The following is a 50959-nucleotide window of genomic DNA, read 5'->3' as shown; positions in this document are numbered from 1 at the left end:
CGTGGCCATCGCCCCACACTGGCGCACAGCCTCGATCAACCCACCGACCAAGGTCCCCCGAAGCTGGGACTCAACCCCTTAAGTCACTGGTATTGGGGCTTGCTCGACTACTGGTGCAGCGGCGGCGTGCATCATGACCAACGGTTATCGAGTCGCGCCTCGGGAGCACGTTCCGCACGCGGTACGGCCTCCTCTGATGCTGGTCAGGGTGAGGGCGATGGCCGTGCTGCACCTGCAGCGGCAGCGCCACCGGTCGGTGGTCTTCCCCGGATAGGGCTCCAACGGCTCGAACCCGGCGGCGCGTGCCTCCGCGGCGGCTGCCGCGGGATCGGTTCGGCCACCGGATCGGGGGCACTTCTTGCAGCCGATGGTTCCAGACCGGACGGATGACAGGCGCGTCATGACCTCGTTTCCGCATGAACAGCGGCAGCGCCAACGGTCCGTGGTACGGCCGGGGTACGGCTCCAGCGGCTCGAACCCAGCCGCCCGCACTTCGGCGGACGCACACTCGTCGGTTGCCGAGTTGAGGGCACAGAACCGGCAGCCCTTCGAACCGCTGTTGACGTTGGAGTAGGTGGGGCTGGTTTCGCGACCGCATGTGGTGCAGTGGCACCGCCACGGCGTTCGGCTGCCCGGGTAGGGTTCAAGCGGTTGGAGTCCGGCCGCGCGCATGGTTTCTTGGGCCTTCGGCGCGTTCGTGGCGGCGCATTTCGCCTGGGATTCCTTTGCCCGGCAGACGCGACAGCGCTGGCCCGCGTTACGGACGGCATTGAACGAAGGACGCCCCTCGTGCCCGCAGGTCATGCAGCACGAGGGCCAAGTCGCGTTGGTGCGGCCGGGATACTGCACGAGTGGCTCGTATCCGCAAGCCCGCATCTCAGCGGCTGCGGCCTCCGCGTCGATGAGGACCGCGGCACGTGGTCGGCCGCCAACTCGGGGCGCATAGGGTTTTTCTGCGCTCCGTGTTTCCTCATCGACCATGGCCCAGACCTCGGCCGCCGTGATGCGAGCTGCGGAGCAGGTCTCGGTCCAGCCGTTCGGCATGACGTCGCTCGTGAGGAAAGGAACGAGTCCGGCTTGATGCAGGCGGCCCAGCACGGCCTGCTCGACGTCGTAGGCGGCTGCGCCGGTGGTGTAGTCACGGGCCTGATGCAGTCGCCAACCCTGGCGCTCGTGTTGGATGAGGCGAGAGGTGTAGCCGGTGCAGGCACCGATCCCGATCTTGACGGCTTTCCACTCCTGGTGGGTGATCACGTAAACCTTCGACGGTCCTGACAGGTCGATGCCGTGGGTGGCACAGAACTTGCACCCTCCACCAGCACGAATCTTCATGAGCGTCGGGGAGACCTCGTTGCCGCAGGTTGTGCAACGGCACCGCCATGCCGTCACCGAGGTGGCATAGGGCTCCAGCGGCTCCAGCCCGGCCGCGCGCATGGCAGCCACCGCGGTGCCCGGGTCGGTCTTTCTACCCGCTGCCGCCCTCACGTCGGCACAGTGCCGACAGCCGCCCTGGCCCGCCAGAATGCCGCCCAGACTCGGTGACGTCTCACGCCCACAGCCGTTGCAGCGACACCGCCACGCCTTGTCACGACGACCGGCGTACGGTTCGAGCGGTTCCAGGTCGGCGGCACGCATGAGGGCCTCGGCCTCGTCCGCGGGCCAGCGGCGTCGGCCACCCGGGGAGCGAGGGCAGTACGGGCAGGCCCGAAGGCCGCGCCTGAGGTTGCTCAACCTGATCTCGACGTCTCGGCCGCACGCGAGGTGGCGGCAGTGCCACAGCCCGCTCGGTCCCGGGTAGGACTCCAGCGGCTCGAGGTCGAAGTCCTTCGCCTCAATTGCGGCCCGGTCGCCGTCCGTGCGGGGCAGTTCGCGGCGACGCGACCATGCCCGGCTGATGCCCTGCCCGGCGTTCTTGCGCCCGCACGGGCCGCAGCCCCCTTGTCCGCCCTTGACCGACCCATGAGTGGGTGTCCCGATCGTGCCGCATGTTGTGCAGCGGCACCGCCAGGGCATGTCGGTCCCGGGATAGGGCTCCAACGGTTCCAGACCCGCCGACCTCATGAGCGCGGCGGCCTGGTCCGGATCGACCGGCGCGTTCGGCGCGCACCATCGGCACGGTCCCCCACCGCGTTTGATGTATGAGTAGCGCGGCTTGACCTCCCGACCGCACGGCACGTGCCGGCAACGCCAAGGGGGTGTCGCCCCGGGATACGGCTCCAGCGGTTCCAGGCCGGTCGAGCGCATCAACGCCACCGGCGCCTCCGGCGGAATCGATGCCGTGCCTGAGCAGTACCGGCAGCCGCCCTGTCGGCCCGCGGCAATGTTGCCCAGCCGCGGTGACACTTCTCTCCCGCACGCTTCATGGCGGCAGCGCCAGGGCCTATCACTTCCTGGATAGGGCTCCAGTGGTTCGAGCCCGGCATCCCGCATAATCAGCACCGGATCGCGTGGATCCTTCCGCGGACGTCCCGTCGCCACCCGGCCTCCTTCTGAAGTGCCTACTTCCCGGGTGAGGATCGCACGCGGCACTGACAACAGCCTTGTGTGCGTCGCGAGCTTGGGGCGGGCTTCCTCGCGGCGGCCTTCTTGCTTGGCCCTTCCGGGCTGTCCTGTTCGTGGCCTTCGGCAGCTTGTGGACGTTGGTAGGCCCGCTTTCGCCGCGAGGAGACTTCGCTCGGGAGGGGACTCGTTCAGGGCGGTCATGAGGTCCGATGAGCTCTCCCAGTCCTGCTGGCGGCTTGGGCGCTGCTTGCGGGTATCGGAGGGTCGCTGCGCTCGGTGACCGGGCGGCTCGTGGGGTGATGTCCCGAGGCGCTACTTGGTCCGCGACTGGTCCGGCGGGATCTCCTTCGGATGCCAGGCAGTAGCTCTAAGAACCCAATTGATTACAGTAGGTACCTGTAGCGTCGGGGCGCCTGGAGCGCCAAATACCTCCAGGCAACCCGAATGCAGGCTCTAGAAGAACCCAAGCTTCTGAGGGCTGTAAGAACAAAGAACCTTCTTGGTCCCTTGGTGGTACAGCAGTAGCATCCACGCTGACCTGGGAAAACGGTGCTGCAGAGGGACTCTGGGTGAAGCCTGGTCCGGAAATGGTCCGGATCTTGGTCCGAGGGGTACCTGTCCAGGCCGCGTCTCGGCGGTAGTGGCAGTGATGGGGAGAGATCGGGGCCGGACGGGTCGGGTGGCGGCGCCCTGACGCCTGCCGCAGGACTACGTCTAAGGCCAGGACCCGCGCCGACAAGGCTGCGCGCAAAGCCCGCAAGGCCCTTGGTCAAGTGTGAGGAGCAGGACCACGCCGGTACGGTGAACGGATATCCGCCCCGCTGACCTGGCCCGGAGGATGGGCAACAGGAGTTACCACCTACACCAGCCACCGCAACAGCTGCGGCGGCTGACGACCCAGCGGGCCGACCATCCCGGTGATCGGCCCGCACCCACCTGTGTACGGCGAAAGCCCTGGGGCGCGTCGGATGCCTCCGACAGGGCAGCAACTACAGGCCGGACTCTGCGGGCGAATCCTCGGTCTTCCAGAGCTTGTCCAGCCACTTCAGCAGCCGGAAGCCGCGCTCGCTCTGTTCAGAGGTTCCCCACAGCGCCGCATGGGACGCTGCGAGGGTGATCACCACAACGGTGCCAAGCACCACAGCTGCCTGCTGGCTGGTGAATGTCTGAGGCTGACTTAGGGTGTCCATCGATGTCCTCCGTGCTGGATAGCGCAGTGATCAGGTCCTACTGGCGGTAGTGGTCGAACACCTGGTCCTTTTCCGCCTTCCACGTCCAGTTCGGCAGGTCACCCCGCCGAAACGGCTCCTCTTTGGCGAGCACCTCGAACTGCCCGGAGGGCCGCCTGCTGTGCTTGTTCACCACGATGGCGGTCAGCATCACGGGGACACCCCTGTCTGCCTCTGCCCGGCACGCCTCCTCGAGGAGCGCACTCATCAGTGGGCCGCGATGTGGTACCGAATAGCCTGACTCCTTCATGAGCGCGCTCAACGTGCTGTAGGAGTGGGCCTGCCCTTCGGCAGCCCAGCCCCTGATGATCTCGACCATCACGTCGCAGGCCGCACGCCGGGCATCAGAGCCGGCGGTCAGCCGCGGGAACCTCGTATCTGTCACCCTTGTATGGCAGCACGACAAGGGGAGGCCCGGGCCGGGTTTCGACAACTGGGACTCGCAGTCCCGACCGCTACCTTCACGGGTCAAAGCGACGAGTCCCAACGAGCTCGTAAACGGTTGGCGGTGAGACGTAGGGTCTGCGATCGCCGATCATGATTTCGTGGTGGGGACAGGGGCTCGTGCAGCAACCATCGGCGACCGGAGGGTCACGGGCTTGTCAGCCGACGTGATCGCCGAACTCGTTGCCGAGTTGGGTCCGTTATGGCGTGATCGCCACCAGGCGAGTTTGGTGGCCAGGCCGCGGAAGCTGGGCGTCGGAGCTGGCGCGAAGCATCGGCTGGTCTTCATCGACGGGCTCCTGGCCACGCTGGTGCACCTCCGCCATGGGGCCACCCACGACGTGCTGGCCTGCTGGTTCGGCGTTGACTGGTCCACCGTCACCCGGGCCGTCGGCGAGGTCCGGCCTCTACTGGCCGACCGAGGCTACACCATCTCCCAGGCTGTCGCCTGCGCACGCTCGCCGAGGTCATCGACCACCTCGGCTCCAGCGGGCAGACCGGAATCACTGACGGTACAGAGATCCCAGTCCGCAGGCCGGCCGTCGGCCGTAGAAACCGGGACAAGTTCATCTCCGGAAAGAACAAGGAGAACGCCGTCAAGGCCATGGCCCTCACCGACTCGGAAGGGCGGATGTTGTTCTGCAGCCCCGCCGAACGCGCAAGCTGCGCCGACATCACCCACGCCCGCCAGGACCGCTGGGGCACGCAGCACTACGGCCGACTCTCCGGAATCCTCGCCGCTCCAGCCATGACTGCTTCAGCCCTTGCCTCCTTTGCCGCCGCCCTGCTCGCGGGACCGCTGGGCGGCTATCCAGAGCTGTTCGGAGCGCTCGCTGCCATCGGGTCGGCGGCAGCGCTCGTCGCGACGGCGACATCGGTCCGGGGTGCGAGGTAGACCGAAACGAGCTTCTGTGCCTGGGGGCGAAGCCGGTAGGCATCCCGCGCCCTCGCAGGATCTCGCGGAGTGGCTCTGCGACCTGGCACGCATGACAGTGGGCGCTCTGGCAGCGCCTCGGTCCTGACGTACAGGCACATCGCGCCACGCCATGGGGCACCTGTCTATGCCGACGCGGGACTACGGCCTGTCCGGGATGAACTCGACCAGGTCTCCGTGGCATTCGGCAAGATCGGAGAGCAAGACCCCAATGATCAGGGCGATCGGTCCGTCCTGGCATGCGGCTTTCGCCCGTGGGCTCCGGCCCTTCGTGGTATGAGTGGCAGAGGCCATCGGGGAACGATGTGGCATTCACGGCAGCGGCCTCGGGAGCCACAGGGTGGGGGAGTGTGGGGTGGCAGTGTTCGAGGTCCTGAAGCCGGAGGACCCCCGGATGGTGGGGCGTTACCGGCTCGTCGCACGGCTCGGCGCGGGTGGCATGGGCCTGGTGTATCTGGCGCGCTCGCCGGGTGGCCGCCCGGTAGCGGTGAAGGTGGTTCGCCCGGAGTTGGCCGAAGACGACGACTTCCGGCGCCGCTTCGCCCGTGAGGTGACCGCCGCCCGCAGGGTGAACGGGGCCTTCACCGCCGGCGTGGTCGACGCCGATGTGGAGGGTTTCCCGGCCTGGCTGGCCACCGTCTACATCCCCGGTGTCGCCTTGGAAGAAGCGATTGCCGGGCACGGTCCCTGGCCCGCCCGGTCCGTGATCGCCCTGGGCGCCGGGACGGCCGAGGCGCTGGAGGCGATCCATGCCGTCGGCGTTGTCCACCGCGACCTCAAACCCTCCAACATCCTCCTGGCCGCCGACGGCCCGAGAGTGATCGACTTCGGCATCTCGGTCGCGAGCGGGGCCGGCGCACTGACACCCACCGGCTCGACCATCGGCACGCCCGGCTTCATGTCCCCCGAGCAGCTCACCGGTCAGCCGGTCGGACCTGCCAGCGACGTCTTCGCCCTCGGCGCGGTGCTGGCCTACACCAGCACTGGCGCCGGACCGTTCGGCACCGGCACTCCGCACGTCCTGCACTACCGCGCTGTGCACGAACCCCCCAACCTCGCCTCTCTGCCACCCGACCTGCGCGAGGTGGTGGCCGCTTGCCTGGCCAAGGATCCCGGCGAGCGCCCCACTGTCGCCCATCTCCTTGACCGGCTCGCCTCCACCGACGGAGCCAGTGTGGACACGGCCACCGTCGCGCTGCTGGCCGAACCAGGCTGGATGCCAGACCAGGTGGCACGGCTGGTGCAGGCACACACGGCTACGGACCTGCCCGGCACCCCACCATCCGAACAGCCGAGCCCCGCTCCGGCACTCGGCCCCCCACCCACCCCCGGGCCGCAGCGGACTCCATCCCGGACCACGGAACAGCACCTTCCCGCCCCCTCAGCCCCGCGGCAGCACGCACGCACCCCGCCAGCAGGGCCGTTGGGCGTCATCCCGCCGCGTGCCGGACGTCACCCCGAACCTGTACGTCCGATCACTGGACGCCGCACCGTCCTCGGCCTGGCAGGCACCGCTCTCACCGTGGGAGTCGGCCTCACCGGCTGGAAACTCACCGACGACGCCTCGGACTCCGGCGCCAGGACTTCGAAGTCACCCAGCGAGTCCCCTTCACCGAGCACCACCCATTCCCCGGACACCGGTACCCCCGGCAGCGGCGACTCCGGCAGTCCGAGCGGCGGTAAGGACACGGGCACGGGGAGCGAGCTCGCGAAGACCACCGACATCCCAGAGGGCGGTGGCAAGATCTTCGCAAGCAAGGGTGTGGTGGTGACCCAGCCCGAGGCGGGCACGTTCAAGGCGTTCTCGGCGACGTGCACCCACTCGGGCTGTGCGGTGTCGAACATCGCCCATGGGGTCATCAACTGCCCGTGCCACGGCAGTGCGTTCTCGATCGCCGACGGCAGCGTGCAGAGGGGGCCGGCGACGAATGCGCTGCCCGCACAGCAGATCTCGGTGGATGGCGACGCAATCAGACTGGCATGACCGAGTCGGCCTCACGGGCGGCAACCGCAACGATGTCACCCAGCTCATGCCCCTGCTCGATGCCGTCCCACGGGTCCGAGGCAGGCCCGGGCGGCCTCGCCGCAAGCCTCAGTCGGTCTTGGCCGACCGTGGCTACGACCACGACATCTACCGTGACCAGGACTGGGCCCGTCGGATCCTCCCCGTCATCGCTCGCTGCGGCACAACGCATGGGAGCGGCCTGGGCGCCTACAGATGGGTGGTCGAGCGCACCTTCGCCTGGCTCCACGGCTTCACACGGCTTCGTGTCCGCTGGGAACGTCGAGCCGACATACACGAAGCCTGCCTCAAGCTCGCGAGCTGCCTGATCACCCATCGCCAGGTACGGCCCTTGGCCAGCCCGGCGAACTCGCCGCATGAACCGCGACGCCCTGCAATCCGCACTGTCCCAGGATGGCTGCGTCCCTGCCCGCGCAGCTCTGGCCGAGCTCGAGACAGGCGCGGACTACGAGATCCTCCTGAACCAAACTGTTTCCGCTCAACAGCTCTGGGACATCTGGTCCTGGGGACGTGATGGCGAAGTACGCCACGGGTGCCGCCGGCCCGCTCCTCACCCCGCTCGGCGCGGCCTGCCACCGGCGGACGATCGAGACGTCGATCGCCTCGCCGCTCCCCGGCGCGGACCCCCGGGCGGGAGTCCGGTCCGTGACTGGTCCGGGGAGGTGTCTGAGCGGCCTCATTCCACACTTAGCGTGATGGCCACGTGCCGATGGGTGACGCTTCGCGCCTGATTCCAGGAGGGCGATCTCCCTTCCGGGAGTTCGACTTGGCGCTCTAGAAGAACCCAACTGCTTTCGGGGAGTAGCTGCAATAAAGGTTCTTCGTCTGCTGGTAGTGCTCCAGCATCATCTTGTGGTTCTCGCGGCCGATGCCCGACTGCTTGTAGCCGCCGAAGGCGGCATGGGCCGGATACGCGTGGTAGCAGTTCGTCCAGACGCGGCCCGCCTGGATCGCGCGTCCCGCGCGGTAGGCGGTGTTCGCGTTGCGGGTCCAGACGCCGGCGCCGAGGCCGTACGGGGTGTCGTTGGCCGTGCGGATCGCTTCGTCGAAGTCGGCGAAGGGGGTCACGGCCACCACCGGGCCGAAGATCTCCTCCTGGAAGATCCGCATGCGGTTGTCGCCCTCGAAGACGGTCGGCTGCACGTAGTAGCCCCCCGACATCTCGCCCCCGTGTTCCAAGACCTGTCCACCCGTCAGCACCCTTGCCCCTTCCTTCTGGCCGATTTCCAGGTAGGAGAGGATCTTGTCGAGTTGGTCCGCGGAGGCCTGGGCTCCGATCATGGTGGTGGTGTCCAGCGGGTGCCCGGGGACGATCTTCTCCGTGCGGGCGACCGCGGCCTCCATGAACTCCGCGTAGTGGCCGCGCTGGACGAGCGCCCGTGAGGGGCAGGTGCAGACCTCGCCCTGGTTCAGGGCGAACATGGTGAAGCCTTCGAGGGCCTTGTCGCGGAAGTCGTCATCCGTCGCCCACACGTCGTCGAAGAAGATGTTGGGCGACTTGCCGCCGAGCTCCAGCGTGACCGGCTTCAGGTGCTCGGAGGCGTACCCCATGATCAGCCGGCCCGTCGTGGTCTCGCCCGTGAAGGCGACCTTGGCGACCCGCGGCGAGGAGGCGAGCGGCTTGCCGGCCTCTTCGCCGAAGCCGTTGACGACGTTCAGGATCCCCGGCGGCAGCAGGTCGGCGACCAGGCTCAGCCAGAAGTGCACGGATGCCGGTGTCTGTTCGGCCGGCTTCAGCACCACCGCGTTGCCGGCGGCCAGCGCCGGGGCCAGCTTCCAGGCCGCCATGAGGAGGGGGAAGTTCCAGGGGATGATCTGCGCGACGACGCCGAGCGGCTCGTGGAAGTGGTACGCGACGGTGTCGTCGTCGATCTCGCTCAGTGCCCCCTCCTGGGCCCGCAACGCACCGGCGAAGTAGCGGAAGTGGTCGATCGCGAGCGGGACGTCCGCGGCGAGCGTCTCCCGGACCGGTTTGCCGTTGTCCCAGGTCTCGGCGACCGCGAGCGCCTCCAGGTTGTCCTCCATGCGGTCGGCGATCCGCAGCAGCACGGCCGCTCGCTCCGCCGGTGCCGTCCGACCCCACGAGGGGGCCGCTGCGTGTGCTGCGTCCAGGGCGCGTTCCACGTCCTCGGCGGTTCCCCGTGCGACCTCCGTGAAGGGGAGGCCGTTGACGGGGCTCGGGTTCTCGAAGTAGCGGCCGGCCGCCGGGGCGACGTATTCGCCGCCGATCCAGTGGTCGTAGCGGGCCTGGTACGACATGAGCGAACCCTCGGTGCCGGGCGCTGCATAACGGGTCATGGCTTGGCCTCCCTGGAGACGTGCCGGCCGCCCTCGGTCGGCGCTCATGCCCGAGTGTGCGGACCCGTACGTTGCAAGACCGTTGCACCGGCTGCCAGTTCTTCCTCCAGGGAGTCGAGCCTCGCCCGCACCGGGGGGAGCTGGGGAGCCGGTACGGCCGCGCACAGCGCCCGCCACACCACCAGGTCGTCCTCGCCCCACGCGCTGTACGCCCAGTCGGAGAGCAAGGCGGGGTCACCCCGGTCCACCAGGGCCGCCCTCAGCCTGCCGGCCAGTCGCTCCCGAAGCCTTACGACTCCGGGCGCCGCCGACGAGGGGAGCAGTGGACCCGCATAGTCCCCGGCGGCCCCGGCGACCGCCCCCGAGGAGAGCCGCCGGTCCACCGTCGCGAAGTCCGCGTCCACCACGGGGGCGAGCCGGTACGGACGCGAGCGCAGCACGTCGGGGCCGAGCAGTGCCCGCAGCCGGGACAGCTCTGCCCGGAGCGTCACCGGGGTGACCGACTCGTCCTCGTACAGCGAGGTCAGGAGCTCTTCGCCGCCCATCCCCTCGGGGCGGTGGGCGAGGAGCACCAGGATCTCGCTGTGGCGGCGACTCAGCCGCAGGAGGCGTCCGCCCGAGGAAAGCACGGCCTCGTCGCGGCCGAGTGCCGAAAGCCGGAGGCGCCCTGGCTCCGGAGTCGGACCGGACAGTGCCAACTGGGACTCGGCCGCACGTGCCACCGCCTGGACGAAGCCGAGGCTGTGCGGGTGCGCGAGCCGTTCGCCACCCGTGATGTCCACCGCGCCGAGCACTCGCCCGCTGTGCGGGTCGTGCACGGGGGACGCGGCACACGTCCAAGCCCGTACCGGGTGCCGGAAGTGCTCGGCGGCGACGACCTGCACGGGCCGGTCGACGGCGAGTGCGGTGCCCGGCGCGTTCGTTCCCACGGCCGTCTCCGACCAGCGGGCTCCTGCGACGAAGTTCATCCCCCCGGCCTTGCGCAAGGTGCCCGGATGGCCTTCGACCCAGAGCATCCTCCCGGCCGCGTCGCAGACCGCGAGGAGGTGCTCCCCGTCCGTCGCGTACGCCCCCATCAACTCGCGGATCAACGGCATGGCCGTTGCCAGAGGATGACCTTCCCGGTAGGCGGTGAGCTCGTCCTCGTTCAGCTCGACCCGTGCCACCCCGTCGGGACTCACCCGGGCGCGCACGGAACGCCTCCACGAGGCGGCCACCAGGGGGCGTGTCCCCCCGGCGCTCGGTTCGGTTCCACTGTCGGGCCGGGACCGCGGGGCGGCGTACGCCCTTTCGCGTCGGGCGGTCGGCGTGCGGGAAACGCCCTGCACGTGTGATTCCGGTTCGGGTTCCGCCCGGTGGTCGGCGGTTGCCCACGCATTGCTCAACTCGGCCTCCTCGTCGAGGTCGTCCCGGCCCTTCCGACTCATCGTGGGGGGCGTCCGGACCGTCGACAAGCTTCCGCGGGTCCCGGTGCACGCCCCCTGTCCGGGACCGGACCCCACCCCTCACGTAGAGTGGGGCTCGGGCCGTTACTGGCGCTTGGGTGGATCACCACCGGGGAGCGGCCCGGCGGAGCCCGCCCCATCGGCAGCACCGCGACGATGCCGTGCGCCTGGGCGAACCAACGGCCGGAGACGACGCCCAGGAGCTTCCTTGTCCACCACCACCGCCACCCTCATGGACGGTACGGCCCTCGCCCGCCGCACGGTCGAGGAGACCGCCGGCCGCGCTGCCGAGGTCACCCGTCGCACCGGAGTCACTCCGTGCCTCGCGACCGTTCTGGTCGGTGCGGACCCCGCCTCCGTGACGTACGTGAAGATGAAGCAGAACCGCTGCGCGAAGGCCGGAATCCGCTCCCGGCGGGTCGAGCTGCCCGCCACCACGACGACCGAGGAGCTCGTCGCCGCCATCACCGCCCTGTCCGAGGACCCCGAGGTCCACGGCATCCTGCTCCAGCACCCCGTCGGTCCGCACATCGACGAGCGCGCCGCCTTCGAGGCCATCGCCCCGGAGAAGGACGTCGACGGCGTCACCACGGCTTCCTTTGCGGCCATGGGCTTCGGTCTGCCCGGCTTCGTCTCCTGCACCCCCGGGGGCATCATGCGCCTCCTCGACGCGTATGACGTCGAACTCAGCGGCAGGCGCGCGGTCGTCGTGGGACGCAGCGCGATCCTGGGCAAGCCGGCCGGCCTGCTCCTCCTCGGCCGTGACGCCACCGTCACCTACTGTCATTCCCGCACCCAGGACCTCTCCTCGGTCGTCCGCGAGGCCGACGTCCTCGTCGCTGCCGTCGGCAAGCCGAACTTCATCAGGGGCGAGGACATCAAGCCGGGCGCCGTCGTCATCGACGCCGGCTACAACCCGGGCAACACCGGCGACGTCGACTTCGCGTCGGCCGCCGAGCGCGCCTCCCTCATCACTCCCGTCCCCGGGGGCGTCGGCCCCATGACCATCGCGGTGCTCCTCGCCCAGACGGTCGAGGGTGCGGAGCGCCAGCTCGGTCTGTAGGCAGCGGTGAGGGGGGAGCAGCGGTGGCGTGCGGGTGTGCGGCCGTCGATTGTCACGATTCTGTACAAGCAGCTCCCCGTCGTCGGTCAACGGTGGCCGCGCCGCCGCAGAACAGCGAACCTGGTCCCTGTGCCGCAACCGCCGACCCCCGCCCCCGCTTCCGCCCCGGACCGTCCGGGCACGTCTGACCTGCCCGACCCGCCCGCACCGGGAGGTCCCCGCTCGGAGCCCGGCCCCACCGGCCGCGGCTCGACCGGGGCCCCGACAGCCGAAGTCCTCACCGCAGGCGCCGAGCACCCCTGGTCGGCGCGGCGGGTCCGGATCGGTGCTCCCCGGCCGGGACCGACCGCTCGCAACGCCCGTTGGTTCGGCGTGCCGCTCGTCCCCCTGTTCGTGGCGGCGCTGGTGGCCGGTGCCTTCCTGACCGCCCCGGGAGGTCGGGAAGGCACCGACCTCGCCGACGTGCCGCCGGGCGGGGGCCCGATCGGCGTGCCGTCCCCCGTTGCCTCCGACGAAGCGAAACCGGACGATTCTGCCCCGATCGGCGGGGAGACGGCCGACCCGTCGAGCACCGGAACGCCCCGGGTCCCCCCGGCTCCCGGCGACGAGCCCACCGGCACGGGGCCCGCGGACCGCACCGGGCAGTCCCGGGACACGAGCCCGCCGAAGCCGTCCCGATCCGGCAGCGACACCCCTTCGAAGGCGGCAACGTCCTCGGCGCGCCCGTCGAGCAGCCGGCCCTCGGGCCGTCCCGTCTCCTTCGAGGACATGCGCGTCGGGGACTGCTTCGACCTCGATCGCGACGCGCCGGGCACCGCCTTCCGTCGTTCCTGTGACGCGCCGCACCAGGCGGAACTGGTGGCGCGGCCCCGCATCGTCGTTGCCCAGGCCACCGAACAGACGGTGCGGGAGGCGGCCACGGAGCTCTGCAGCGAACCGCTCCGCAGCAAAGCCGCGCGGCAACCCGTCGGCACCCGGTGGACCACCTTCGTCCAGTACCCGTACCTGACGAGCTACCTCCTCGGCTCGGACCGGGCGGCCTGCAGCCTCGTCGTCACCAGCGGCACGCTCAGCCGCCCGCTTCATTAGCGTCCGCGGCGAAAGCCGTCGCCAGCGCCGTGGCCGGATCACGGTCCGGCGGGCCGGCCGGGCACCAGCGGGACCCCGACCTCAGGTAGGGCCACCAGCGGTCGTCCTCGCCGAGGCGCAGTTGTGCGCGGGTGCCCGTGACCGTCCAGCAGGCGCCGGTCGTCCGACGCAGGGCCGGCCGTTCGCCGTCTGCCCAGGCTTCGAGGAGCCGTTCCCCGGCACGGGCCAGCGCCCCGGAATCCGGTGCCCACTCCTCGTCCAGCACGGCCAGGGCGGCGGTACCGCCGAACCGCCACGCGCATGCGGCGAGCTCCAGCTCCGCCTTCGACCTGCCCGAACCGGAGGCGAGTCGTGTGGCGATCCGGGGGACGGGCTCGCCCGCCGCGAGCCGAGCCGCGTCCTGGGCGACGGTCAGACGCGCCTCGGTCGACCCCGTGGTGCCACCGGGCCCGCCCCCGGGGCCCACGAGGTCGAGGAGGAGCCGGTGGGCGCGGGTGGCCGCGTCCGCCGCGAGGAACTCGAGGGCCGTCGGGTCGACTCCGGGGCCGGGCGGGGTCTCCGTGTCCAGGGAAGGGGGCTGCCCCGGCACGGGCGGCGCGCCAGGAGGCGCGGGCAGCGGCGGGAGGAGGAACGCAGCGGCGTAGGCTTCCTCGGCGGACACGCCGGGCATGCCACGGTCCCCCGCGGTCCCCGGGCTCGGCTTCCCTGCGCTGCGGGCGGGCGGTGCGACGGCCCGCGAGGCGCTCCGTGTCCGCAACTGGTCCATAAGGGCGCGTTCGCCACGGCCCCGCACCAGAAGGAGGAGGAACGGGTCTTCGTCGAGGAGCCGCGCGACGTGGTAGCAGAGCGCCGCCGTGTGCGGACAGTGGTCCCAAGCGCGGCAGTCGCACTCCGGCTCCAGGTCCCCGACGCCCGGAAGCAGGTCGATCCCGGTCGCCGTCGCGTCCTCCGCCAAGAGGGGTGCCACCTCCCGTTCCAGGAGCGCCGCGATGTGCCCCGCGCTGTCGACGACGAGGTCGAGCAGCCGTTCCCACTGCCCCTCGGAGAACTCCTGCACCAGCACGTCGCTGCGGTACGCCGTGCCGTCCTCGTCCTTGACCACTGCCGTGATCCTGCCGGGACGCACGGACACGGCTCCCACCGCGCCCGCGCGTGCGTAGCGACGCCCGGTCTTCAACTGCCGGCCGTCGAGCGCGCTGCTTTCCAGGGCCTTCGTCCACGCCCGGCCCCACCAGGTCCGGGCGAACCCGCCGCTCCGGGCCGGCGGCAGTGCGGCGAACGTCCGCTCGTGGTCTTCCCGCACCTGCCCGTATCCGCTCATCGTCCGTCCCCTCGCAGGCGTACCAGTTCCGCCAGTTCCGCATCGGTGAGTTCGGTCAGCTCCGGCGAGGCCTCCCCGGCCGTCCCGAGTACGGTGTCCGCGAGCTCCCTCTTGCGGTCGAGCATCGCCGAGATCCGGTCCTCGATCGTCCCCTCGGCGATCAACCGGTGGACCTGCACCGGCCGGTCCTGCCCGATCCGGTGTGCCCGGTCGGTGGCCTGCGCCTCCACTGCGGGGTTCCACCAGCGGTCGTAGTGCACGATGTGCTCGGCGCGGGTCAGGTTGAGCCCCGTGCCGGCGGCCTTCAGGGAGAGGAGGAAGACCGGTACCTCGCCGCTCTGGAATCGGGCCACCATCGCCTCCCGTTCGACCACCGGGGTGCCTCCGTGCAGGAATTGCGTGCGCACCCCCCGCGCGATGAGGTGCGCCTCCAGGATCCGGGCCATCCCCACGTACTGGGTGAAGAGCAGGGTGCGACCGCCCTCGGCGAGGATGGTGTCGAGGAGCTCATCGAGCAGTTCCAGCTTGCCCGAGCGCCCTCGGGTCTTCGGGTCCTCCTCCTTCAGGTACTGGGCCGGGTGGTTGCAGATCTGTTTGAGACCGGTGAGGAGCTTCACCACGAGGCCGCGGCGCTCCATGCCGCCGGCCTCTGCGATCGCCGCCAGTGTCTCCCGCACCACCGCCTCGTAGAGGCCGGTCTGTTCGGGCGTCAGGGAGACGCTCCGGTCGGTTTCGGTCTTCGGCGGTAGTTCGGGGGCGATGCCGGGGTCGGACTTGCGGCGGCGCAGCAGGAAGGGGCGGACCAGCGCGGCGAGTCGCGCAGCGGCAGCAGGGTCACGGCCGCCCTCGACGGCGGTGGCGAAGCGGTTCCGGAAGGCGCCGAGGCTGCCGAGCAGCCCGGGCGTGGTCCAGTCGAGGATGGCCCAGAGTTCGGAGAGGTTGTTCTCCACCGGGGTGCCCGAGAGCGCCACGCGTGCGCGGGCCCCGATGGTCCGCAGGTGGCGTGCGGTTGCCGAGTGCGGGTTCTTGACGTGCTGGGCCTCGTCCGCCACGACGAGGCCCCAGTTCTGTGCGGCCAGTCGCTCGGTGTCCAGCCGCATGGTGCCGTACGTGGTGAGGACGAAGTCGCCGTCGGAGAGTCCTTCGAGGTCACGGGCGGCGCCGTGGAAGCGGTGCACTGGTGTGTCGGGTGCGAACCTCTCGATTTCACGCTGCCAATTGCCCATGAGCGAGGTCGGGCAGACGACCAGGGTCGGTCCCGCGGACGAGGGGTCGTCCTGCCGGTGCAGATGCAGGGCGATGACCGTGATGGTCTTGCCGAGCCCCATGTCGTCGGCGAGGCAGCAGCCGAGCCCGAGGGACGTCATCTGGTGGAGCCAGTTGAGTCCGCGTAACTGGTAGTCGCGCAGGGTCGCGGCGAGCGCCGGGGGTTGGGGGACCCCGTTGCTTCCGCGGGCGGGGTTCGCGAGTCGTTCGCGCAACCGTTCCAGCCATCCGGCGGCTGACACTTCGACGGAGCGTCCGTCGAGGTCGGTCGTGCCGGTGAGCACCGCTGCGAGGGCGTCCACCGGGGTGACCCTGCGGTCCTGGTCGGCCCGGGTCCGGGCCCGGCGCGCCTCGTCCGGATCGACGAGGACCCAACGGTCGCGCAGGCGGACGAGGGGGCGACCGGCTTCGGCGATCCGGTCGAGTTCGGCTCGGCTGAGTTCCTGCCCCCCGATCGAGAAGCACCAGTTGAAGGCGAGCAGGGAGTCTGCGGCGAGGAACGGGGACGGCCCGAAGGAGCGTGCGCCGCGAGGGCGATCGACGTCGATCCCGGTGCCGGTGCCGGTGCCGCGCGTCGCGTTCCCGTCGGTGTTGCCACCGGTCTTCTCCGGGCCGATCACCGCACGTGCGGTCAGCCGGTCGGTGAGCTCGTGTGGCCAGTAGACCTGGACGCCTGCCGCTCCAAGGGCTTCGGTCGCCGGGCCCAGGAGTTCCACGACCTCTTCATCGGCGAGTTCGAGTGCGTCGGGGACGGCTGCCGACAAGAGCGGGGACAGCGGAGGCCAGGCGCGTGCTGCACGTCGAAGGGCGAGGAGCGCGTCCATCGGGGCCCGTGGCCCGAAGGAGTGCCCCACCCGTTCGGTGCCCGACCACACCCCTGCGGCGTCCGCGACCAGGCTCGGGTCGGCGACCGAGTGCAATTGGAGCACGGCCCGGAAACCGGGGGCCACCCCGGCCTCCGTGTCGAAGCCGGGGAGTTCGAGCCGGAGCGAGAGGCGAATGCCTGCGTCGTGCACCGCCGCCACGTCGGCCGTCCACGAACGCTGTTCGGGGACGGCCGACGTGGCGTGGGCCGCGAAGGCCGGTCCGCCTGCCGCGAGCGGGGCGGCTGGTGTGCGGGGCAGCGCGTCGGCCACGGCGTCGACGAAGGCGTGCAGCAGTGCCTCGGGTTCGGGGAGGAGGAGCGGCCCGTCGTCCGACAGGGGTACGGCGTGGGCGGTGGGTGGCATCGACGCGGCAAGGGTGCGGAGTGCGTTCCATTCGCGGGGGCCGAGGGGGCCAGCCCGCCATGTGTCGTGGCCGCCCGGGGTGAGGCCCGGTAGTAACAGGCCGCGTGCCACCAGCTCCAGGGCCAGCAGGGAGGCGGCTCCCCAGAAGGCGGTCGAGGGGGAGCCGGTGTTCGAGAGGCGGGCGTGGGCGACCAGTGGAAGGGCGTCCCGGACCGACAGGGCGCGGGCGGGGACGGTCGTGGTGCCGACGCCGTCCTCTTCGACGACGGTGAGCGCGCAGCTGCCCAGGGGGGTGTTCACGGATGCGGAGTCCGGTTCGCCGTCCGGGTCCCAGAAGGCGATCCGGCCGGCGCGGGGTGGTTCGGCGGGGAGGAAGACGGCGACGTGCCGGGCGAGTTCACGGGGGAGGCTGGGGGAGGGGGCCAGGGCGGGGGCGTGGGTCGGGGCATCGGGTCCGTACGAGAGCGTCAACGCATTCCTCAAATTTGACTACCGAAAGACCGAGCTGCCGATGGTACGGGACGGGTGGGCCGCCCGTGTCCCCTTCACGGGTGAGGCGCGTCACTTCCCGGCGTCGGCACGGCTCGCGTGCCCCGTGGGCCGATCCCGTGCTCCCCTCCCGCCGCGGTGGGGGTCGCCCCACCACGATCCCCCGACGTCCCCCCTGTTCCGGACGGGTGGTGGCGCCATGGTCCCGGACGATCACCGATCCGTACGTTCTTCACGGGCGCATCGCCCACTGCCCCGTCGATGGCGCACCGCGTTCACCGACCGACGGAATTCGGAGCCCACCATGTCCCAGGCAACCGTCGCACCCCCGGCCGTCGCCCCCGTCCCGCCGGCCGCCCGTTCCCGGAACGGCAGCGAGTTCACCCCGCTCCTCCGCACGATCAAGGAGCAGGGGCTCCTCGAACACCGCCCCGGCTGGTACGCCCGCAGCATCGCCACCAACCTCCTCGGTGTCGCCGCCGTGGTCGTCGGGCTCGCCCTGCTCGGCCCCTCCTGGTGGGCCTTGCCGCTCGCCCTTCCCCTCGCGCTGTTCTCCGCACGCGCCGCCTTCGTCGGCCACGACGCGGGGCACGCGCAGATCACCGCGAACCGCACGACGGGCCGCATCCTCCAGCTCGTGCACGCCAACCTCTTCCTCGGGATGAGCCGGGAGTGGTGGAACGACAAGCACAACCGACACCACGCCCATCCCAACCACCTCGACAAGGACCCTGACGTCGCCGCCGACGTACTCGTCTTCGCCGAGCACCAGACGCTCGGCCGCCGGGGCCTGCGCGGCTTCCTCACCCGCCACCAAGCCGGGCTGTTCTTCCCGCTGACCACCCTCGAAGGCCTGGCCCTCAAGGCCTACGGGATCCGGGCCCTTCTCGCGGAGGACGGCCCCTTTCGGCGCCGGAGCGAGCGGCTCGTCGAAGCCGTACTGATCCTGGCCCACTTCGCCGGTGGTGCGGCGCTCCTCCTCGCCTTCTTGACCCCCGCCCAGGCGCTGGTGTTCGCTCTCCTCCACCAGATGGCGCTCGGTGTTCACCTGGGCCTGGCCTTCGCCCCCAATCACAAGGGCATGGAGCGCCCCGACGCACATCCGGACGGCGAGAACTGGGGCCATCTGCGCAGGCAGGTGCTCACCTCGCGCAACATCCGGGGCGGCGCCCTGACCGACTGGTTCCTCGGCGGGCTCAACTACCAGGTCGAACACCACCTCTTTCCGAGCATGCCCCGCCCGAACCTCCGTCTGGCCCGGCCCGCCGTACGCGCTCACTGCGCCGCACTGGGCGTTCCCTACACGGAGACCGGCTTCCTGGACTCCTACCGCCAGGCCCTCGGACATCTGCACCGGGTGGGTGCAGGGCTCCGCGCGGGCGGCGCAGAATAGGGCCGGAGGCGGTCACGAGCGAGCGGAACACCGGCCCGGCGTCCACGGAGGGTTCAGGAGGGGCGTACGGCCATGGCGTCCAGCGCAGCGAGGAGGGCCGGAAGCTGGGGCCCGCGCCCCACGGGCAGCACCGCGCGCGGCAGCTCGTCGAGGAGGACGAACGCCATGTCGTCGGCCTTGGCCACGAGCGACCAGCCGGGGCCGTCCGCGCGGAGGACTCCGGCCGACGAGCGGACCCGACCCACGGGCGGCGGGTCCTCCAGATAGCCGTGCAGCTCGACCAAGGCCTTCCTGACCCCGCTGTAGGGGTCGCCGGAAAGCGCAGCCCGAGCCGCCCCACCGGAAGCCGGTGCGCCGGAACCGCGCACCGGAGCGGCAAGGCCGGCTCCCGAGAGGTTCTCGCCGGACCCGGTCAGCGGTCCGCCGGTTCCCGGCGCGGGACCTCCGGGGCCGGTCGCCGGGACCGGCTCGGTCCCCCCGTCGTCCGCCCGGGCCCGCCAGGAGGCCCACTGGAGCGCCACCTCGTCGGCGCCCAGCCGCCGTTGGGCGGGGCCCCAACGTTCGCCCGAGGGCGGGCTCAGTGGAGCCGGTGCGCCCTCCTCCCGGGGAGGGTCGTGCGGAGCCGGGACGCCCGGGGCCGCGGTCGCCACGGGGAGCGGCCAACCCGGCAGTCCGGTCACCACCGAGCGCTCGTCGGGGGAGAGGTCGTAGGCCATGCCGCAGTCCCAGGAGGAGATGGCCACGGCGACGAGCGACACGTCGTCGACCACCACGGTCCAACGCGCCCCCAGGCCGTCCTGTCCGAACACGAGCCCGTAGCCCTCGGCGTACGGGGACAGGCCGAGGGCGGCGCAGGCCGCCGGATAGTCGTCCCCGAGCACGCTGGGGAAGCGTGCGGGCGTCAGCAGCGCCGCAGTGAGCACGAACAGCTCATCGGCATCGGCATCGGCGATCGGGTCCGCATCGGCCACGGCAACCTCCCCATCTGGTCGTCGGCGCACCTTAACGAGCGGGTAACCCGCGCGTCGAGGGTCTCCGTCGGGAAACCTCGGGTTCTCGGGGTGCGTGCGTCACGTGTCTTCCGCATGCCGGGGCGCCGGCACCTCCCGCAGACCGAGCAAGGAGCGTGCCATGGCGCTCGGGGGTTGGTTCCGTTCCCTGGCGAGGGTGAGCAGGGCCCGACAGGCCAGTTCGTTGATGCCGAAGGAGAGCATGTCGGGGGAGACCCGGCCCGCCGCTTCCTCGGCCCGGCCCGGATCGCCTTCGGCGCAGGCGGCCACGTAGTCGGCCGCGGCTTCGAAGAGGTTGTGCCCCTGGCGGGGGCGCGATGACGCCGGCGCGAGGGCTTCGGGCGCCTTCCGGCCGGAGGGGAGGAGTCTGCGCAGTCTTTCCGTCATTCGTGCCACGGCTCGCCGCCTTTCCCGGGCACGACTGCCCGGCACCTCCACGGTAGACAGTGAAGTGCTGTGGAAGAAGGGCGCGTTGGCATCCGTGATGAGGATGTGGAAAAGCGCGTGGAGGATCGACGCGCCGGTGGCTCAGCCCTCGCGGACGGCCAGGGCCAGATAGCGCGCGTCCTCGTCGACGTAGTCGACGAGCCGCCAGCCGGCCTCGGCGAGCAGGACGCGCAGGCGGGGCTCGGCACGCAGGTCGTCCGCGGAGACCTCCCGGCCGTGACGGGCGGCGAGGGCCGCCCGTCCGATCGGGTGGAACAGCGCGAGCCGGCCACCGGGGCGTACGGTCCGGGCGAGCTCCCGGAGGGCGGCGACGGGCTCGGGGAGGTGGGAGACGAGGCCCGCACCGAAGACGGCCTCCAGCACGCCGTCGCGCAGCGGCAGCCTGCCGACGTCGGCGAGCAGGAGGGTTCCGCCGCCCTCGACGCCGCGTCCGGCGTCGACGGCCCGCGCGATCATCTCGGGGGTGAGGTCGACCCCGAGCACGGTGCCGGTGGGGCCGACGGCGGCCCGGAGCGGCACGAGGGCGCGTCCGGTACCGCAGCCGGCGTCCAGGACGGCGTCGCCGGGGCGCAGACCGAGAGCGTCCACCGCGGCGGCGTACGCAGGACCGTCCTCGGGGAACCTGCGGTCCCAGTCAGCGGCGCGGGCGGCGAAGAATTCTCGTACGCGCAGGGGGTCATCGCTCATGTGCTCATCATCCCGCACCCGGAGGGGTGGACTTTCTGCGCATCCGTTCGAGCTCTGTGCGGTCGTGCGGAGTCGCCTCCTGTCACATTCCACCAGCTTTCGAAATGCGCCCCCAATGCGCCCCTCCATGCGCACTACCGTCCCTGGGCCATGGGACACCTGGACCACGCCGCTTTCGGCTGGCTGACACCCGCGCTCTCGTACGCGATGGCCTGCATCGGTGCCGCCCTCGGACTGCGCTGCACCGTACGGGCACTCGCCGCAACCGGCCGATCGCGGCGCAACTGGTTGCTCACGGCCGCTTCCGCGATCGGCACCGGCATCTGGACGATGCACTTCGTGGCCATGCTCGGGTTCGGCGTGACGGGAACCGACATCCACTACGACGTCCTGCTCACCCTCCTCAGCCTCGTCATCGCGATGGCCGTCGTCGGCGTCGGGGTCTTCGCCGTCGGCCACGGGCGCGACCGGGGCCGCTCGCTCCTGGTCGGCGGACTCACCACGGGCCTCGGCGTGGCGAGCATGCACTACACGGGCATGGCGGCCCTCCGGCTCCACGGCCGGGTGCGGTACGACCCGCTGCTCGTCAGCCTCTCGGTACTGATCGCCGTCCTCGCCGCCACGGCTGCGCTCTGGGCGGCACTTCACATCCGGGCCCCGGCAGCGGTGGCCGTCGCCTCCCTCGTCATGGGGGCGGCGGTCAGCAGCATGCACTACACCGGCATGCTCGCGGTACGGGTCGAGGTGCTCCCCTCCGGTGCCCCCCTTCCCGGTGCCACGGCCATGCAGTTCGTCTTCCCGCTCGCCGTCGGCCTCGGCTCCTACCTCTTCATCACCTCCGCCTTCGTCGCCCTGTCCCCGACGGCCGCGGAACGGGTCGCCTACGCCTCCGCCGGACACCCCGCCGAACCGGACGAAGGCGCGGTGGACGTCGCTCCGCCCGGCTTCCCCACCGCGGCGGCCCGCACCCCGATGCCCTGACGTCCCGCAGCCGACCGAGCCCGACCTCCCCGACCGCCCGGGCACTCCCTTCCCGCGGGCCACTGGAGCAGATCGGCTCCCGGACCGTCGGGCACCCGCCCCCGTCCCGTCCACCCGACGCACGCCACACCGCACCAGAGCAGACACAGCCGGAACGAGGAGGCCATGCGAACTCCCCGCAAGAACAAGGACGCCGAGGCGTCACCACCGGTGGCCGCGCGGGGGCGGCGCGCACATGCAGGGCAGCCCGCCGTCGAACCGGCGCCGGAAGGTTCCCCGGCCCCCGAACGCCAAGCCCCCGCGGAGCCGAGCGCGCCGGCACGCGCCGTCGCCGCTCGCTCCACCGCCGGTCCCGCCGGGCACCGTGTCCACCACCGGCCCGTGGGGCTGCGCCCGCGTACGGTCCGGGCCAAGGTCGTCTCGCTCCTGATGGTCCCGGTCGTCTCGCTCCTCGCGCTCTGGGGCTTCGCCACCGTCACCACCGCCCAGGGCGTCGTCGCGCTCCGCCACGCCCAAAGCGTCGACGAGGAGGTCCACCAGCCCGTGCTGGCGGCCCTCACCGCCCTCCAGGACGAACGGCGAGCCGCCGTCCGACAGATCGCGGCACCCGGAGCCACCCGGGCTGCCGAGCTCGGGGAACGCATCCGCCGGACGGACGCGGCCGTCGACCGGCTCCGCCTGGACGCCACCCACACCGTCGGGGACGCCGGAGGCCTCCCCGGTGACGTCGCCGCCAGGGTGAGCAGCTTCGTCCGCACTTCGGAGGGCCTCGCCGGACTCCGCACCGCCGCGCTCGACGGGCGCGCCGACTGGGACCGGGCGTACGGCGCGTACACGGAGGCCGTCACCGCGGCCTTCGCCGTCAGCAGCGCGCTCACCCGCACCCAAGGCGGTGAACGGGCGACCGACGCACGCGCGCTCCTCGAATTCGGCCGGGCCGGCGAAATGTTGTCCCGCGAGGACGCGCTGCTCACTTCCGCCCATCTCACCGGTCGGTTCACCGAGGAGGGGCTCCGCGCCTTCTCCGGAGCCGCCCAGACCCGCCGCGTCCTCACGGATTCCTCCCTCGACGACCTGCCCGCCGTCGAGCGCGGCGCATGGGAACGGCTCTCCGCCGGCACCGATCACCTCCGACTCGCCCGCGCCGAGGACCGGATCAGCGCCGCGTCCCCCGGCCGACCCGCCGCCCAGGCCGTTCCCTCCGCGGACTGGGACGACACCGTCGCCTCCGTGCGCGTCGACCTCGCCGCGTTCGAGGCGGATGCGCGCGCCGCAGCGGCAGACCGTGCCGACCCCTTCCTCGGCGGAGTCCTCACCCCGGGGGGTGCGGCGGTCGTCCTCGGACTCGCGGCCGTCGCCGCCTCGCTCGTCATTTCCGTGCGGATCGGCCGTGGCCTCGTCGTCGAGCTCGTCAGCCTGCGCAACACCGCCCTGGTCATCGCGCGCCGGAAACTCCCCGAAGCCATGCGGCGGCTCCGCGCGGGCGAAGAGATCGACGTCCGGGCCGAAGCCCCGCCCGAACGCTCCTCCCAGGACGAGATCGGCCAGGTCGGCGAGGCCCTCGCCATCGTCCATCGAGCTGCCCTCTCCGCTGCGGCCGAGCGCGCCGAGCTCGCCAGCGGCATCTCCGGGGTCTTCGTCAACCTCGCCCGACGCAGCCAGGTCCTCGTCCACCGCCAGCTCAACCTGCTGGACAGCATGGAGCGGCGCGCCGACGACCCCGGTGAGCTCGGTGACCTCTTCCGGCTCGATCACCTCACGACCCGCATGCGACGCCACGCCGAGAGCCTGATCATCCTCTCCGGCGCCGCTCCGGGCCGGGCCTGGCGGATGCCCGTCCCGCTCACCAACGTGGTCCGCGCCGCCGTCTCCGAGATCGAGGACTACGCGCGCGTGGAGGTCCGGCGACTCCCCGAGACGGCCGTCATCGGCGGAGCCGTCGCCGACCTCACCCACCTCCTCGCCGAACTCATCGAGAACGCGGCCCAGTTCTCGCCGCCCCACACCAAAGTGCGGGTCGTGGGGGAACCCGTCGGCAACGGCTATGCCCTGGAGATCGAGGACAGGGGGCTCGGTATGGGCAAGGAGGCGCTCGCCGAGGCGAACGCCCGCATCGCCCGGTCAGAAGCCCTCGACCTCTTCGACAGCGATCGACTCGGCCTCTTCGTGGTCAACCGCCTCGCCTCCCGCCACGACATCAGGGTCCACCTGAGGAACTCTCCCTACGGTGGCACGACGGCCGTCGTCCTGCTTCCGACCGGTCTCCTCCAGGCCACCGCGGCACAGGGGCGCGGCGCACCGGCGCACGGCCCCGAAACCCTCCGGGCCGAACCCCCGCACCCGGGGAGCACCGGTGCCCACGCCGCCGAACGGCCGGAAGACGGCGAGGGGCGCAGCGGCAACCGTCCCCCCGGGGGCGCACGCGCCGCGCGTGAGCGGGAGGAGGCGCACCGCGCCGAGGCCCGCCGCTTCGGGCGGCCCCCCGGTCCGCACCCCTCCCACCGGGGCGGCCCGCCGCCGCGGCTTCCCGGCGGGCCGACACCACCCGCCGAGGCCGGCCGCGGGGCCGCCACCCGGCCATCGGCGGGAACCCCACCCGTCCGCCGGCCCCCCCAGGCGGCCCGGCCCCCGCCCCCGCCCCCGCCGCGGCCGGCGGGGGGCCCCCCCCCCGGCCCGGGGCGCACCCCCCCCCCGCCCCCCCCCCCCCCCGGGCCCACGGAACCCGGCCGCAGCCCCCGACGCGTCCGACGGCGCTCCCCCCGCCGGGCACGCGACCGGAATCCGGTACGGACCCCGGGAGCACCCGGCCCCCGAACGGAGTCACCGAACTGCACCGGCACGGACCGCCCCCCGCACCGCCGCTCCCGTCGGAGCAGACGCCCGCCGCACCCGCGGGCGGAGGCTCCGCAGGGCGCTTCGAACCAGCCGGACGGGACGCTTCCGACGGTGAACTGCCCCGGCGCGTACGACAGGCGAGCCTCGTCCCCCAACTGCGCGAGGTGCCGCCCCCCGCAGCCGCCCCGACCCCGGCCGTCACCGATGTGCGCACTCCGGAACGGGTCCGGGACCGCATGGCGGCCTATCGGGACGGCTGGCAGCGGGGTGGTGGCGGCACCACGACCCCCCGGCGTCCCCTCGGCACGGGCCACGACTCCGGACGCGGCAACGCCCTTCCAGACCCTCGCTCCGAAGGAGACGACACATGATCGACCACGAGCGGATCCCGCACCACCGCTCCGGAGAGCTGGACTGGCTCCTCGACGACCTCGCCCAGCGGGTCGGGGAGGTCCGCCACACCGTGGTGCTCTCGAACGACGGGCTCGCCGTCGGCGCCTCCAGCGGACTCAGCCGGGAGGAAGCCGAGCACTTGGCCGCCATCGCCTCCGGCTTCCACAGCCTCGCCAAGGGGGCAGGCCGGCAGTTCGGCACCGGTGGGGTCCATCAGACGATGGTCGAGATGGACGACGGCTTCCTCTTCGTCGCGGCTGCCGGAGACGGCTCCTGCCTCGCCGTCCTCAGCGCCGCGAGCGCCGACGTCGGCCTCATCGCCTACGAGATGGCCCGCCTCGTCAAGCGCGTCGGCGAGCACCTGCACACTCCGCCGCGGCTCGCGGTTCCCCCGTCGGCCGCCGGCTGAACCCGGAGGGGCCGCCATGAACGACGATCGCGCGGACCGGGGCCGGCCGGTGCCGGGAAGCCAGTGGTACGACGCCGATGCCGGACCGCTCGTGCGTCCGTACGCGATGACCGGAGGCCGGACCAGACCGGGACCCAGCTCGGTCCGGTTCGACCTGATCGCGTTGGTCGTCGTGGACGACGCCCCCCCGGGGCCTGCCGAGGAGGAGCTCCTCGGTCCCGAACACCGGTCCCTGCTCGCCCTGTGTCGGGCGGAGACCTCGTCGGTGGCCGAACTCGCCGCCGATGCCGACCTGCCCGTCGGCGTCGTCCGGGTGCTCCTCGGCGACCTGCTCACATCGGGCTTCGTGCGCGTCAGTCGGCCCGTACCGCCCGCACAGCTCCCTGACGAAAGAATCCTGAGAGAAGTGATCGATGGCCTACGAGCGCTCTGAGAACACCGGCTCCGGCGACGGCGCAGATGCTGCCCTCGCCCTGAAGATCCTGGTCGCCGGCGGATTCGGGGTCGGCAAGACCACCCTCGTCGGCGCCGTCAGCGAGATCAGGCCCCTGCGCACCGAGGAACGGCTCAGCAGGGCCGGCGAACGGGTCGACGACACCGGAGGGGTCGATCAGAAGACCACCACGACCGTGGCCATGGACTTCGGCCGCATCACGATCCGCTCCGGGCTCTCCCTGTACCTCTTCGGCACTCCGGGGCAGGACCGGTTCTGGTTCCTCTGGGACGAGCTGTCCCAGGGGGCCCTGGGGGCGGTCGTCCTCGCCGACACCCGGCGACTGGAGGACTGTTTTCCGGCGGTCGACTACTTCGAGCACCGGAAGATCCCGTTCGTGGTCGCGGTCAACTGCTTCGCGGGCGCGCGCACCTACGGGGCACACGACGTTTCCCGGGCGCTTGACCTGGACCGCGGCACGCCCGTGGTGCTGTGCGACGCGCGGGATCGCGACTCGGGGAAGGAGGTACTGATCCGCCTGGTCGAGTACGCGGGGCGGATGCACACCGCCAGGCTCCTGGACACGGTCGGTTGAGGAGGCGGGACACGGAGGCGGGCGGGGGACGGGGCTCAGTCGGAAACGCCGGCCTCGGCGACCACCTTCTCGATCCTCACCCGGACGAGCAGTTCGCCCGGGACCGCGTTGCGCTCCCCGAACTCCTCCGCCCGGTCCCGTCCCATGTACCGACCGCCGATGCGCGTCGCCCAGTAGCGCAACTGATCCGGTTCCTCGCTGAGTTCGGCACGACCGCTGAGTGACGCGAAGGCGAACGGCGGGGTGTCGTCGTCCACGCACAGGGACACCCGGCCGTCACGCGCGAGGTTGCGGCCCTTGACCGTGCCCCTCCCCGTGTTGAACACGAAGTCGTCGCCGTCGAGCAGGAACCAGATCGGCACGACGTGCGGGCTGCCGTCCTCCCGGACGGTCGCCAGCTTGCCCGTACGGGTCCCTTCGGACACGAAGGCCCGCCACTGATCCTCTGTCATCCTCGCCATGTCCCCATAGTGCGGCACGCGCGGGTGCGGCGCAGTGCTTGCCCTGCTCACGACAGTGCGTAAGGCTTGCGGCGATATGCGGACCACGACGGTACGGACCACGGGGCCTTGCGGACCACTCGGGTCCGCCCACGGGGGCGTTCCGGCTAGGGGGAGGAAACTGATGGCGTTGGACAAGGGACTGGACTGGCTCCTGGACGACCTGACCCAGCGGGTCGGGTACATACGGCACGCGCTGGTGCTGTCGAACGACGGTTTGGTGACGGGCGCGAGCAGCGGGCTCGTGCGGGAGGACGCCGAACACCTGGCAGCGGTCTCCTCCGGCCTGCACAGCCTGGCCCGGGGCTCCGGGCGACACTTCCGGGCGGGGCGGGCGCGGCAGACGATGGTGGAGTTCGACGACGCCCTGCTCTTCGTGACGGCGGCGGGCGAAGGCAGTTGCCTGTGCGTGCTGAGCGCGGCGGAGGCGGACATCGGGCAGGTGGCGTACGAGATGACGCTGCTGGTCAACCGGGTCGGTGAGCACCTCGGTGTTGCGGCGCGGCAGCCCGGCTTCCCGGAGGGCGGCGCCCTCTGACGGGATGCCGTGTCCGGCTGCCCGCGAGCGATTGCCCGTACGGGGCGGGCAATTCGTCACCCCGGGGCGTTTTCCCCTGGGGGTTCCAGGGATTCACGGGTTCGGAGGAACGGGAACGCAGGGTGCGGCGGCCGGTGCGGGGCCGGCCGGAGGCCGGGCTGCAGCGCCACTCCAGCGGGTCGTGCAGGAGCGGGGCCGGAGGTTCCTGGCTGTCGCTCCGGCCCGATGAGGCTCGGACAGGGCCGGCAAGGGGACAGGGCCGGCGAGGGGGCGTCACGCTCCGCCTCGACCGGCTCCTCGGTCCTTGCCCTGGCGGGCGGCCTCCGGGCACCGGCGGGGCGCTGCGTCCCCGAAGGCCGCCGAGCGCGGCCGGCGGGCCTCGCGGTGCGGCTTCTCCGGAGGGATGCTGGAGTCGTGGTGCGACGAGCGGCCGGTGCGAGGGGTGCGTGGCGCCACGAGTGACCGGCGGGCCGCGAGGAGATGAGCGACGTGTACGACTTGCACATCGACACCGACGTCACCGTGCAGCTCAGCGACTGCTGTCAGGAGGACGCCCGGGCCGTGTTCGAGCTTCTCGACCGCGTCTACCAGCTGGAGGACGTGGAAACGCCGAGTCCGCAGGGTGCCGCGGGACCGGCCACCACCGTCTGGACCGCCACGTTCGACACCGCCGCCGGACGGCGCGAAGAGGTGGGCCCCACCTCCTTGTCCGACATGGTGGGGGCAACCCTCACCGGTGGCTACCGTGCCGTCGACGAGGTCGAGAAGGTGCTGGCCACGGGCTTCGACATCCGGTCCCTGCAGGCCGTCTCCGGTGACCAGGAGACAGAGGCCCGGCTGTTGCTGGCCTCCCGCTGAGAGGAACGCAAGGACGCTCCGGGTGACGCGGACGGGCGTTGCCCGGGGTTCTCCCGTGTCCGTGGAGCGTCGACCCACCCCGCCGAGGACCCCGCTATACACCGTGTGTAGAGTTCTTTCGATCATGTCTGCCGCCCTGACCAGCGGCAACGACCACATCGAAGGCATTACGGGGAAAGCGGGTCCACCATGTTCCGATTCAGGCCCGGCCGACGCAGGGCCACGACCAGGGCCCTGCTGGCCACGGCATCGCTGGCGTTGGCATTGGGGGCTTGTGGAGTCGATACGGTCACCCCTCAGGACGCCCGGCGGGAAGCCGGGACGGACGACAAGAGGGGGGCCGTGCCCCGCCGTGTCGACTGCGCGAAGGTCAAGTGCATAGCCCTGACCTTCGACGCCGGCCCCGGCAAGGACACCCCTCGACTCCTCGACGTTCTCAAGGAGAAGCAGGTTCCGGCCACCTTCTTCCTGCTCGGCCGGAAACACGTCGACCGTTACCCGGAGGTCGTCAAGCGGATGGCCGGCGAGGGGCACGAGATCGCCAACCACACCTGGACGCACGAGATCCTGACCGACCTCGACGAGCCGGAGATCCGGGACCAGCTGCTGAGGACACAAGACGCCATAGAGGCGATCACCGGTCGCAAGCCCACCCTCATGCGCCCGCCGCAGGGGCGCACCGACGACAAGGTGTCGGAGGTGAGCCGAGAGCTGGGGCTGGCCCAGGTCCTGTGGAGCGTCACGGCGAAGGACTACTCCACCACCGACTCGGAGCTGATCAGGCAGCGCGTCCTCGACGGCGCGCACCGGGACGCCATCATCCTGCTCCACGACATATACGACGGGACCGTGCCGGCCGTGCCCCCGATCATCGACGAGCTCAAGCGCAGGGGCTTCACCTTCGTGACGGTGCCCGAACTCCTCGCCCCGGGAGAGGCCCGGCCCGGCGCCGTCTATCGCCCTCAGAAGGGCTGACGGGGGCGGGAGAAATCGGGTGAGGTGACTCACATCGCCCGGTGGGGATTTCTCGGAACATTCAAGAAAGGTTTACCGTTCTACCTATGTGACGGCAAAGGGGTCCGGTCCCCAAGGTCCCCCCCCAGCGGCGACCGCCCTTTCCTCGTCACGGCTAGCGGCCCCGGTTGGAATCCCCCGTCCAACCGGGGCTCTGTCGTTCCGGCGCTTCCCTCCGATCGGGGAGCGGGGCGTCGCCGGGGGCTCCGGCACCGTCCCGTCGTCGTCATGCGAACGGCGACGGGCGGCGCGGGGGAGAGGGGGGCCGTTCAGTTCTCGGTGCCCAGCCACAGGTCCGGGCCGAACACCTCGTAGTGGATGTCGGCTGCGGCGGTGCCCCGGTCGAGCAGGTCGCTGCGCACCGCCCTCAGGAAGGGGAGCGGCCCGCACAGGTACGCGGTGGCGCCGGCCGGCAGCTCGACGGCCGTGACGTCGGCGCGTCCCGGGCGGGCGCCGGAGTCGCCCGGCTCCTCGTACCAGAGGTGCAGCGTTGCCTGCGGCAGCGCGTCCACGAGGCGCTGCAACTCCTGGGCGTGTGCGTGCGAGGCGGGGGAGCGGTCGGCGTGTACGACGACGACCCGTCGGCTCGACCCGGTGGCGGCGAGGTGATGGAGCATGGACAGCATCGGGGTGTTGCCGATTCCGGCCGAGGCGAGTAGGAGGGGCTTCTCGTCCTCGGGCAGGACCAGGTCGCCGAACGGGGCCGAGACCTCCACCGCGTCCCCGGTGCGGGCGTGGGAGTGCAGCCACGAGGAGACCTCGCCCGCCGGGTCGCCGTCGACCCGCTTCACCGTGATCCGCCACTGCGGGTGCTCGGGAGCGGAGGACAGGCTGTACTGGCGGATCTGTCGGGCGCCGTCCGGCAGTGCGACCCGGACGCTCACGTACTGGCCCGGTCGGAACGGAACCGTGGGCGTTCCGTCGGCGTGCCGCAGGACGAAGGAGGCCGTGTCGGCCGTTTCGTCGCGGCGCTCGGCGATTTCCATGGCCCGCCAGACCTGCCCCTCGGCGACCCCCGCCTCCTGGTAGAGCCGGGCTTCTACGGCGATGAGGGCGTTGGCCATCAACCAGTACACCTCGTCCCAGGCGCGTGCGACCTCCGGGGTCACCGCGTCGCCGAGGACCTCCACGATCGCGGCGAAGAGGTGCTCGTGCACGGTCTTGTACTGCTCGGAGGTGACGCCGAGCGAGGCGTGCTTGTGCGCGATCCGGGACAGCATGGCGTCGGGGCGACCGTCCGGGTTCTCCAGCAGGGCGACGGCGAAGGCGGCTATGGAGCCGGCGAGGGCCTTCCGCTGCTCGCCGTTGGCCTGGTTGCCCCGGTTGAACACGTCGCGCAGGAGCTCGGGGTGGGCGGCGAAGAGACGTCCGTAGAAGCGCTCGGTGATCTCGTCGAGGGCTCCGCCGACGGCGGGCAGCGTGGCGCGGACGATCGGCACGGAACGGTCGGACAGCATGGGGACTCCAATGTGGTAAGTGATCTACGTATTTAAAGGTAGGGGTGTGCCCCCTCGGGGGAGGGGGTGTCGGGGGGACGGTCAGGTCGATGCGGAGGGGCGTGGGGTGAGGGTGAGGAGCAGTGGGCCGGTCGGTGGAGCGACGAGTTCCGCCACGGTCAGCGGGTCGAGCGCGCGGTAGAAGGCCTCCTGCGCCTCGCGCAGCGCTCCGCGCAGCCGGCATGCGCTGCGGAGTGGGCACGGTGGATCGCCCTCGCAGGCGACGACCTCCTCCTCGCCCTCCAGGGTCCTGGTGAGCCAGCCCACCGAAGAGCGTCGTCCCAGCTCCGTGAGGGTCAGTCCGCCGCCGCGTCCACGGCGCGCCTCCACCACGCCGAGGTGCTGGAGTCGGGTGACCACCTTCGCCATGTGGGCGTAGGGCACGTCCATCGACTCCGCCACCTCTCGGGTGGTGACGGATTCCTCCGGTGCGGTGACCGCCAGGCGCATCACGGCACGGAGCGCCAGGTCGGTGAACTTCGTCAGCCTCACGGTCTGACCGTATCAAAGAGGTATCTCAGGTTCGCATTAGGGGGGTGCTTCTTTGCGTGGCGTCCGCGCCCGACGCCGCCACAGCCACCAGCCACCCGTGCACAGACAACTCGTGGTCAGCACGATCCCGGCCACGGGCCAGCGTCCGCCGGCGATCCGGGTGTCCGTGAGGACGATCACGAGCAAGGCGATGGCGGGCAGCAGGAGCGAACCGAGCGCTCGCAGGGCGGCGAGGGTCATGGCGGGGTCGACCCGGACGCTGCGCGGGGAGCGCAGGTCGGGCGTGCCGACGTAGAAGAGGGTGGCCCGGTCGATCAGCTGGTTCGTGGCGCGGTCGTACGAAACCGCCATGTAGGGCAACCAGACGAGCGGGGCCACCAGGCCGAGCAGGAAGACGGCGGTGACCAGTGCCCACTGGCCGATCCGGCTCCAGAGGCCGACGCGTTCTTCGGAGGGGGTCACGAGCCCGAGCAGCCGCGCCATGCGCATCACCAGGTCCCGGAACGTCGCGAAGCGCCCCCGCCCGCGCTGCCCCCGGGGCTCGTGCGAATCGGTGCCGAGGGCGGCCAGGGCCGTCGTGGTGTCTTCGTACACCCCTTGGAGGACGAGGAGCTCGGCTGCCCGTTCGGGTCGAGTGGCGTCCCGTCCCTCGACGGCGGCGAGTTCGAGGACCGTCCGCGCCTGGGAGAGCAGGGCACCGCAGAAGGCGAAGGGGATGAGCACCAGGTAGGGGCCGCCGACGAAGGCGCCTTCCGTGGCGACCCGTCGGCGTCCGTGCTTGAGGACGAGCGTCCGGAGGGCCGCCGTGTCGGCGCCGGGGTGAGAAGCGCGGAGGCTTTCGACCGCTGCTCCGGCCCGGGGGCCGAAGTGTCGCAGGGCGAAGGAGGCGAGCGCCTCGGGGAGCCTCTCGGGGGCGGCCGCGACCTCCCTCAGCAGTGATCTGGTGAGTTCCGGATCCGGCTCGTCCCCCTCGGTGCGGGCGGCTGCCGTCGCCCGTCGCTTCCGGAGCCTCAGGAGAGGACCTTCGCCTTGGCCTTCTCGAACTCCTCGCCCGTGATGGCGCCCTTCTCCTTGAGGTCGGCCAGGCGGGCCAGTTCATCGGTGGCGCTGCCGCCCTGTGGCCCTGCGGCCTTGCGGATGTACTCCTGGAACGCGGCCTCGCCCTCCTTGGCGCGCTTGGCGTCCCGCTGCCCCATGCTCTTGCCGCGGGCGATGACGTAGACCAGCACCCCGAGGTACGGGAGCACGATGCAGAAGATCAGCCAGCCGGCCTTGCCCCAGCCGCCGAGCGAGTCGTCCCGGAAGATGTCGGTGATCACCTTGAACAGCAGGAACAGCCACATGATCCAGATGAAGAACCACAGCATGGTCCAGAAGAGGTTGAGGAGGGGGTAGTCGTCCATTCCTGCACGCTCCGTTCCTGTGCAGGCCGGGAGGGGCCTGGCGTTGCAGCGAGTGTCGCCCAGCCTCCGTGCTTCCGCACGTCGTGACGCCCCGCGTGCGGAGCGGGCGCCTCCGTGTTCGCATGGAGCTTCCGGCCGTCCCCGCCGCGCCGTGATCAGGCGCGGCGCAGCGAAGCCAGCGCCCGATCCGCGTGGGCGCTCATCCGCAGCTCGCTGCGGACCACTTCCCGGATGCGCCGGTCCTGATCGATGACGAAGGTGACCCGCTTCGTCGGGGCGAGCGAGAAGCCGCGGGTGACGCCGAACCGCTCGCGCACGGCCCCGTCCGTGTCGGACAGCAGGGGGTAGCCGAGCGAGTGCCGCTCGGCGAAGGCCTGCTGCCGCTCCACGCCGTCGGAGCTGATGCCGACGGGCAGGGCCCCGACGGCCCGGAACTCGACCGCGAGGTCACGGAAGTGGCATGCCTCGGCCGTACAACCCGGGGTGAGGGCCGCAGGGTAGAAGAAGAGGACGACCGGGCCTTCCGTGAGCAGGTCGCTCAGCGAACGGGGGGTGCCCGTCTCGTCCGGGAGGCTGAAGTCCTCGACGAGGTCACCGACGTTCATCCGGGGCCGTCCTTCGTCCGTTGGCGTGGAGCCATCGCTGCCCGCGGCGGCCGACCGGTGACGTTACCGCAGAGTAGGGTGACCGTCACGCCTTCGGCCGCCGGTCACGGTTGGTGCACGGCCTCCACGGCCGGATTCCCCGCGGCGCAGCGCAGGTCGAGCACGGCGAGGGCCCGCTCGCCCCACCGCAGGTTCTCCTCTTCGAAGAACCGTCCGCGCATCAGGGTGAGGTACGGCCCCACCCGCTCCGCCTCTCCGAGGTAGGTCTCCTCGTCCCGGCCGTCGAGCATCCGCTCCCGCATCCGGTCGTAGCGGGCCAGCTTCGCCCGTGCCGTCTCCATCCGCTGGGCCACGAACGCGCGGACGGCAGCGGTGTCGCCCTCGTCGCACGCCTGTACCTGGACCATCAACTCGTCGCGGACGGCGCTCGGGCGCGGTGGCGTGGCCGTGTAGACGGCGAGGTCCCGTCTGCCCGACTCGGTGATGCTGAACACGCGTTTGTTGGGACGCCGTTCCTGCTCCACCACGCGGGCCGTGATCAGGCCGGCCTCGGCGAGCCGGTCCAGTTCGCGGTAGAGCTGCTGCGGAGTGGCGGCCCAGAAGTTGGCGACGGACACGTCGAAGATCTTGGCCAGGTCGTATCCGGAGGCCTCGCCCTCCAGGAGAGCTGCGAGGACGGCGTGCTTGAGGGACATTGGGACACGCTAGCAGCACGTTGAATAGTTTCTCCCGCACCTATTCAACCCACAGGGCACCCGTGGCTGGACGGGGTCCTTCGCTGGCAGGTCGGTCCGGCCCCTGCCTAGGCTGGAGAGGGCAGGCCGCGGGGGCAGCAAATGCGAGGGGCAGTGCGATGGACAGCGACGCGTTCGTCTACACCAGCTACATCCGGACCACCCCCGACGAACTCTGGCAGGCGCTCACCGAACCGGAGCTCACCCGCCGCTACTGGGGCGTGGCGTTCGAGACGACGTGGGTTCCGGGCGCATCCATGGTCTGGGACGAGGGGGGCCGGAGGACCGTCGATCCCGAGCAGGTCGTGCTGGAGGCCCGCCCCGGCCGTCTGCTCTCGTACACCTGGCACACCTTCACCCCCGAATGGGCGGAAGCCGTCCGCCTCGACGGCGATGCGTACGAGCACCTCGCCCGACAGCGACGGTCCCGGGTGACCTTCGTGATCGAGCCGTCCGGTGACATGGTCAAGTTGACGGTGACCCATGGCGCCCTGGGCTCTGACGGCATCATCAGGGAGCTGATCGGAGAGGGATGGCCTGCGTTGATCTCCAGCCTGAAGTCCCTCCTGGAGACCGGCGAGGAGCTCCCGGAGCCGGCCCGCTGAGCTGCGGCCCCGGTTCGTCCGAGGCCGGTCGGACCCGGTCCTGCCCACCGGCCCCGATCGGTCGGGCCCGCCCGCCGGCCGGTGGGCGGACCCGGGCCCCGTGTCCGCTGATCCATTCGAGTCGTATCGCCCGCACTCCAGGACGCCACGCCAGTCCCTTGATCATCTTTTTCTCTTCTTGTCCGCTTTGATGCTGTGGTCGGCCACAGCCGCCGACGCCACCGCAGGCACGGAGAGGGAGTCCGACGTGTCGTCACGCCGATACGCAAAGCGGGGCGGGGTGCTCTTCCTCGCCGTCGGGGTGGTCCTGGCCGGCACGGCCGCCCGGTCACCAGGCCCCGAGTCCGTGCGGGAGGCGGCGGTTGCCGCCCGTGGGAACTCCCGTGCCGTCGTTACGGTGTACGGGTGCGCCGTCGGCGGCGCCCCGTGCACCGCGCCGCCCCGCTCCTTCGTGTTCGACGGCGGACGGGCCTTCGCCGGGCGGCCGTTCGCGCTCGACCCGAAGGCCTCGGGGCCCGTGGAACTCGCGCTCCGCACACCGGGCGTGCTCGGCGACGTCGACGTCACGGACCAGCGGGGGCGCCGGATCGCCGGAACCCGCAGTGCGGACGGCGTCCGGTGGACGAGCAGGGCCCCGCTGCCGGCGGGCGGACGGTACGCCGCCCGGCTGGTGATCGAGGGGGCGAACGGCCCCCAGCGGGCCCGTCTGGACCTCCGCACCGGGCCGCTGCCCGCCGGAGAGCGACTCACCGTCGCCTTCGGGCCCGAGGGCGGCGGCACGTACGGCGTGGGCCGTCCCGTCACGGCCGAGCTCAGCCGGCCCGTACCGGCGGACGATCCGGACGCGCGCCGTGCCGTGGAGCGTGCCCTGGTGGTGCGGACCTCGCCCCGGGTCGAGGGCGCCTGGCACTGGGTCGGTCCCACCACCCTCCACTACCGCCCCCGGACCTACTGGCCCGCCCGCGCCACGGTCCGGGTGCACAGCGGCCTCGACGGAGCACGCATCGGCGACGGCCTCTACGGCGGACCCTCGCGCCCCCTCGTCTTCACCACCGGAGCACGGATCGAAGCCGTCACCGACGTCGCCGCGCACGAGATGACCGTCCGCCGTGACGGAAGGCTCCTGCGCACCATCAGGGTCACCACCGGCAAGGCCGGCTACCGCACGCGGGGCGGCATCAAGGTGGTCCTCGGCAAGGAACCCCTCGTCCGCATGCGCGGCGACTCCATCGGCATCGCCCGGGGCAGCAAGGACTACTACGACCTCAAGGTCCGTTGGGCCACTCGGGTCACCTGGAGCGGGGAGTACCTCCATGCCGCACCGTGGTCGCTCGACGCCCAGGGCAGCGTGGACGTCAGCCACGGTTGCACGGGCATGAGCACCGAAGACGCCGCCTGGCTCTTCCGCACCGTGCGCGAGGGGGACCTCGTGCGGGTGGTCAACGGGTACGGACAGCCCATGGCGCCGTTCGGCAACGGTTTCGGCGACTGGAACCTCAGCTGGCCGGAGTGGCTCCGCGGCAGCGCCCTGGCCGCGGCCCCCGCCGTGCTTCCGGCCGACTCCGCCGCGGGTGCCCTGGCCCCGACGCTCTGAGGGGCGCCTCGGGACGGCGCGGAGGCGGTGTGGGGACGGCCGTGCGATCACTCCCCGGCGTTCCTCACGTCCGCCCGCCGCCCGGAGCGTCCGAGGACAGTCGCTGGGCCGCGTAGATCGGCACCACCGAGAGCAGGACGAGCGCCGCCGCCACCACGCTGACCACCGGGGCCTGCTGAGGACGGGTCATGTTGTTGAAGATCCACACGGGCAGGGTCTGCACCCCCGGACCCGCCGTGAACGTCGTCACCACGATCTCGTCGAAGGAGAGCGCGAAGGCGAGCAGTCCGCCCGCGAGCAGCGCCGAGCGCAGCAAGGGGAAGGTGACGTCCCAGAAGACCCGGAAGGTGTGCGCTCCCAGGTCCATCGCGGCTTCCTCGTACGAGCCGGGCAGACGGCGCAGCCGCGCCACCACGTTGTTGAAGACGACGACGATGCAGAAGGTGGCGTGACCCACGACCACCGTGAACATCCCGAGTTCCACCCCGAGGGGCTGCAGGACCGTGCCGAAGGCCGAGTTGAGGGCGATGCCCGTGACGATGCCCGGCAGCGCGATGGGCAGCACCACCGCGAAGGACACGGCCTCCCGTCCGAAGAAGGAGTGCCGCTGCACGGCGAAGGCGATCAGCGTGCCGAGCACCAGGGCGACCGCCGTCGCCGCGAGGCCCGCCCGGAGCGAGGTCGACAGCGCGGCCCGGGCGCCCTCGTTGTCCCAGGCGGCCGCCCACCAGCCGAGCGTCAGACCGGGCGGCGGCCAGCTTGCCGAGCGGTCCGGATTGAGCGAGCCCAGCAGGACGAGCAGCAGCGGTAGGTAGATCACCGCGAAGCCCAGGCCGGCGGCGGTGCGCAGTGCGATCCGCGCGGGACGGGAGAGGTTCATCGATCGCGGTCCTTCCGGCCGGTCACAGGCTGCGCAGCGCGCCGGAACGCCGCACCGCGAGCAGGTACACCACGATGACGGCGACCGGCACGGTGCCGAGCGCGGCGGCGAGCGGCAGGTTCAGGGTGACGTGGGAGTAGATGAGGTTGCCGATCAGTTGGGTCTTGCCGCCGACGATCTGCACCGTGATGTAGTCGCCGAGGCTCAGGGAGAAGGTGAAGACCGACCCGGCGGCCACCGCCGGCCACACCAGCGGCAGCACCACGGAGACGAAGGTCCGCCCGCTGCGCGCCCCGAGGTCCGCCGAGGCGTGCAGCAGGCTGTCCGGGAGTTGCGCGAGCGCGGTGTGGATCGGCAACGTCATGTACGGAAGCCAGAGGTACGTGAGGACGAGCACCGTTGCGGTGAGCCCGTACCCCGGCCCGCTCAGACCGAGCGGTCGCAGCGCCCAGTCCAGCGGGCCGCCCTCGGAGAGGATCAGCCGCCATGCGTACACCTTCACGAGGTAACCGGCCCACAGCGGCATGAGCATCGCCACCACGAAGAACGGCCGGCGGCGCGGGGGTGCCACGCGTGCCGTGTAGAAGGCCAGGGGGAAGGCGATGAGGGCGCAGAGCACGGTCACCGCGAGGGCGACGCCGATGGTGCGCAGGGCGACCGTCCGGTAGACCGGTGAACCGATCAGTTCCTCGAAGTTCTGCGAGGTCCAGATCCGCACGACCTCCGAGGTGAAGGCGTCGGTCGACCAGAAGGCGGACAGGAACAGGGCGGCGAGCGAGCCGAGGTAGGCGATGACCAGCCAGAGCAGGGGGGCGGTGAGGAGGGCCGCGAGCCGCAGTCGGGGCCGCCGGTGCAGGGCACCGGCGAGCCGCCGTGCGGGACCGGGGCCCCGTGGGGCGGCCCGCCCGGCGGGCTCGGGGGAGAGCCCGGGGGAAAGTGCTGTCATGGCGCCGGGGTCAGCCCTTGATCTCGGTCCAGGCCTGGACCCACGTGGCGTACGGCACGCAGCGTGCGTCCGTCCGGCCGTCCAGGCACTGCTCGATGGGAGTGGTCCAGAAGTGCACCTGCTTCCAGTACTCCTCGTCGGTGGCGTGGAAGGTGGTGCAGTGCGCCTGGTCCGCTGTCTCCGCGCAGGACTTCGCGTTGGCCGGTGCTTCGCCGAAGTACTCGGCCACCTGGGCATTGGTCTTCGGCGAGACGATCCAGTCGAGCCACTTGTAGGCGCAGGTGGGGTGCTTGGCCTTGGCCGACACCATCCAGGTGTCGGACCAGCCGGTGGCCCCCTCCTTCGGCAGCACCGCTTCCACCTTGGCGCCCTCGGCCTTCGCCAGGTTGGCGATGACCTGCCAGCTGGTGCCGACGACCGAGTCGCCGCTCTTGAAGGCGGAGATCTCCTTGAGGTAATCGCTCCAGTACTCGCCGATGTGTGCGTTCTGCTCCTTCAGCAGGGCGACGGAGGCGTCGAACTGCTTCTGGTCGAGCGCGTACGGGTTCTCGATGCCTAGCTCCGGCTTGGTCGCCTTGAGGTACAGGGCGGCGTCCGCGAGGTAGATGGGCGAGTCGTAGGCGGTGACCCTGCCGTCGTGGGCCGAAGCCCCCTCGAAGACGGCGGACCAGGAGTCGGGAGCCGGCTTCACCTTTTCCGTGTCGTACATCAGGAGGTTGGCGCCGCGGCCGTGCGGGATGCCGTAGGCGACGCCGTTGACGGAGTTCCACTCCTTGTTCTTGAGTCCCGCGAAGACGTCGGCGTAGTTCGGTACCAGGGAGGTGTTCACGGGAGCGGCGTCACCGGAGGCGATCAGGCGCAAGGACGCGTCGCCGGAGGCGGAAACGGCGTCGTAGGCGCCGGTCTTCATCAAGGCGACCATTTCGTCGGAGGTCGCGGCGGTCCTCGCGTTGACCCGACAGCCGGTCTGCTCCTCGAAGGCGCTCACCCAGTCGACCTCCGGGTCGTTGGAGCCGTCCTCGACGTATCCGGCCCAGGCGATCAGGTTGACCTCGCCCTCGGCCTCACCGAGCGCGGTCGGCGCCTTCAGTGCGGGCGGGTTCAGGCCGCCCGGCTTGCCGGAACCGGCCGGGGTGGTCGAGCCGCAGGCGGTGACGAGGAGCAGCCCGGCGACGGCGGCTGCGGTCAGGAGGGGGCGGTGCGGGTGCACGTGGTTCTCCGTTGCGTGAGGGGACGGGGCCTGAAGGGGGTGCGGGGACGGAGCGTGTCCGTCACGGGGCGTCCGGGACGGGCACGGCGTGGCCGGGGTGCCACTGGAGGCCGATCCGGGCGCCGCGGAAGGAGGCGAGGTCGGCGGAGGAGGTCTCCAGGTTCTGTTGGAGGGCGGTGAGCCGGCCGCCCACGTCGAGGTCCACCAGGAAGCGCGTGGAGTCGCCGAGGTAGATGACCTCCGCGACCGTTCCGGTGACGGAGGCGTGCCCGGGGGTGCCCGGGGCGGCGTGGTCGGTGAGGACCCGGATCTTCTCCGGTCGGATGCTGTAGGTGCCCGGCGCTCCGACCACCCGCCGGGCGGCGTCCCCGCTGAGGAGGTTGGAGGTGCCGACGAAGCCGGCGACGAAGGAGGTCGCGGGACGCTCGTAGATCTCGGCGGGGGTGGCGACCTGCTCGATCCGTCCCCGGTGGAAGACGGCGATGCGATCGCTCATGGTGAGGGCCTCCTCCTGGTCGTGGGTGACGAACACGAAGGTGATGCCGACTTCCCGCTGGATCTCCTTGAGTTCGACCTGCATCCGCTCGCGGAGTTTGAGGTCGAGCGCCCCGAGGGGTTCGTCGAGCAGCAGGACGCGGGGGCGGCCCACGAGCGCGCGGGCCAGGGCGACCCGCTGGCGCTGTCCGCCGGAGAGTTCGGCGGGGCGGCGTCGACCGAGGCCGTCGAGGCCGACCCGTGCGAGCGCTGCCCGGGCCCGCACGAGCCGCTCGGCGCGGGGCACCCCGCGCACCTTGAGGCCGTAGGCGACGTTCTGTTCGACGGTCATGTGGGGGAAGAGCGCGTAGTCCTGGAAGACGGTGTGGACGTCCCGTTCGAAGGGGGCGAGTCGGGTGACGTCCTGGCCGGCCAGCTCGACGGTGCCGGCACTGGGCGCCTCGAAGCCGGCGATCATCCGCAGCACGGTCGTCTTGCCGGAGCCGGAGGGGCCGAGCATCGAGAAGAACTCGCCGTCCGCGATCTCCAGGTCCACCCCGGCCACGGCCTCGGTCGCGCCGTAGGCCTTGCGCAGTCCCGTCAGCCGGATCGCCATTCCCTCCATGAGCGGGAACCTTTCTGGTGTGGTGGAGCGTTGCTCGGGCGTGAACGCAAACCTATGAAGTCATAGTTCAAATCTCAAGACCCCCTTAAGGTAAAGCCTGAGTCAACGCTCGACGCGCGAGGTGGTTAACCGTGAGACCGAACGGCAGGTCGGAGGACCGCGACGGTGCCGGGGCGGGTGCGGCCCGCCGGGCCGTCTTCGCGCCCGTCGACACTCGGGCCCGGGTGGACGCGGTCGTCCGTCGCATCGGCGACGCGATCGAGCTCGGACTCCTCGCCGACGGGGAGCAGTTGCCCGGCGAGACCGAACTCGCCGGACAACTCGGCGTCTCCACCGTCACCCTGCGCGAAGCCCTGATGGCCCTTCGTCAACAGGGCCTCGTGACCACCCGCAGGGGCCGTGGCGGCGGCAGTTTCGTCACCCTGCCCGACGCTCCCCCGGAGGAGCGGCTGCGCGCCCGCCTCGCGGACTGGTCCACCGAGGAACTGCGCGACCTCGGCGACCACTGGGCCGCCGTCTCCGGAGCCGCCGCCCTGCTCGCAGCCCGCCGCACCCAACCCGGAGACCTGCGCCCCCTCGCCCGAACGGTCGACGCGCTCGCCGCCGCCGGCGACCCCGCGACCCGCAGTCGGCTCTACGGCCGCTTCCACGTCGAACTGGCCGCCGCCGCCCAGTCCGCCCGCCTCACCCGCGAGGAGGTCGCCCTCCAGACGGACCTGGGCGCGCTCCTCTGCCTCGTGCTCGACGAGCCCGACCATCTCGACGACGTGGCGGATCGTCATCGCGCCGTGATCTCGGCCGTGCAGGATGAGGCCGACGAGCGGGCCAGAACGCTCGCCGAGACGTGCGTACGGGAGTCAGTGGGGCGGCTGATCGCGCTGCGCCTCGGGGCTCCCGACCGCACGAACGAGCCTCGTCCCGAGGAGGACACGCATGGGCAGGAGCACCGGGCTCGCGGGGGTCGCCGCTGACGCCGGGCGCGCGGGCGCGACGCCGGCACACCGGACGCCGGACGGGACTCCGGGCGGGACGCCGGACCCGGTCGACGCGGTGATCGCCCGCGTCCGGGACGCCCTGGAGGAGGTGTTCACCGCCGTCGCCGAGACCGTCGCCGACACCGGCGCCCTGCTGTCCGAGGCGTTCGGGGCGGACCGGGAGCCCGCCGTCGCGGACCTGGAGGCCCTGCGCCCCGGTTTGCACGACCGCCTCGCGGACCACCCACTGGTGTCGGGCGTGGGCTTCGTCGCGGCGCCCGACCTGCTCGCCGACGCACCGGGTTGGCTGGAGTGGTGGCAGCGCGGTCCCGGCGGAGCCGTACGGCCGCTCCTCCTCGACCTCGACCCGGAGCACTCCGCCTACTCCGACTACACGCACTGGGAGTGGTACACCCTGCCCCGCGAGACCGGACGCCGGGCCGTCGCCGGCCCGTACGTGGACTACCTCTGCTCCGACGAGTACAGCCTCACCCTCTCCGCGCCGGTCACCCTCGCCGGCCGGTTCGTGGGCGTGGCCGCAGCCGACGTCTACCTGCGCCACTTCGAGGCGGCCGTGCTGCCCTTGCTCCAGCGGCTGCCCGGCCCCGCCCGGCTCGTCAACGCACGGGGACGGGTCGCCGCCTCCACCGACCCGTCCCACCTCGCCGGATCCCTCACCAAGGGCCCCGACGTCGCTTCCGTCCTGGTCGGTCCGCCGGTCGAACGCCGTGCCGCCGGCCTGCGCCTGCTGCCGTGCGGCGGTACGCCACTGGTCCTCGTCACGAGCGATGACTGAACCCGGCAGCGCCCCCGCTCCACCGCACGGCCCCGGAGGGAACGGAGCGGAGGACGGGGGCAGGTGCTGAAACCGTTCGGCAAGGAGGTCCCGTCTCTGTGACGGGGCCTTCCGGCCTCTTTCCTTTCCCGAGGCCCACGAAGAACGGATCCATGTTCACCGCGATCTTCCAGCACCACTACGACTACCTCGCCGTCTGCGCCCTCGTCGCCCTGGCCCTCGCGGCGGCGTCCTGGTGGGCGGCCCGACGCATCGGAAACCCCCACGCAAGGTGGTGGGCGGGACTCGCCGCCACCCTCACCGCCCTCTTGGGCGTCACCTTCATGAGGAGCGCCGCCGCCAACGGTCAGTGCGTCGTCAACCACGACCTCGCCGAACCGTTCCGCACCACCCAGGGCCTGTGGAACCTCGCCGTGACGGTGCCCCTCGGCCTCTTCGCCCTGCTGGCCTTACGACGTCCCCTGCCCGCCCTCGTCGTGATCGTGTCGCTCCCGCCGGCCATCGAGTTCACCCAGGGAACCGTGGACGGACTGGGGAGGATGTGCGACAGCGCGGACGTCGAGATGAACGTCCTCGGAGGACTCGCGGGCGCCGTCCTCGCCGGCCTGGCCCTCACCGCCCGGGGGCGCCTCGACTGGCGCGCCGGGGCGAAGGGGGCACTGATCGCGTCGGCGGTGCTCCTGCTGCTCGGTGCGGGGGCGGCGCATGCGGCGCTGTCCTTCACCCACCTGGACGGCACGGGGCTCTCGCCCGCCGACACCGCGCAGCGCGAGGCGGTCGAGGACGCGGTGCGGGAGGCGCTCGGCGATGGCTACGTCCTGGGGAAGGCGTACGAGCAGCCGTGCATGGGGGCGTCGTGCGAGAACGTCATCTTCCACCTCGCGGACAAGGGCGGGGCCCGGCCGGACGCCTTCGGCACCGGGGTCCTCTCCTGGCCGGACCGCAAGCGCCTCAGGATCGAACTCCATGACGGAAGCCCCGCAGTCGCAGAGACCGTCCCGCTCCCCGGAGCGAAGGCGCCCGTGAGCGGGAAGGCGGCCTACGAGGTCGCCCGGTCGTACATGGACGTCCACTACCCCTGGGCACGGGAGGCCACGGCCCATGAGACGCACCCCCTGGGAGGGGCTGCGGAGTCGGGTTGGATGACCCGCTGGTCCTGGACGCACGGAGGGGTCCAGATGCCCAGGAGGCTCGACGTGCGCGTCGACGCTGCGGGGAGGCTCTTCCAGGTCGACGTGGACCTCGGTCCCGCGCGGCTCGAACTGCGCAAGGGGGAGATCGGCGCGGCGGGGGCCGAGCGGGCCGTACGGAAGCTGTTCGAGGACCGCTTCGGAGGGAGGGGAGTTCCGGAGGACCAGCCGCTCAGGGCGCTCGCCCTCCAGGCCGTGCAGAGGGAAGGCGAGTGGCGCGCGGAGTGGCTCGTGGACGTCTCCGTCGACGGCGGGGAGGGCCGGGCCGCTCCCCCCGCTCCGAACGATGCGGACCTGCTGTGGGTGGACTCCGCGTCCGGACGGGTGTACGAGAGCTTCTTCGGTGCGGCGGGGAGCCGCTGACGGGAGCCGGGGCGGGGGCGGGAGTCGCGGCGGAAATCGGTCCCCGCCGGCCTGGGCGGGAGCCCCGGGCCGCTCAGAGGCTCGCCAGGAGGCCGTCGAGCGGTGCCGGCGCCCGATCCGTGCCGAGGGCCTCCACCAGCAAGGTGCCGTAGCGGATCTTGCGTCCCTTCTTCGTGCCGAGGAAGCGCCTCATCCGCTGGTCGGGGGCGCGTCCGTGCTGGGCGGGCTGGTTCAGGAAGGTCCGCCAGGCGCGCAGGTCCCCCTCCGCCCGGATGACCTCCTCGACCCGCTCGGGCCCCAACGCGCGGATGAGCTCGTCCTCCAGGTCCGCCACGCAGACGAAGAACTCCTGCCGCAGCACTCCGGCCCGTCGAAGACCGCGCTCGTAGAAGGGCTGCTCGCGGGCGTCGCACAGTCCGGTGATGCGGAGGCCGAGACCGGGCGGTCCGAGCAGGGCGGCGTAGCGGGCGACGTTCATCGCCCCGTCCATCGACACCAGGCACGCGCCGTCCGCGACGAGGTCCCGGCCGTGCCGCGCCGCCAGCGTCTCGACGGCCGCGACGTCGCTCGGTCCTTCCAGGAGCACCACCGTCCGGAGCCCCAGCCCCGAGGCCAGTTCCCCCGCCGTCTCGCCGTCGGAACCACCGGCCGCCCAACGGCCCAACTCGTCACGGAACGCCTTCGTCTCCACCGTCATGGAGCGAGTCTGCACGTCCGGACTCCGTTGCCGCACCGCATATTCGCCGGTGCGGCCGGTCCCCGGACCCGGTTCAGTCGTTCACGGCCGTCAGGAGCACCACCGCGTCCTCCAGGGCCGTGAGGCCGTGCCGCTCCTTCGGGATCATCCGCAAGGTGCCCGCCCGCAACTCCTCCGCCCACCCGGCCGCCGTCAGGTTCACGCGCCCGCGCAACACCTGGAGGCTCGCGGCCGGGGGCGCGTTGTGCTCGTCCAGGGACGTGCCCGAGGCCAGGGCGATGACGGTCTGCCGCAGCACCCCGTCGTGCACCACCAGATGGGCGCTGCGCCCGTGCGGGGCCGTACGGGCCGTGGCCAGGTGCTCGTCGGCGAGGGCGGTGAGGTCCAACATCATGACTCTCCCTGCGGTGTGCGCGGGCGGATACCCCCAGCCTCGCCCGTGACGTGCCGGACGCAACTCGGGACCGTCGGTCGCGCGGCCGTCACCACCACGAGGCCGACGGCGCTGCAGGCCCCTGCGGCCAGCAGCGCGGCCGTCCAGCCGTGCGCTGCGTACAACCAGGTTCCGAGGAGGGAGCCGAGCGCCCCGCCGCCGAAGGTGGCGAGCATGAAGACCGTGTTGACCCGGGCCGCCACCTCCCGGCCGATCCCGAAGACCCGCGCCTGACTTGCGATCTGGGACGAGCTGACCCCCACCACCAGCAAGTTCGCGGCGGCCACCAGGGCCGCGGGGGAGTGCGGACCGAGCCCCGCCACCACGAGGCCGAGCCCTGCGCACACCAGACCCCCGGCGTTCACCGCGGAAGGCCCGAACCGGTCGGCGAGCGGTCCCGCCGCGGCCGAGAGCAGCGCCGCGGGCAGCGTCAGCACCCCGAAGAGACCCGTGGCTCCCGGGCCGTAGCCGAGCGGAGGCGCCGCCAGGTGGAAGGCCAGCACGGCCCAGAAGACGCTGAACGCGGCGAACGCGCAGGCCCCGAGTGCTGCCGAGATCCGCAGCTCGCGGTGGACCGCGAGGAGTCGGGGAAGTCCCGCCAGCAACCCGGCGTACGAGGACTGCCGTCGTGCTCCCAGTCGCTCCGGAAGCCGCCGGGGCAGCACGAGGAGCAGCGCTGCCGTCGCCACGGCCGCCACCCCGTAGGCGCCCCGCCAACTGCCGCTCGCATCGGCCACGGTGCCCGAAACCGTGCGGGAGAGGGTCGAGCCCAGGGTCAGGCCCAGCCCCACCAGACCCACGACCCGGCCCCGCCGTTCGGGACCCGCGAGCACCGCCGCCACCGGGGTGAGGACCTGGGGCAGCACCGTCGTCGTCGAGAGCGCGAGCGTGGCGAGCGTGAGCGTGACCAGGTCGGGCGCCGTGGCGGCGACGAGCAGGGCCGCACTGGTCAGGGCGAGCAGCACCGAAGCGAGGCGGCGCAGCCGTGCGGCGTCGGCGAGCGGCACGAGCAACAGGATGCCGAGTGCGTAGCCGAGCTGTGCGGTCGAGGCGACGAGCCCCGCCGTCCGCTCCGAAACGTCGAGACCGCGTGCCACGGCGGCGAGCAGCGGCTGCGGGAAGTAGATGTTGGCGACGGTGACGGCGCCCGCGACGGCGAACAGGAGGACGTTCGCGGACCGGGCGGGGGCGGGGGCATGGGCAAGGGGACGGGGGACCACGGGGGCCTTTCCGCAGGGGGAGGGGGCGCCTCCAGGCTCCTTGCCGTGACCTGCACGGATCAAGATGACATCATGAAACCGGCGTTGAGCCGTGCTCAACGATCAAGGATCATCAAGGGGGGAACCGGTGCTGGAGCGTTACGAGCTGGAAGCCTTCCTCACCCTTGCCGAAGAACTCCACTTCGGCCGGACCGCGGAGTGCCTCGGCGTCTCCACCGGCCGGATCAGCCAGACCGTCAAGAAGCTGGAGCGACGCGTCGGCACCCCGCTCTTCGCGCGCACCAGTCGCAGCGTCCGCCTCACCCCCGTCGGTCGCGCCCTGTACGAGGACCTCCTGCCGGCCCACCGGGCCCTGTGCGCAGCACTCGAACGCGCCGTCGCCGCCGGACGCGGCGTCCACGGCACCGTGTGCGCCGGATTCGCCACCCCCTGGGGCGGAGAACTGCTCACCGCTGCCGCGGACGCCCTGGTCGCACGGCACCCCGGCTGTGAGGTCACCGTCCGCGAGGTTCCCCTCGACGGTGGGTTCGCCGCCCTCCGGAACGGGACCCTGGACGTCCAGTACGCGGCCTTTCCCGTCCGGGAGCCGGAACTCGTCGCCGGTCCCGTCGTCGCCACCGACGCACGGGTCCTCCTCCTGCCCGCCGGCCACCCCTTGGCGGGACGCACCTCGCTCGGTCAGGAAGACCTCGCGGGCCTCGACCTCATCGCCCCCGGCGGTTCCGTGCCGCGCCACTGGGTCGACCACCACTATCCCCGCCGCACCCCGGCCGGAGCCGTGATCGGGCGGGGGCCCGCCGCCGCCACCTGGCAGGAGGTCCTGTCCCATGTGACTGCCGGCCGCGGTGCATCCCCCGGGGCGGCCCGCGGAGCCCGGTACCACCCGCGCCCGGGCATCGCCTACGTCCCGCTGCACGACGCTCCACCGCTTGAGTACGGCTTGGTCTGGTCCGAGACCGCCGATTCCGCCCTGCTCCGGGAATTCGTGGCAGCGGTCGGCGATGCGGCGCGGACGAGCGGGGCGTGACCTCCCCGGAGGGGACCGGCTACTCCGTGCTCCGGGGCAGCAGGGAGCCCGCCAGGTGGTCGTGGGCCACGTGCGCGTGGAGCCGGACGCCCGTGACGAGGGTGTCGTCGTCCGCGTAGAAGTGCGGGTTGTGGTTGGGGGCCAGCCCGCGCCCGCCCTCGACGGGCACCGGCCGGCCCGAAGGGTCCAGGGCGGCGTCCTGGACCCCGAGCATCACGTACAGGCCGCCGAACCGGCCCACCAGCTCCGAGACGTCGTCGTACCCGAGCGTCGCGCCCGTCTCCACCACGCGTTCCGCGCCGACGACCCGGCGGAAGGTCGGCAGGCCGGCTTCCACCCACGGCCCGCTGTTGTGCACCGGCGGTACGGACTGCAGGTGCTCCACCGAGGCCGTCGCACCGTACGCCGCCGCGGAATGCTCGACCAGTGTCGTCAGACGGCGCTGGACCTCGACCATGTCGGACTCCACGGCGCACCGGATCGTGCCCCACAGCGTCACCGTCTCGCCGATGATGTTGAAGCGCCCGACGTCCTCGATGTGACCGATCGTCACCGTGACCGGGTCGAAGGCCGAGACCTGCCGGTACAGCTGGCCGATGCCGGTGAGGACCGCACCGACCGCCGGCATCGGGTCGATGCCCTCCCAGGGCGTCGAGCCGTGCACCTGCCGGCCCGACACGACGATGCGGATCAGGCTGGACGCGCCGTACTGGTTGCCGATCCGGTACCCCAGGTACCCCTTCGGGTACGGCGTGACGTGCATCCCGAAGGCCATCGTCGGCACCGGGTCGGCGAAGGCGCCCGCCTCGACCATGGCCCGCGCACCTCCCGCCTCCGTCACCGGCGGCCCCTCCTCGGCGGGCTGGAAGACGAAGAGGACCGTGCCGGGGAGTCGGTCGCGGACCCCCGCCAACACCGTGGCCGCGCCCATCAGCATCGCCGTGTGGCAGTCGTGCCCGCAGGCGTGCGAGACGGGGAACGGACCGCCCGGATAGTCCGCGTCGACCGCTTCCGAGGCGAAGTCCGTCCCACAGAGGTCCCGCACCGGAAGCGCGTCCGTGTCCGCCCGCAGGGCGACGACCCGGTCACCCGGCAGCCCGCCGCGCAGGACGCCCACGACCCCGTGCCCCGCGATGCCCGTGCGGACCTCGTCCACGCCCAGCGCGCGCAGGTGGTCGGCGGCCAGGCGTGCCGTGTGCACCTCCCGGTTGGACAGTTCCGGGTGCCGGTGCAGATGGCGTCGCCAGGCCACCACCCGGTCCGCCTCCTTCGCCGCCCGGTCGTCCAGCTCCTCGTGGATCGCGTCCCTGCCCAACGGGGTCTCCTTCTCCCTCGGACTCTCGATCGGACCGCCACGCAGCTTCCCACCCCGGGCCCGCCCGCGTCCGTGTCCACGGGCGGGACACCCGGCTTTGCGGCCGTTCCGGTTACCCCGGGTCGACCCCGTCCGGGCCGCTCCTCGCGATGACGGCTGCGGTGTCCACGCCCGCGGGGAGCGTGCCGAAGGCGAGGCCCCGGTCGCCGTCGAGGCGGGAGGCGCAGAAGGCGTCGGCGATCGCCGGGTGCCCGTGCCGCACCAACAGCGACCCTTGGAAGACCAGGGCGAGCCGTTCCACCAACCGCCGCGCGCCGTACGCCGCCGCAGCCGGGTCACCGAGCCCTGCGAGGTCCTTGCGCAGGTCCGCGACCGCCGCGTCCAGGCGCCGGTCGGCCCCCGCGGACCGGTCGACCTCGGCGAAGTACGCCTCCACGGCCTGCGGCTGACGGGCCATCGCCCGCAACACGTCGAGCGCGGCGACGTTTCCCGAGCCCTCCCAGATGGAGGGCAAGGGGGACTCCCGGTACAGCCGCGGGAGCCCCGAGTCCTCCACGTAGCCGTTGCCGCCCAGGCATTCCAGGGCTTCCGCGGCGTGGGCCGGGGCCCGCTTGCACACCCAGTACTTGGTGACCGCCAGCCCGAGCCGCCGCAGTTGATCCTCCTCCGCATCGCCGCGGGCCGCCCGGTCCACCGCCCCGGCCAGTCGGAGCGCCGCGACGGTGGCGGCCTCCGACTCCACCGCGAGGTCCGCGAGGACGTTGCGCATCAGCGGCTGCTCCACCAGCCGCGCCCCGAAGGCTTCGCGGTGGGTCGCGTGGTGCACCGCTTGCACGAGCCCGAGGCGCATCCCGGACGCCGAACTGATGGCGCAGTCGAGGCGCGTCATGTTGACCATCCGGATGATGGTGGCCACCCCGCGCCCCTCCTCTCCGACCAACCGGCCGAGGGCGCCTTCGTACTCGATCTCGGAGGAGGCGTTCGACCGGTTGCCCAACTTGTCCTTGAGGCGCTGGAGGCGGATCGGGTTGCGACTGCCGTCGGGCAGCACCCGGGGCACCAGGAAGCAGGACAGGCCCCCGGGGGCTTGCGCCAGGGTGAGGAAGACGTCCGACATGGGCGCCGAGGTGAACCACTTGTGGCCGGTCAGCGCGTACAGGCTGGGCTCGCCGGTCGGGACCGCCCGGGTGGTGTTCGCCCGGACGTCCGAACCGCCCTGCTTCTCCGTCATCGACATGCCGGCGATGAGCCCGCGCTTCTCCGTCGGCACCCGTAGTCCGAAGTCGTACGACGAAGAGGTGAGCAGCGGCTCGTACGTCTCGGCCAGCTCGGGCTGGACCCGCAGTGCGGGCACCGCCGCGTACGTCATGGAGATCGGACACAGGTGTCCCGCGTCCGCCTGGCCCCACACGAACACCTTGGCCGCGCGCGCCACGTGCGCGCCCGGCCGGTCGTCGCGCCACGGAGCTCCGTGCAGCCCGTGCCGCACGGCCACGTCCATCAACGCGTGCCAGTGCGGATGGAACTCGACTTCGTCGATCCGGTGCCCGTACCGGTCGTGGGTGTGCAGCACGGGGGAGTGGCGCTCGGCGAGCCGACCCCATTCCCGGGCCTCCTCGCCCCCCGCCCGGACCCCGAGCCCCCGGACCTCGGCCTCGGCCCAGCCGGCGCCCTCCCGGCGCAGCGCCTCCAACAGCGCGGGGTCGGCGGAGACGTCGTAACCGGTCAGCGGTGGTGCCTGATTGGTGACCTCATGCGTGGGCGGCATCCGGAACTCCCAGTGCTCGGAGGGTGAAGGTGACGAGTGCGGGTACGGTCTCGGGGCCGACGGCCCCCTCCGCCAGTGGCCCGACCAGCGCTTCGGCGCCCGCGCCGACCAGCGCAGAGGCGGTCAGGACCGGGTCCTGGGGCGGCAGCTCGCCGGAGCGCACGCCTTCCTGGACCTGCGCTGCGAAGACGTCGCGGAACGTGCGCCGGAAGACGAGCCGTTCCGCGTCCACGGCGGGGTCGACCGGTTCGGCGAGCAGGGCGTAGGCCAGGCGGGGCGACTTCAGGGCGCGTTGGGCGAAGGTTTCCACCACCGCGACCACCCGTTCGGCCGCCGTGTCGCGCCCGGGGCGTCCGGCTGCTGCGGAGACGGCTTCGACTTCCCGCCCCACCACGGTCCTGAACAGCTCGACGGCGAGCTCGGCCTTGCTCGGGAAGTGCCGGTACACGCTGCCCGTGGCCATGTCGGCGCGTGCGGCGACAGCGGCCATGGTGCAGCCCGCGTACCCCTGTTCGGCGAGCAGGGCGAGGGCCGCGTCGACGACCGAGGCGCGCTGGGCGTCGAGCCGGGCCTGGACGGCGGGGGTGCGTCGGTACGGCATGGAAGAAGTGAAGCAGTGATTCATTGCTTCATCAAGGAATCGGACGGAGGTTCTCGCCCCCGAAAGTCGGGCGCCTCCCCGTGCAC

The 50959-nt window shown here is 71.9% G+C and carries 45 protein-coding genes, 4 pseudogenes and 1 riboswitch; of the genes and pseudogenes, 22 read left to right on the top strand and 27 right to left on the bottom strand.

Annotated elements, in window-relative coordinates:
* Window positions 1–144: 144 nt before the first annotated feature.
* The 3 genes from ACFW22_RS20395 to ACFW22_RS20385 form a co-directional block, all read right to left on the bottom strand.
* The gene (locus tag ACFW22_RS20395; RefSeq protein WP_386406433.1) at window positions 145–1434 is read right to left on the bottom strand and encodes a hypothetical protein; all 1290 of its coding nucleotides are present in this window, start codon (window positions 1432–1434) and stop codon (window positions 145–147) included.
* Between the two features lie 2057 nt (window positions 1435–3491).
* A complete protein-coding gene (locus tag ACFW22_RS20390) occupies window positions 3492–3692 on the bottom strand; it encodes a hypothetical protein (protein ID WP_386406430.1) in 201 nt (66 codons plus the stop codon).
* Window positions 3693–3729: 37 nt separating this feature from the next.
* Complete coding sequence (locus ACFW22_RS20385; protein ID WP_386406425.1) at window positions 3730–4116, bottom strand: hypothetical protein; 387 nt, start codon at window positions 4114–4116, stop codon at window positions 3730–3732.
* A 160-nt stretch (window positions 4117–4276) separates the two neighbouring features.
* Between ACFW22_RS20385 and ACFW22_RS20380 the strand changes: the two are divergent.
* The 5 genes and pseudogenes from ACFW22_RS20380 to ACFW22_RS20360 all read left to right on the top strand — a co-directional run.
* Window positions 4277–4540, top strand: a pseudogene (locus tag ACFW22_RS20380) (transposase family protein); the annotation flags it as partial.
* A 2-nt stretch (window positions 4541–4542) separates the two neighbouring features.
* A pseudogene (locus tag ACFW22_RS20375) lies at window positions 4543–4806 on the top strand (IS5/IS1182 family transposase); the annotation flags it as partial.
* Window positions 4807–5070 (top strand): hypothetical protein, encoded by a 264-nt coding sequence (locus ACFW22_RS20370; RefSeq protein WP_386406445.1) that lies wholly within the window; start codon window positions 4807–4809, stop codon window positions 5068–5070. It abuts the pseudogene before it with no gap.
* Window positions 5071–5464: 394 nt separating this feature from the next.
* On the top strand, window positions 5465–7093 hold the full coding sequence (locus ACFW22_RS20365; protein ID WP_386406422.1) for a protein kinase: 1629 nt from the start codon (window positions 5465–5467) through the stop codon (window positions 7091–7093).
* A gap of 4 nt (window positions 7094–7097) precedes the next feature.
* Window positions 7098–7460: pseudogene (locus ACFW22_RS20360) on the top strand (transposase); the annotation flags it as partial.
* Window positions 7461–7906: 446 nt separating this feature from the next.
* On the opposite strand, the gene ACFW22_RS20355 reads toward ACFW22_RS20360, so the two are convergent.
* Window positions 7907–9430, bottom strand: a complete 1524-nt coding sequence (locus ACFW22_RS20355; RefSeq protein ID WP_386406419.1) for an aldehyde dehydrogenase family protein — start codon at window positions 9428–9430, stop codon at window positions 7907–7909.
* A 44-nt stretch (window positions 9431–9474) separates the two neighbouring features.
* The gene (locus ACFW22_RS20350) at window positions 9475–10857 is read right to left on the bottom strand and encodes a GAF domain-containing protein (protein ID WP_386406416.1); all 1383 of its coding nucleotides are present in this window, start codon (window positions 10855–10857) and stop codon (window positions 9475–9477) included.
* Between the two features lie 91 nt (window positions 10858–10948).
* A riboswitch (ZMP/ZTP riboswitch) is annotated at window positions 10949–11055 on the top strand.
* Window positions 11056–11107: 52 nt separating this feature from the next.
* On the opposite strand from ACFW22_RS20350, the gene ACFW22_RS20345 reads away from it, so the two are divergent.
* Both ACFW22_RS20345 and ACFW22_RS20340 read left to right on the top strand, forming a co-directional pair.
* A complete protein-coding gene (locus ACFW22_RS20345) occupies window positions 11108–11938 on the top strand; it encodes a bifunctional 5,10-methylenetetrahydrofolate dehydrogenase/5,10-methenyltetrahydrofolate cyclohydrolase (RefSeq protein ID WP_386406442.1) in 831 nt (276 codons plus the stop codon).
* 129 nt (window positions 11939–12067) lie between these two features.
* A complete protein-coding gene (locus ACFW22_RS20340; RefSeq protein WP_386406413.1) occupies window positions 12068–13027 on the top strand; it encodes a hypothetical protein in 960 nt (319 codons plus the stop codon).
* Here the strand turns inward: ACFW22_RS20340 and ACFW22_RS20335 are convergent.
* A complete protein-coding gene (locus tag ACFW22_RS20335) occupies window positions 13008–14348 on the bottom strand; it encodes an SWF or SNF family helicase (RefSeq protein ID WP_386406410.1) in 1341 nt (446 codons plus the stop codon). The two genes, ACFW22_RS20340 and ACFW22_RS20335, sit on opposite strands and share 20 nt — an antisense overlap.
* The gene (locus ACFW22_RS20330) at window positions 14345–17314 is read right to left on the bottom strand and encodes a DEAD/DEAH box helicase (RefSeq protein ID WP_386406407.1); all 2970 of its coding nucleotides are present in this window, start codon (window positions 17312–17314) and stop codon (window positions 14345–14347) included. Before ACFW22_RS20330 ends, ACFW22_RS20335 begins: the two co-directional genes overlap by 4 nt.
* A 322-nt stretch (window positions 17315–17636) precedes the next feature.
* On the opposite strand from ACFW22_RS20330, the gene ACFW22_RS20325 reads away from it, so the two are divergent.
* Complete coding sequence (locus tag ACFW22_RS20325; protein ID WP_386406404.1) at window positions 17637–18725, top strand: acyl-CoA desaturase; 1089 nt, start codon at window positions 17637–17639, stop codon at window positions 18723–18725.
* Window positions 18726–18778: 53 nt separating this feature from the next.
* Here the strand turns inward: ACFW22_RS20325 and ACFW22_RS20320 are convergent, their stop codons facing one another.
* The 3 genes from ACFW22_RS20320 to ACFW22_RS20310 form a co-directional block, all read right to left on the bottom strand.
* Entirely contained in the window at window positions 18779–19696 is a 918-nt protein-coding gene (locus ACFW22_RS20320; protein ID WP_386406401.1) for a hypothetical protein, read from the bottom strand.
* Window positions 19697–19795: 99 nt separating this feature from the next.
* Window positions 19796–20122: a hypothetical protein gene (locus ACFW22_RS20315; protein ID WP_386406439.1), complete on the bottom strand. Its 327-nt coding sequence runs from the start codon at window positions 20120–20122 to the stop codon at window positions 19796–19798.
* A gap of 141 nt (window positions 20123–20263) precedes the next feature.
* Window positions 20264–20869: a class I SAM-dependent methyltransferase gene (locus tag ACFW22_RS20310; protein WP_386406398.1), complete on the bottom strand. Its 606-nt coding sequence runs from the start codon at window positions 20867–20869 to the stop codon at window positions 20264–20266.
* A 150-nt stretch (window positions 20870–21019) separates the two neighbouring features.
* Between ACFW22_RS20310 and ACFW22_RS20305 the strand changes: the two genes are divergently transcribed.
* From ACFW22_RS20305 to ACFW22_RS20285, 5 genes and pseudogenes are all read left to right on the top strand, one after another.
* A complete protein-coding gene (locus ACFW22_RS20305; protein WP_386406395.1) occupies window positions 21020–21850 on the top strand; it encodes an MHYT domain-containing protein in 831 nt (276 codons plus the stop codon).
* 165 nt (window positions 21851–22015) lie between these two features.
* Window positions 22016–24049 (top strand): annotated as a pseudogene (locus ACFW22_RS20300) (nitrate- and nitrite sensing domain-containing protein); the annotation flags it as partial.
* Between the two features lie 1003 nt (window positions 24050–25052).
* Complete coding sequence (locus tag ACFW22_RS20295; RefSeq protein WP_386406392.1) at window positions 25053–25487, top strand: roadblock/LC7 domain-containing protein; 435 nt, start codon at window positions 25053–25055, stop codon at window positions 25485–25487.
* Window positions 25488–25503: 16 nt separating this feature from the next.
* Window positions 25504–25920 (top strand): DUF742 domain-containing protein, encoded by a 417-nt coding sequence (locus ACFW22_RS20290; protein ID WP_386406389.1) that lies wholly within the window; start codon window positions 25504–25506, stop codon window positions 25918–25920.
* Complete coding sequence (locus ACFW22_RS20285; protein WP_386406386.1) at window positions 25901–26515, top strand: ATP/GTP-binding protein; 615 nt, start codon at window positions 25901–25903, stop codon at window positions 26513–26515. Before ACFW22_RS20290 ends, ACFW22_RS20285 begins: the two co-directional genes overlap by 20 nt.
* Window positions 26516–26550: 35 nt before the next feature.
* Here the strand turns inward: ACFW22_RS20285 and ACFW22_RS20280 are convergent, their stop codons facing one another.
* Window positions 26551–26976, bottom strand: coding sequence for a PPOX class F420-dependent oxidoreductase (locus ACFW22_RS20280; RefSeq protein ID WP_386406383.1), 426 nt, complete (start codon window positions 26974–26976; stop codon window positions 26551–26553).
* A gap of 163 nt (window positions 26977–27139) precedes the next feature.
* On the opposite strand from ACFW22_RS20280, the gene ACFW22_RS20275 reads away from it, so the two are divergent.
* The 3 genes from ACFW22_RS20275 to ACFW22_RS20265 all read left to right on the top strand — a co-directional run bounded on the left by ACFW22_RS20275 (window position 27140) and on the right by ACFW22_RS20265 (window position 29386).
* The gene (locus ACFW22_RS20275) at window positions 27140–27553 is read left to right on the top strand and encodes a roadblock/LC7 domain-containing protein (RefSeq protein WP_386406380.1); all 414 of its coding nucleotides are present in this window, start codon (window positions 27140–27142) and stop codon (window positions 27551–27553) included.
* Window positions 27554–28033: 480 nt separating this feature from the next.
* Window positions 28034–28411: a hypothetical protein gene (locus ACFW22_RS20270; protein ID WP_386406377.1), complete on the top strand. Its 378-nt coding sequence runs from the start codon at window positions 28034–28036 to the stop codon at window positions 28409–28411.
* 189 nt (window positions 28412–28600) lie between these two features.
* A complete protein-coding gene (locus ACFW22_RS20265) occupies window positions 28601–29386 on the top strand; it encodes a polysaccharide deacetylase family protein (protein WP_386406374.1) in 786 nt (261 codons plus the stop codon).
* A gap of 308 nt (window positions 29387–29694) precedes the next feature.
* Here ACFW22_RS20265 and ACFW22_RS20260 read toward each other — a convergent pair whose 3' ends face one another.
* The 6 genes from ACFW22_RS20260 to ACFW22_RS20235 all read right to left on the bottom strand — a co-directional run bounded on the left by ACFW22_RS20260 (window position 29695) and on the right by ACFW22_RS20235 (window position 34116).
* Entirely contained in the window at window positions 29695–30882 is a 1188-nt protein-coding gene (locus ACFW22_RS20260; protein WP_386406371.1) for a globin domain-containing protein, read from the bottom strand.
* A gap of 81 nt (window positions 30883–30963) precedes the next feature.
* Window positions 30964–31413 carry an RrF2 family transcriptional regulator gene (locus ACFW22_RS20255; protein ID WP_386406368.1) on the bottom strand — a complete coding sequence of 150 codons (450 nt, stop codon included), beginning with the start codon at window positions 31411–31413 and terminating at the stop codon, window positions 30964–30966.
* Window positions 31414–31449: 36 nt separating this feature from the next.
* Window positions 31450–32136 (bottom strand): hypothetical protein, encoded by a 687-nt coding sequence (locus tag ACFW22_RS20250; RefSeq protein WP_386406365.1) that lies wholly within the window; start codon window positions 32134–32136, stop codon window positions 31450–31452.
* Between the two features lie 287 nt (window positions 32137–32423).
* The gene (locus ACFW22_RS20245) at window positions 32424–32816 is read right to left on the bottom strand and encodes an SHOCT domain-containing protein (RefSeq protein WP_386406362.1); all 393 of its coding nucleotides are present in this window, start codon (window positions 32814–32816) and stop codon (window positions 32424–32426) included.
* A 155-nt stretch (window positions 32817–32971) separates the two neighbouring features.
* A complete protein-coding gene (locus ACFW22_RS20240) occupies window positions 32972–33421 on the bottom strand; it encodes a peroxiredoxin (RefSeq protein WP_386406359.1) in 450 nt (149 codons plus the stop codon).
* A 104-nt stretch (window positions 33422–33525) separates the two neighbouring features.
* Window positions 33526–34116: a PadR family transcriptional regulator gene (locus tag ACFW22_RS20235; protein ID WP_386406356.1), complete on the bottom strand. Its 591-nt coding sequence runs from the start codon at window positions 34114–34116 to the stop codon at window positions 33526–33528.
* A 158-nt stretch (window positions 34117–34274) separates the two neighbouring features.
* Between ACFW22_RS20235 and ACFW22_RS20230 the strand changes: the two genes are divergently transcribed.
* Both ACFW22_RS20230 and ACFW22_RS20225 read left to right on the top strand, forming a co-directional pair.
* Window positions 34275–34760, top strand: coding sequence for an SRPBCC family protein (locus ACFW22_RS20230; RefSeq protein ID WP_386406353.1), 486 nt, complete (start codon window positions 34275–34277; stop codon window positions 34758–34760).
* Between the two features lie 247 nt (window positions 34761–35007).
* The gene (locus ACFW22_RS20225; protein WP_386406350.1) at window positions 35008–36354 is read left to right on the top strand and encodes an Ig-like domain-containing protein; all 1347 of its coding nucleotides are present in this window, start codon (window positions 35008–35010) and stop codon (window positions 36352–36354) included.
* A 64-nt stretch (window positions 36355–36418) separates the two neighbouring features.
* On the opposite strand, the gene ACFW22_RS20220 is transcribed toward ACFW22_RS20225, so the two are convergent.
* The 4 genes from ACFW22_RS20220 to ACFW22_RS20205 all read right to left on the bottom strand — a co-directional run bounded on the left by ACFW22_RS20220 (window position 36419) and on the right by ACFW22_RS20205 (window position 40489).
* A complete protein-coding gene (locus ACFW22_RS20220; protein WP_386406347.1) occupies window positions 36419–37234 on the bottom strand; it encodes an ABC transporter permease in 816 nt (271 codons plus the stop codon).
* 22 nt (window positions 37235–37256) lie between these two features.
* The gene (locus ACFW22_RS20215) at window positions 37257–38180 is read right to left on the bottom strand and encodes an ABC transporter permease (RefSeq protein ID WP_386406344.1); all 924 of its coding nucleotides are present in this window, start codon (window positions 38178–38180) and stop codon (window positions 37257–37259) included.
* Between the two features lie 10 nt (window positions 38181–38190).
* Window positions 38191–39390 (bottom strand): ABC transporter substrate-binding protein, encoded by a 1200-nt coding sequence (locus tag ACFW22_RS20210; protein WP_386406341.1) that lies wholly within the window; start codon window positions 39388–39390, stop codon window positions 38191–38193.
* Between the two features lie 61 nt (window positions 39391–39451).
* A complete protein-coding gene (locus ACFW22_RS20205) occupies window positions 39452–40489 on the bottom strand; it encodes an ABC transporter ATP-binding protein (protein WP_386406338.1) in 1038 nt (345 codons plus the stop codon).
* A 131-nt stretch (window positions 40490–40620) separates the two neighbouring features.
* On the opposite strand from ACFW22_RS20205, the gene ACFW22_RS20200 reads away from it, so the two are divergent.
* From ACFW22_RS20200 to ACFW22_RS20190, 3 genes are all read left to right on the top strand, one after another.
* On the top strand, window positions 40621–41460 hold the full coding sequence (locus tag ACFW22_RS20200; RefSeq protein WP_386406335.1) for a FadR/GntR family transcriptional regulator: 840 nt from the start codon (window positions 40621–40623) through the stop codon (window positions 41458–41460).
* Window positions 41423–42259: a cache domain-containing protein gene (locus ACFW22_RS20195; protein WP_386406332.1), complete on the top strand. Its 837-nt coding sequence runs from the start codon at window positions 41423–41425 to the stop codon at window positions 42257–42259. The genes ACFW22_RS20200 and ACFW22_RS20195 overlap by 38 nt, the downstream gene beginning before the upstream one ends.
* A gap of 152 nt (window positions 42260–42411) precedes the next feature.
* Complete coding sequence (locus ACFW22_RS20190) at window positions 42412–43812, top strand: VanZ family protein (protein WP_386406329.1); 1401 nt, start codon at window positions 42412–42414, stop codon at window positions 43810–43812.
* A gap of 73 nt (window positions 43813–43885) precedes the next feature.
* Here ACFW22_RS20190 and ACFW22_RS20185 read toward each other — a convergent pair whose 3' ends face one another.
* The 3 genes from ACFW22_RS20185 to ACFW22_RS20175 form a co-directional block, all read right to left on the bottom strand.
* Complete coding sequence (locus ACFW22_RS20185; RefSeq protein WP_386406326.1) at window positions 43886–44509, bottom strand: TOPRIM nucleotidyl transferase/hydrolase domain-containing protein; 624 nt, start codon at window positions 44507–44509, stop codon at window positions 43886–43888.
* A 73-nt stretch (window positions 44510–44582) separates the two neighbouring features.
* Window positions 44583–44900: a cupin gene (locus ACFW22_RS20180; protein ID WP_386406436.1), complete on the bottom strand. Its 318-nt coding sequence runs from the start codon at window positions 44898–44900 to the stop codon at window positions 44583–44585.
* Complete coding sequence (locus ACFW22_RS20175; protein WP_386406323.1) at window positions 44900–46162, bottom strand: MFS transporter; 1263 nt, start codon at window positions 46160–46162, stop codon at window positions 44900–44902. The genes ACFW22_RS20180 and ACFW22_RS20175 overlap by 1 nt, the downstream gene beginning before the upstream one ends.
* Window positions 46163–46289: 127 nt before the next feature.
* Here ACFW22_RS20175 and ACFW22_RS20170 point away from each other — a divergent pair, with 127 nt between their 5' ends.
* A complete protein-coding gene (locus ACFW22_RS20170; protein ID WP_386406320.1) occupies window positions 46290–47189 on the top strand; it encodes a LysR family transcriptional regulator in 900 nt (299 codons plus the stop codon).
* Between the two features lie 19 nt (window positions 47190–47208).
* On the opposite strand, the gene ACFW22_RS20165 is transcribed toward ACFW22_RS20170, so the two are convergent.
* From ACFW22_RS20165 to ACFW22_RS20155, 3 genes are all read right to left on the bottom strand, one after another.
* Entirely contained in the window at window positions 47209–48504 is a 1296-nt protein-coding gene (locus ACFW22_RS20165; protein ID WP_386406317.1) for an amidohydrolase, read from the bottom strand.
* 112 nt (window positions 48505–48616) lie between these two features.
* Window positions 48617–50272: an acyl-CoA dehydrogenase family protein gene (locus ACFW22_RS20160; RefSeq protein ID WP_386406314.1), complete on the bottom strand. Its 1656-nt coding sequence runs from the start codon at window positions 50270–50272 to the stop codon at window positions 48617–48619.
* Entirely contained in the window at window positions 50256–50873 is a 618-nt protein-coding gene (locus ACFW22_RS20155) for a TetR family transcriptional regulator (RefSeq protein WP_386406311.1), read from the bottom strand. Before ACFW22_RS20155 ends, ACFW22_RS20160 begins: the two co-directional genes overlap by 17 nt.
* Window positions 50874–50959 lie beyond the last annotated feature (86 nt).

The organism is Streptomyces sp. NPDC058872 (assembly GCF_042743065.1).
GTDB lineage: Bacteria > Actinomycetota > Actinomycetes > Streptomycetales > Streptomycetaceae > Streptomyces.
The sequence above is the reverse complement of the archived record's forward strand: the minus strand, read 5'-3'. Positions and strand labels throughout refer to the sequence as shown.

Coding starts and splice junctions, on each gene's coding strand:
- ACFW22_RS20260 (WP_386406371.1), bottom strand. CDS start 30,882: ATGCTGTCCGACCGTTCCGTGCCGATCGTCCGCGCCACGCTGCCCGCC.
- ACFW22_RS20350 (WP_386406416.1), bottom strand. CDS start 10,857: ATGAGTCGGAAGGGCCGGGACGACCTCGACGAGGAGGCCGAGTTGAGC.
- ACFW22_RS20185 (WP_386406326.1), bottom strand. CDS start 44,509: ATGACGGTGGAGACGAAGGCGTTCCGTGACGAGTTGGGCCGTTGGGCG.
- ACFW22_RS20270 (WP_386406377.1), top strand. CDS start 28,034: ATGAGCGACGTGTACGACTTGCACATCGACACCGACGTCACCGTGCAG.
- ACFW22_RS20195 (WP_386406332.1), top strand. CDS start 41,423: ATGGGCAGGAGCACCGGGCTCGCGGGGGTCGCCGCTGACGCCGGGCGC.
- ACFW22_RS20290 (WP_386406389.1), top strand. CDS start 25,504: ATGAACGACGATCGCGCGGACCGGGGCCGGCCGGTGCCGGGAAGCCAG.
- ACFW22_RS20245 (WP_386406362.1), bottom strand. CDS start 32,816: ATGGACGACTACCCCCTCCTCAACCTCTTCTGGACCATGCTGTGGTTC.
- ACFW22_RS20315 (WP_386406439.1), bottom strand. CDS start 20,122: ATGACGGAAAGACTGCGCAGACTCCTCCCCTCCGGCCGGAAGGCGCCC.
- ACFW22_RS20205 (WP_386406338.1), bottom strand. CDS start 40,489: ATGGAGGGAATGGCGATCCGGCTGACGGGACTGCGCAAGGCCTACGGC.
- ACFW22_RS20390 (WP_386406430.1), bottom strand. CDS start 3,692: ATGGACACCCTAAGTCAGCCTCAGACATTCACCAGCCAGCAGGCAGCT.
- ACFW22_RS20295 (WP_386406392.1), top strand. CDS start 25,053: ATGATCGACCACGAGCGGATCCCGCACCACCGCTCCGGAGAGCTGGAC.
- ACFW22_RS20180 (WP_386406436.1), bottom strand. CDS start 44,900: ATGTTGGACCTCACCGCCCTCGCCGACGAGCACCTGGCCACGGCCCGT.
- ACFW22_RS20345 (WP_386406442.1), top strand. CDS start 11,108: ATGGACGGTACGGCCCTCGCCCGCCGCACGGTCGAGGAGACCGCCGGC.
- ACFW22_RS20155 (WP_386406311.1), bottom strand. CDS start 50,873: ATGCCGTACCGACGCACCCCCGCCGTCCAGGCCCGGCTCGACGCCCAG.
- ACFW22_RS20265 (WP_386406374.1), top strand. CDS start 28,601: ATGTTCCGATTCAGGCCCGGCCGACGCAGGGCCACGACCAGGGCCCTG.
- ACFW22_RS20395 (WP_386406433.1), bottom strand. CDS start 1,434: ATGCGCGCGGCCGGGCTGGAGCCGCTGGAGCCCTATGCCACCTCGGTG.
- ACFW22_RS20280 (WP_386406383.1), bottom strand. CDS start 26,976: ATGGCGAGGATGACAGAGGATCAGTGGCGGGCCTTCGTGTCCGAAGGG.
- ACFW22_RS20285 (WP_386406386.1), top strand. CDS start 25,901: ATGGCCTACGAGCGCTCTGAGAACACCGGCTCCGGCGACGGCGCAGAT.
- ACFW22_RS20190 (WP_386406329.1), top strand. CDS start 42,412: ATGTTCACCGCGATCTTCCAGCACCACTACGACTACCTCGCCGTCTGC.
- ACFW22_RS20230 (WP_386406353.1), top strand. CDS start 34,275: ATGGACAGCGACGCGTTCGTCTACACCAGCTACATCCGGACCACCCCC.
- ACFW22_RS20370 (WP_386406445.1), top strand. CDS start 4,807: ATGTTGTTCTGCAGCCCCGCCGAACGCGCAAGCTGCGCCGACATCACC.
- ACFW22_RS20335 (WP_386406410.1), bottom strand. CDS start 14,348: ATGAGCGGATACGGGCAGGTGCGGGAAGACCACGAGCGGACGTTCGCC.
- ACFW22_RS20240 (WP_386406359.1), bottom strand. CDS start 33,421: ATGAACGTCGGTGACCTCGTCGAGGACTTCAGCCTCCCGGACGAGACG.
- ACFW22_RS20325 (WP_386406404.1), top strand. CDS start 17,637: ATGTCCCAGGCAACCGTCGCACCCCCGGCCGTCGCCCCCGTCCCGCCG.
- ACFW22_RS20275 (WP_386406380.1), top strand. CDS start 27,140: ATGGCGTTGGACAAGGGACTGGACTGGCTCCTGGACGACCTGACCCAG.
- ACFW22_RS20355 (WP_386406419.1), bottom strand. CDS start 9,430: ATGACCCGTTATGCAGCGCCCGGCACCGAGGGTTCGCTCATGTCGTAC.
- ACFW22_RS20220 (WP_386406347.1), bottom strand. CDS start 37,234: ATGAACCTCTCCCGTCCCGCGCGGATCGCACTGCGCACCGCCGCCGGC.
- ACFW22_RS20235 (WP_386406356.1), bottom strand. CDS start 34,116: ATGTCCCTCAAGCACGCCGTCCTCGCAGCTCTCCTGGAGGGCGAGGCC.
- ACFW22_RS20160 (WP_386406314.1), bottom strand. CDS start 50,272: ATGCCGCCCACGCATGAGGTCACCAATCAGGCACCACCGCTGACCGGT.
- ACFW22_RS20305 (WP_386406395.1), top strand. CDS start 21,020: ATGGGACACCTGGACCACGCCGCTTTCGGCTGGCTGACACCCGCGCTC.
- ACFW22_RS20215 (WP_386406344.1), bottom strand. CDS start 38,180: ATGACAGCACTTTCCCCCGGGCTCTCCCCCGAGCCCGCCGGGCGGGCC.
- ACFW22_RS20310 (WP_386406398.1), bottom strand. CDS start 20,869: ATGAGCGATGACCCCCTGCGCGTACGAGAATTCTTCGCCGCCCGCGCC.